Origin of the sequence: Carboxylicivirga fragile (genome assembly GCF_050589805.1) — a bacterium.
GTDB classification, from domain to species: domain Bacteria; phylum Bacteroidota; class Bacteroidia; order Bacteroidales; family Marinilabiliaceae; genus Carboxylicivirga; species Carboxylicivirga fragile.
On record NZ_JBNGOY010000012.1, the window covers coordinates 1 to 57,671 of the forward strand.

The 57,671-nt window shown below is 37.0% G+C and carries 53 protein-coding genes (1 of these 53 running past the window's edge); 30 read left to right on the forward strand and 23 right to left on the reverse strand.

Going from position 1 to position 57,671, the window contains the following annotated elements:
- Window positions 1-164: 164 nt before the first annotated feature.
- Genes ACRD7B_RS06750 through ACRD7B_RS06760 form a run of 3 tightly spaced genes read left to right on the forward strand, consistent with a single transcriptional unit; the run spans window position 165 to window position 2,464 of the window.
- Window positions 165-707, forward strand: a complete 543-nt coding sequence (locus ACRD7B_RS06750) for an RNA polymerase sigma factor (protein ID WP_430823728.1) — start codon at window positions 165-167, stop codon at window positions 705-707.
- Entirely contained in the window at window positions 691-1,404 is a 714-nt protein-coding gene (locus ACRD7B_RS06755) for a hypothetical protein (RefSeq protein WP_430823729.1), read from the forward strand. Before ACRD7B_RS06750 ends, ACRD7B_RS06755 begins: the two co-directional genes overlap by 17 nt.
- Before the next feature lie 22 nt (window positions 1,405-1,426).
- A complete protein-coding gene (locus ACRD7B_RS06760) occupies window positions 1,427-2,464 on the forward strand; it encodes a hypothetical protein (protein ID WP_430823730.1) in 1,038 nt (345 codons plus the stop codon).
- 74 nt (window positions 2,465-2,538) lie between these two features.
- Here the strand turns inward: ACRD7B_RS06760 and ACRD7B_RS06765 are convergent, their stop codons facing one another.
- Both ACRD7B_RS06765 and ACRD7B_RS06770 read right to left on the reverse strand, forming a co-directional pair.
- Entirely contained in the window at window positions 2,539-4,887 is a 2,349-nt protein-coding gene (locus tag ACRD7B_RS06765; RefSeq protein ID WP_430823731.1) for a TonB-dependent receptor, read from the reverse strand.
- A gap of 131 nt (window positions 4,888-5,018) precedes the next feature.
- Window positions 5,019-6,128, reverse strand: coding sequence for a helix-turn-helix domain-containing protein (locus tag ACRD7B_RS06770; protein WP_430823732.1), 1,110 nt, complete (start codon window positions 6,126-6,128; stop codon window positions 5,019-5,021).
- A gap of 152 nt (window positions 6,129-6,280) precedes the next feature.
- Between ACRD7B_RS06770 and ACRD7B_RS06775 the strand changes: the two genes are divergently transcribed.
- Complete coding sequence (locus ACRD7B_RS06775; protein WP_430823733.1) at window positions 6,281-8,860, forward strand: beta-mannosidase; 2,580 nt, start codon at window positions 6,281-6,283, stop codon at window positions 8,858-8,860.
- A 100-nt stretch (window positions 8,861-8,960) separates the two neighbouring features.
- Here the strand turns inward: ACRD7B_RS06775 and ACRD7B_RS06780 are convergent, their stop codons facing one another.
- From ACRD7B_RS06780 to ACRD7B_RS06810, 7 genes are all read right to left on the reverse strand, one after another.
- Window positions 8,961-10,124 carry an ATP-grasp domain-containing protein gene (locus ACRD7B_RS06780; protein ID WP_430823734.1) on the reverse strand — a complete coding sequence of 388 codons (1,164 nt, stop codon included), beginning with the start codon at window positions 10,122-10,124 and terminating at the stop codon, window positions 8,961-8,963.
- The gene (locus tag ACRD7B_RS06785; protein ID WP_430823735.1) at window positions 10,121-10,744 is read right to left on the reverse strand and encodes a MarC family protein; all 624 of its coding nucleotides are present in this window, start codon (window positions 10,742-10,744) and stop codon (window positions 10,121-10,123) included. The genes ACRD7B_RS06780 and ACRD7B_RS06785 overlap by 4 nt, the downstream gene beginning before the upstream one ends.
- Window positions 10,745-11,090: 346 nt before the next feature.
- A complete protein-coding gene (gene hemH / locus ACRD7B_RS06790) occupies window positions 11,091-12,110 on the reverse strand; it encodes a ferrochelatase (protein WP_430823736.1) in 1,020 nt (339 codons plus the stop codon).
- 211 nt (window positions 12,111-12,321) lie between these two features.
- Entirely contained in the window at window positions 12,322-13,329 is a 1,008-nt protein-coding gene (locus ACRD7B_RS06795) for a radical SAM protein (protein WP_430823737.1), read from the reverse strand.
- A complete protein-coding gene (locus ACRD7B_RS06800; RefSeq protein ID WP_430823738.1) occupies window positions 13,326-13,922 on the reverse strand; it encodes an energy transducer TonB in 597 nt (198 codons plus the stop codon). Before ACRD7B_RS06800 ends, ACRD7B_RS06795 begins: the two co-directional genes overlap by 4 nt.
- Complete coding sequence (locus tag ACRD7B_RS06805) at window positions 13,909-14,241, reverse strand: carboxypeptidase-like regulatory domain-containing protein (RefSeq protein ID WP_430823739.1); 333 nt, start codon at window positions 14,239-14,241, stop codon at window positions 13,909-13,911. Before ACRD7B_RS06805 ends, ACRD7B_RS06800 begins: the two co-directional genes overlap by 14 nt.
- Window positions 14,242-14,313: 72 nt before the next feature.
- The gene (locus ACRD7B_RS06810; protein WP_430823740.1) at window positions 14,314-15,087 is read right to left on the reverse strand and encodes a LytR/AlgR family response regulator transcription factor; all 774 of its coding nucleotides are present in this window, start codon (window positions 15,085-15,087) and stop codon (window positions 14,314-14,316) included.
- 153 nt (window positions 15,088-15,240) lie between these two features.
- Between ACRD7B_RS06810 and ACRD7B_RS06815 the strand changes: the two genes are divergently transcribed.
- On the forward strand, window positions 15,241-15,609 hold the full coding sequence (locus ACRD7B_RS06815; RefSeq protein WP_430823741.1) for a MotA/TolQ/ExbB proton channel family protein: 369 nt from the start codon (window positions 15,241-15,243) through the stop codon (window positions 15,607-15,609).
- A 138-nt stretch (window positions 15,610-15,747) separates the two neighbouring features.
- Here ACRD7B_RS06815 and ACRD7B_RS06820 read toward each other — a convergent pair whose 3' ends face one another.
- Genes ACRD7B_RS06820 through ACRD7B_RS06830 form a run of 3 tightly spaced genes read right to left on the reverse strand, consistent with a single transcriptional unit; the run spans window position 15,748 to window position 20,707 of the window.
- Complete coding sequence (locus ACRD7B_RS06820) at window positions 15,748-16,467, reverse strand: DNA alkylation repair protein (RefSeq protein WP_430823742.1); 720 nt, start codon at window positions 16,465-16,467, stop codon at window positions 15,748-15,750.
- Between the two features lie 9 nt (window positions 16,468-16,476).
- Window positions 16,477-19,536: an AsmA family protein gene (locus ACRD7B_RS06825; RefSeq protein ID WP_430823743.1), complete on the reverse strand. Its 3,060-nt coding sequence runs from the start codon at window positions 19,534-19,536 to the stop codon at window positions 16,477-16,479.
- 22 nt (window positions 19,537-19,558) lie between these two features.
- Window positions 19,559-20,707: a BamA/TamA family outer membrane protein gene (locus ACRD7B_RS06830; RefSeq protein ID WP_430823744.1), complete on the reverse strand. Its 1,149-nt coding sequence runs from the start codon at window positions 20,705-20,707 to the stop codon at window positions 19,559-19,561.
- A gap of 369 nt (window positions 20,708-21,076) precedes the next feature.
- Here ACRD7B_RS06830 and ACRD7B_RS06835 point away from each other — a divergent pair, with 369 nt between their 5' ends.
- The 12 genes from ACRD7B_RS06835 to ACRD7B_RS06890 all read left to right on the forward strand — a co-directional run bounded on the left by ACRD7B_RS06835 (window position 21,077) and on the right by ACRD7B_RS06890 (window position 36,308).
- Window positions 21,077-22,477: a redoxin family protein gene (locus tag ACRD7B_RS06835; RefSeq protein WP_430823745.1), complete on the forward strand. Its 1,401-nt coding sequence runs from the start codon at window positions 21,077-21,079 to the stop codon at window positions 22,475-22,477.
- Window positions 22,478-22,662: 185 nt separating this feature from the next.
- Window positions 22,663-23,244 (forward strand): TetR/AcrR family transcriptional regulator, encoded by a 582-nt coding sequence (locus tag ACRD7B_RS06840; RefSeq protein WP_430823746.1) that lies wholly within the window; start codon window positions 22,663-22,665, stop codon window positions 23,242-23,244.
- Window positions 23,245-23,273: 29 nt separating this feature from the next.
- Complete coding sequence (locus tag ACRD7B_RS06845) at window positions 23,274-24,035, forward strand: outer membrane lipoprotein-sorting protein (RefSeq protein ID WP_430823747.1); 762 nt, start codon at window positions 23,274-23,276, stop codon at window positions 24,033-24,035.
- A gap of 31 nt (window positions 24,036-24,066) precedes the next feature.
- The gene (locus ACRD7B_RS06850) at window positions 24,067-25,284 is read left to right on the forward strand and encodes an ABC transporter permease (protein WP_430823748.1); all 1,218 of its coding nucleotides are present in this window, start codon (window positions 24,067-24,069) and stop codon (window positions 25,282-25,284) included.
- A gap of 25 nt (window positions 25,285-25,309) precedes the next feature.
- Window positions 25,310-26,530, forward strand: a complete 1,221-nt coding sequence (locus tag ACRD7B_RS06855) for an ABC transporter permease (RefSeq protein ID WP_430823749.1) — start codon at window positions 25,310-25,312, stop codon at window positions 26,528-26,530.
- A gap of 27 nt (window positions 26,531-26,557) precedes the next feature.
- Window positions 26,558-27,241 carry an ABC transporter ATP-binding protein gene (locus ACRD7B_RS06860; RefSeq protein ID WP_430823750.1) on the forward strand — a complete coding sequence of 228 codons (684 nt, stop codon included), beginning with the start codon at window positions 26,558-26,560 and terminating at the stop codon, window positions 27,239-27,241.
- A gap of 24 nt (window positions 27,242-27,265) precedes the next feature.
- The gene (locus ACRD7B_RS06865) at window positions 27,266-28,495 is read left to right on the forward strand and encodes a hypothetical protein (protein ID WP_430823751.1); all 1,230 of its coding nucleotides are present in this window, start codon (window positions 27,266-27,268) and stop codon (window positions 28,493-28,495) included.
- 233 nt (window positions 28,496-28,728) lie between these two features.
- Window positions 28,729-29,838: an efflux RND transporter periplasmic adaptor subunit gene (locus tag ACRD7B_RS06870; RefSeq protein ID WP_430823752.1), complete on the forward strand. Its 1,110-nt coding sequence runs from the start codon at window positions 28,729-28,731 to the stop codon at window positions 29,836-29,838.
- A gap of 77 nt (window positions 29,839-29,915) precedes the next feature.
- A complete protein-coding gene (locus ACRD7B_RS06875; protein ID WP_430823753.1) occupies window positions 29,916-33,080 on the forward strand; it encodes an efflux RND transporter permease subunit in 3,165 nt (1,054 codons plus the stop codon).
- Window positions 33,067-34,398 carry a TolC family protein gene (locus ACRD7B_RS06880; RefSeq protein WP_430823754.1) on the forward strand — a complete coding sequence of 444 codons (1,332 nt, stop codon included), beginning with the start codon at window positions 33,067-33,069 and terminating at the stop codon, window positions 34,396-34,398. The genes ACRD7B_RS06875 and ACRD7B_RS06880 overlap by 14 nt, the downstream gene beginning before the upstream one ends.
- 88 nt (window positions 34,399-34,486) lie before the next feature.
- Window positions 34,487-35,530, forward strand: a complete 1,044-nt coding sequence (locus tag ACRD7B_RS06885; protein ID WP_430823755.1) for a sensor histidine kinase — start codon at window positions 34,487-34,489, stop codon at window positions 35,528-35,530.
- Window positions 35,523-36,308 (forward strand): LytR/AlgR family response regulator transcription factor, encoded by a 786-nt coding sequence (locus ACRD7B_RS06890; protein ID WP_430823756.1) that lies wholly within the window; start codon window positions 35,523-35,525, stop codon window positions 36,306-36,308. Before ACRD7B_RS06885 ends, ACRD7B_RS06890 begins: the two co-directional genes overlap by 8 nt.
- Here ACRD7B_RS06890 and ACRD7B_RS06895 read toward each other — a convergent pair.
- The gene (locus tag ACRD7B_RS06895) at window positions 36,301-36,786 is read right to left on the reverse strand and encodes a hypothetical protein (protein ID WP_430823757.1); all 486 of its coding nucleotides are present in this window, start codon (window positions 36,784-36,786) and stop codon (window positions 36,301-36,303) included. The two genes, ACRD7B_RS06890 and ACRD7B_RS06895, sit on opposite strands and share 8 nt — an antisense overlap.
- 137 nt (window positions 36,787-36,923) lie before the next feature.
- Here ACRD7B_RS06895 and ACRD7B_RS06900 point away from each other — a divergent pair, with 137 nt between their 5' ends.
- From ACRD7B_RS06900 to ACRD7B_RS06930, 7 genes are all read left to right on the forward strand, one after another.
- Complete coding sequence (locus ACRD7B_RS06900) at window positions 36,924-37,757, forward strand: alpha/beta fold hydrolase (RefSeq protein ID WP_430823758.1); 834 nt, start codon at window positions 36,924-36,926, stop codon at window positions 37,755-37,757.
- Window positions 37,750-39,600 carry a PAS domain-containing sensor histidine kinase gene (locus ACRD7B_RS06905; RefSeq protein ID WP_430823759.1) on the forward strand — a complete coding sequence of 617 codons (1,851 nt, stop codon included), beginning with the start codon at window positions 37,750-37,752 and terminating at the stop codon, window positions 39,598-39,600. Before ACRD7B_RS06900 ends, ACRD7B_RS06905 begins: the two co-directional genes overlap by 8 nt.
- Window positions 39,601-39,740: 140 nt before the next feature.
- On the forward strand, window positions 39,741-41,402 hold the full coding sequence (locus ACRD7B_RS06910; protein ID WP_430823760.1) for a diflavin oxidoreductase: 1,662 nt from the start codon (window positions 39,741-39,743) through the stop codon (window positions 41,400-41,402).
- A gap of 75 nt (window positions 41,403-41,477) precedes the next feature.
- A complete protein-coding gene (locus ACRD7B_RS06915; RefSeq protein ID WP_430823761.1) occupies window positions 41,478-41,663 on the forward strand; it encodes a YgaP family membrane protein in 186 nt (61 codons plus the stop codon).
- 158 nt (window positions 41,664-41,821) lie between these two features.
- Window positions 41,822-42,436 carry a DEAD/DEAH box helicase gene (locus ACRD7B_RS06920; RefSeq protein WP_430823762.1) on the forward strand — a complete coding sequence of 205 codons (615 nt, stop codon included), beginning with the start codon at window positions 41,822-41,824 and terminating at the stop codon, window positions 42,434-42,436.
- Window position 42,437: 1 nt separating this feature from the next.
- Complete coding sequence (locus ACRD7B_RS06925) at window positions 42,438-42,833, forward strand: YchJ family protein (RefSeq protein WP_430823763.1); 396 nt, start codon at window positions 42,438-42,440, stop codon at window positions 42,831-42,833.
- A gap of 22 nt (window positions 42,834-42,855) precedes the next feature.
- Window positions 42,856-43,113, forward strand: a complete 258-nt coding sequence (locus ACRD7B_RS06930) for a hypothetical protein (RefSeq protein WP_430823764.1) — start codon at window positions 42,856-42,858, stop codon at window positions 43,111-43,113.
- 66 nt (window positions 43,114-43,179) lie between these two features.
- Here ACRD7B_RS06930 and ACRD7B_RS06935 read toward each other — a convergent pair whose 3' ends face one another.
- Window positions 43,180-43,638: a nuclear transport factor 2 family protein gene (locus tag ACRD7B_RS06935; RefSeq protein ID WP_430823765.1), complete on the reverse strand. Its 459-nt coding sequence runs from the start codon at window positions 43,636-43,638 to the stop codon at window positions 43,180-43,182.
- Between the two features lie 246 nt (window positions 43,639-43,884).
- On the opposite strand from ACRD7B_RS06935, the gene ACRD7B_RS06940 reads away from it, so the two are divergent.
- Complete coding sequence (locus tag ACRD7B_RS06940) at window positions 43,885-44,157, forward strand: DUF493 family protein (RefSeq protein WP_430823766.1); 273 nt, start codon at window positions 43,885-43,887, stop codon at window positions 44,155-44,157.
- Between the two features lie 93 nt (window positions 44,158-44,250).
- On the opposite strand, the gene ACRD7B_RS06945 is transcribed toward ACRD7B_RS06940, so the two are convergent.
- Both ACRD7B_RS06945 and ACRD7B_RS06950 read right to left on the reverse strand, forming a co-directional pair.
- Window positions 44,251-46,113 carry an alpha-amylase family protein gene (locus ACRD7B_RS06945; RefSeq protein ID WP_430823767.1) on the reverse strand — a complete coding sequence of 621 codons (1,863 nt, stop codon included), beginning with the start codon at window positions 46,111-46,113 and terminating at the stop codon, window positions 44,251-44,253.
- Between the two features lie 10 nt (window positions 46,114-46,123).
- Window positions 46,124-48,529 (reverse strand): glycoside hydrolase family 31 protein, encoded by a 2,406-nt coding sequence (locus ACRD7B_RS06950; protein WP_430823768.1) that lies wholly within the window; start codon window positions 48,527-48,529, stop codon window positions 46,124-46,126.
- Between the two features lie 338 nt (window positions 48,530-48,867).
- Between ACRD7B_RS06950 and ACRD7B_RS06955 the strand changes: the two genes are divergently transcribed.
- Entirely contained in the window at window positions 48,868-49,335 is a 468-nt protein-coding gene (locus ACRD7B_RS06955) for a MaoC family dehydratase (protein ID WP_430823769.1), read from the forward strand.
- 70 nt (window positions 49,336-49,405) lie between these two features.
- Here the strand turns inward: ACRD7B_RS06955 and ACRD7B_RS06960 are convergent, their stop codons facing one another.
- Window positions 49,406-49,795, reverse strand: a complete 390-nt coding sequence (locus tag ACRD7B_RS06960) for a DUF423 domain-containing protein (RefSeq protein WP_430823770.1) — start codon at window positions 49,793-49,795, stop codon at window positions 49,406-49,408.
- Between the two features lie 127 nt (window positions 49,796-49,922).
- Between ACRD7B_RS06960 and egtB the strand changes: the two genes are divergently transcribed.
- Both egtB and ACRD7B_RS06970 read left to right on the forward strand, forming a co-directional pair.
- Window positions 49,923-51,074 (forward strand): ergothioneine biosynthesis protein EgtB, encoded by a 1,152-nt coding sequence (gene egtB, locus ACRD7B_RS06965; RefSeq protein ID WP_430823771.1) that lies wholly within the window; start codon window positions 49,923-49,925, stop codon window positions 51,072-51,074.
- 11 nt (window positions 51,075-51,085) lie between these two features.
- Window positions 51,086-51,367, forward strand: a complete 282-nt coding sequence (locus tag ACRD7B_RS06970; protein WP_430823772.1) for a DUF427 domain-containing protein — start codon at window positions 51,086-51,088, stop codon at window positions 51,365-51,367.
- A 96-nt stretch (window positions 51,368-51,463) separates the two neighbouring features.
- Here ACRD7B_RS06970 and ACRD7B_RS06975 read toward each other — a convergent pair whose 3' ends face one another.
- The 4 genes from ACRD7B_RS06975 to ACRD7B_RS06990 all read right to left on the reverse strand — a co-directional run bounded on the left by ACRD7B_RS06975 (window position 51,464) and on the right by ACRD7B_RS06990 (window position 53,950).
- Window positions 51,464-52,456, reverse strand: coding sequence for a hypothetical protein (locus tag ACRD7B_RS06975; protein ID WP_430823773.1), 993 nt, complete (start codon window positions 52,454-52,456; stop codon window positions 51,464-51,466).
- A 44-nt stretch (window positions 52,457-52,500) separates the two neighbouring features.
- The gene (locus ACRD7B_RS06980; protein ID WP_430823774.1) at window positions 52,501-52,758 is read right to left on the reverse strand and encodes a hypothetical protein; all 258 of its coding nucleotides are present in this window, start codon (window positions 52,756-52,758) and stop codon (window positions 52,501-52,503) included.
- Between the two features lie 7 nt (window positions 52,759-52,765).
- Window positions 52,766-53,242 carry a hypothetical protein gene (locus ACRD7B_RS06985; protein ID WP_430823775.1) on the reverse strand — a complete coding sequence of 159 codons (477 nt, stop codon included), beginning with the start codon at window positions 53,240-53,242 and terminating at the stop codon, window positions 52,766-52,768.
- Between the two features lie 66 nt (window positions 53,243-53,308).
- Window positions 53,309-53,950: a YiiX/YebB-like N1pC/P60 family cysteine hydrolase gene (locus ACRD7B_RS06990; protein ID WP_430823776.1), complete on the reverse strand. Its 642-nt coding sequence runs from the start codon at window positions 53,948-53,950 to the stop codon at window positions 53,309-53,311.
- A gap of 242 nt (window positions 53,951-54,192) precedes the next feature.
- Here ACRD7B_RS06990 and ACRD7B_RS06995 point away from each other — a divergent pair, with 242 nt between their 5' ends.
- Window positions 54,193-55,254: a family 20 glycosylhydrolase gene (locus ACRD7B_RS06995; protein ID WP_430823777.1), complete on the forward strand. Its 1,062-nt coding sequence runs from the start codon at window positions 54,193-54,195 to the stop codon at window positions 55,252-55,254.
- Between the two features lie 9 nt (window positions 55,255-55,263).
- Here the strand turns inward: ACRD7B_RS06995 and ACRD7B_RS07000 are convergent, their stop codons facing one another.
- On the reverse strand, window positions 55,264-55,521 hold the full coding sequence (locus ACRD7B_RS07000; RefSeq protein ID WP_430823778.1) for a hypothetical protein: 258 nt from the start codon (window positions 55,519-55,521) through the stop codon (window positions 55,264-55,266).
- A 12-nt stretch (window positions 55,522-55,533) separates the two neighbouring features.
- On the reverse strand, window positions 55,534-57,114 hold the full coding sequence (locus ACRD7B_RS07005) for a hypothetical protein (protein ID WP_430823779.1): 1,581 nt from the start codon (window positions 57,112-57,114) through the stop codon (window positions 55,534-55,536).
- 101 nt (window positions 57,115-57,215) lie between these two features.
- Between ACRD7B_RS07005 and ACRD7B_RS07010 the strand changes: the two genes are divergently transcribed.
- A protein-coding gene (locus ACRD7B_RS07010) for a DUF2339 domain-containing protein (protein WP_430823780.1) crosses the window boundary here: on the forward strand, window positions 57,216-57,671 show its start. Its footprint extends 1,137 nt past the window's final position; only the first 456 of its 1,593 coding nucleotides appear in the window; the start codon lies at window positions 57,216-57,218; the stop codon falls past the right edge of the window.

A 57,671-nucleotide genomic window follows, 5' to 3' on the forward strand; every position in this document is an offset into this window, starting at 1 on the left:
ACTTTAGGGGAGGTTTGGAGGGGTAGAAATAAAGGTTAAGTTTTAATCTATAAGTTATCTGGGTTTTAAATTCACTTTTGAGACAGCCTCTTTTTTTTTGCTCAAGGGCAACCATTTATTATGAACTAGCATTTATATTAGCGTACGACAATTTTACCTGATCTGTGAATAAGCTAATAAAAGATTTAAAAAAGAAACGCACCAAGGCACAGTACATTGTCTTCGACAAGTATTCGAGTTACTTGTTTAAAATCGCGTATCGTTATTTAAAAGATACTCATTTGGCTGAAGAGGCAGTATCACAAGCTTTCATGAATATTTTTAATAAAATTGATCGGAGCGATATTGAAGAGGAGGTAGCCTTTAAAGCCTGGGCGCGAAGAATAACCATTAACCAAGCCTTAATGGAAATAAGAAAACATCTACGGTTTCAGGATACAATTGTACTTAATGAACATACGAAAGAGGCGCCAATACAAACAGATCAGCAATTACACGAAGAAGACATTGTAAATCTGGTACTAAAATTACCCGATGGTTACCGAACGGTATTCAACCTATATGTAATAGAAGGCTACAAACACAGTGAAATTGCCGAAATGTTATCCATAAGCGTGGGGACTTCTAAATCACAACTGAGCAAGGCTCGAAAATTATTACAGAATCAAATACTAAAAAACGATAACTACTATGCAACCAATCAATGAAGATCATATAAAAGAAGCCATTGAGAAGTGGGAAGAATCACCTGCGCATATTGGTTTCAATAAAACAGCTATGCTTAATAAGCTACAACTTGAAGATGCTCAAAATGGAAAAATATGGCAGCGTATTGCAGCAGCTGTGATAATTGTTTTGTTATCATCTTTAGCTATGTATAGCTTCAATTCGAGTAAAACTGTAAAACATCAAAATCTTGCCTTACAACAAGAACAGCTTAAACAACAAAAGCAAATTGCTCACCTGCGAGATTCAATAGCGCGGCTTTCGAATAATCCAAAAGTAGAATACATTACCATTGAAAAAGAAAAACCTGTATTGGTGGCACAAAAGCAATCAATGGAAAACACTAATTACGAACAAATCGCTCAATTAGAAATGGAAAACGCAAAACTGCAATCTTCGCTCGATCAATTAACTCTGGCATCAATTGGCCTTAACGACAGCATTCGAATCTTACTTGCAAATATGGAAGAAATTCAAAACGATTATCAGATTGTTGTAAATAGCTTAGAAAAGAAAGAATCATTTAAAGTCAATTTAAATGAAGAGCTATTGGCTTCTTCAATTTCAAACACAACAATTAAAAATAACAAAGTTAGTAAGGAAGAAAAACTAAAATTTAAACTTGGTAAAAAGGCAGTATCGACATCTCCTATACGCCGATCAATTTCATTCAGATAATAAAAACCGTAAAGTAAATACAATGAAACGACTAATAATATACTCAATATGTCTGATTGCAATTCTTCAAAACTCTTATGCCAGCAAGGTACATCAGGATACCCTTATACTTAAAATGCCCAATGGCGTAATGATTGAACAATTGGTTCATTATCGTGCCCCAGGTGATGTGAAAGTATTCGATAAATTTCAAACTTACCTGAGTACCTTTCTTGAGCAATTTAAAAAACTGGAGACTGATGCAATCAACGATCAACAGCCCATGCGCATTGAATTTAACAACATTGTTAAACATTTTACCTCCAAAGAATACTCTATTAGTTTTGAGGACTATAAACCCAAAACAAAAATCACTTTAGTTGATACGAACAATTTACACCATATTAATCAGCGTATTCATTTGCTAGTTTTAAGCAATAATTCGAAATATAATCATTACAAAGCACGTGTGCATTTCTCTGACATGAGCCAGTTAAACAAATTGTTAGACTATGATTTTGAAAAAATCAACAATGAATTAGCTGCCAGCTTTAAGGAAGAAGAATATAAATTTTTAAAACGAAAACCTTTTTCGTCGTGGATAAAAGTGAATGACAAATCGGAAACGACATTAGAATACAATCAGATACCAGAGCATCCCACCGATGTGATTCAATTATCGGCCGGAACGGGTTTACAAAGTATTAAGAGTGTATGGCTGGGTAGTTTTCATGCGCGTATGACACTAATTTTACCGCGTAAGATGGTTGACAAACACTCATTCACTTTTGGCTATCAGTGGCTATACAATTTTACTTCTCCATCTGAGAAAAATATCAATGAATTTATTGATGTAGGTTATGCCTTTAATTTCTCTGATTCGCCAAGTAAAGATAAATGGGCAGGCATTGACATTGGTTTTCTGATAAAGAGAAGAGGCGACTTCTTTGATAACAATACCTTTCGTTTGGGTTTATATACCAACCTAAACAAATCGGTAACGGTTGGGCCACAAATGTATTTCAACGATTTCTTTAAGAATGTTTATCCGGGTGTTAATATAAACATAGCCATATTGTAAAAATACAAGGAGCGGCTCTTGATTTGCAGCTTGCAAAAAAGAGCCGCTCCATAGTTTAAAATCATAGCTATTCCTTAAAACTCCAAACGGTAACTAAAAAAAGGATAAATCATGGTCATGCCGTGTGGTACAGCTTCCCCCTTTTTAAAATCATAAGCCCAACCAAACATCTCTTCTTGCATCAAGATATTTTTACCCTGTAGAATTAGAATGTGAGCTACTTTATTTCTATTGATACGATAATTAAGAGCTAAATCAAGAAAATATTTATTATCCTCCTGCCAATCAAAAGCACGACTCTCGTCTAACACAACCATTTCGCTGGCTTGCGAGGCTTCCTGATCGGGTGGTGTAAAACGATTACCTCCCATAAAGGCCAACTTACCATTTACACTGAATAGATTGTTTTCACCAACTTTCCACTCTTTACCAGCTAATAGGTTTAATACTACATTTCGGTTGTAGGATGTATTTCGCTCAACACCATCGCCACCAATGTATTTAGAATCAAAAAACGAACCCGTTAACATATAGTAGTAACCATCTTTCATGTAACGCTCAAGTGTAATATCTATTCCTACATTCGTTCCGCTACCATCGTTGCTTAAGGCTTCATCAAAATACATGTCCCATTGATAATTAAGTAAGGACTCTGATGTACCCGGTAATACCGGAACATCATACAAACGTTGATAATAAGGTTCAATCTTTAGCGACATATTGCTATTCACACGCCAATTGTATGAAAACACGAAATGATCGGCCTTGCTCACTTTTAAATCAGGATTGAGTAAATTATTATTATCATCTTCAGCCAAATAAAAACGCAAGGGCTCCAAACGACTGTGCTTTCCATAGGCCAATCCAAATGAATGTTTAGGAATAAATCGCCAGGTTAATCCCAGACGAGGTTCAGGCATCAACTCCTCATTTAAACCAAAGTACGAAAAGTTGATTCCGGCATTAATATCGAAGGTTGGGCCTACGCGAAACTTACTCTGGGAATAAGCTTGTAATAGATATGAATCGCCCTTTTGATCAGCTATTCGTATCAATTCATCCTCTACTCCAGGATCAGGATTTCCGAGAATATCCAAATCGAAGTTAAGATTGGTGTAGGTAAAACCTGTGCGATTAGTATGGCGCTTGCCAAATTTATAATTCAAATATGAACTCATGATCAATCGCCAATTTTCTTCGTTATGGTCGGCCAAAGACACAACCGATCCATCACGTTGCAACTGATCACTCACATTGGTAAATCGATCAATACTCCCTACTACTGACGAAAATAAATAAGCTTTTTGCGATAAATTAATGCGATGATTTAACCCACCTGCTGCAATATCAGAACCAGTATCGTATTTATTATTATCCCACGATGTTTCCCATTTATCAGCCTCCTCGGGTTCGAAAGCCACATTGCTCAAACCACCAATGCCCCACACTGAGAAGGTTCCAGCCTTTTTAGCTGGTAAATTTACCTTAAAACTCAAATCCTGATATTTGGGTAGGCCAACATTCATATCAACAATTTGACCTACCAAACCCATGGTTGAATAACGGTAGTTAAAAAGGTATGAAGCCTTGCCTCCATCCTTAAATGGCCCTTCTGAACTTATATCAATGCCCTGACTTCCTATCTGAAAAGCCGATTCTCGTTTGTCGCGATTGCCATTACGGAATTTGATATCGAACACACCAGATGTGGCATTGCCATATTCAGCAGGGAAAGCACCCGTAAAGAAGTCCGAATTATCGAGCATATTAACACTAAAGACCGTTTCAATACCTCCACCATTATTTACACCATTCAAATGATTTGGAGCGGGTATTTCAACACCCTCAAGCCTCCAGAGAATTCCCTTTGGCGCGTTACCGCGTATCACAATGGCATTGTCGTTGACACCTTCGGCCATAGATACACCAGCAAATGATCCAGCCAAACGCGAAGGATCATTCCAGCCTCCGGCAAAACGCCCAGCTTCTTCAACAGAAAATGAACGTGCCGATAAGGTAGCCATGTTATTCGCAGCTTTATCCTTGCGTTGCTTTGGTTTAACCACAATCTCACCCAATTCCTTAAAAGCTTCTTTTAGTTTGATAGTAAGCACCACTTCTTTTCCCGAACCAAGGAGTACTTCCGATAAAATAGCAGGTTCGTAACCTAAAAAACTAACTTGTATGGTATATCGTCCTACGGGTACATTTTCCAATACAAAATAACCATGCATATCAGTGATAGTACCTAGTTGTGGTGTTGTTTCCAATATAAGCACATTAACTCCCGGAATACTAATTTCTGAATCAGCATCTACCACTCTTCCCTTCAAGGTTTGAACAGACCCTTGCGCATTTAAATTAACCATTCCTGATAACAGGATAGATAAACAGGTTAATACAAACAACTTCATTTTCTTCATATCTGCAATAGATTTAATGTTACGAAGACAAAAATACAAGGCCACAGTAGTATAAAGGTTCAAACTTATAAAAACGCACCCCTAGCTACCACACTGGGAATAGGCACATTAAACAACAAACATGTCAATTATTATAAACCCGAACATTTTTTCTTGTATTCTGAAGGCGTTTGTTCGGTCATCTTTTTAAAAGTGGTATTAAAAGAGGTTTTAGAACTAAAACCGGATTCGAAGGCAACACCCAAGATTGAAAGCTTCTCATTTTTTTTATCAGCGAGCATCCGCTTCGCTTTTTCTATCCGAAATCGATTTACGAACTGAAAAAAATTCTCACTATACCCCTTATTTATTACATAGGATAATTGATGAGATGTAATGTTTAATAGTTGGGCAAGCTTCATTAAGGTTAACTCACTATCCAGATAAGGACTCTTCCGTTCCATCAACGAATCGAGTTGTGCTTTAATTTCCACTACCTTATCATCCGATAAAACTTGTCGCTTAGGCTCTTCATTCTGCTCCTCTGCATTAATATCTACAACAACCTTTACTTCGGCTTTATTTTTAGGAAATATTTCAGTTTGCCTAAGGGAGTAATAAGTGATAAATAGCACCACTAACAATACCATCACATTCATAAAACCATTAAGTGGCAATGTGAAGAAGACCAAATTAAACACACTAACCGCCACAACTAAAACGACAATCGCAATAATGATATACTCTAACCAATTAAGATTAATCTCCTGAGTTGATGATGCAAATTGCTGTATGTTTTTTTGATGTCGCCTTATTTTCAAAAAAGACAATGTAATAAATGTAAATGCATTGATTAAAATAAGCCCAAGTTTCGCCCAATACATATCCAAGGAGAAATACCAATTGGCAAGAATAAACATTAAATAAATAGTGGGAAGCAAAAGAAGTTTTGAAATGTTTGAGCTCACCTTATAGGCTGGCACAGCAAAATAACAAATACTAATATAAAAAATTGGAGGAGCTAAAAACTGAATGAAGGCCACAAAAATGTATGAACTTATTTCAATTTCATTATGTGATATCAAACCATAAACCTCATCAAACCAATACGAAGCCCATAACAACAGCAGCAAACCAAACCATCGGTTGGCTTTAACATTTACCTTCATTGGATTTGCAATCAGTATAAACGAAAGCATCAACAAAAAAGAAAATACCAGTATTTCGGTTAAACTTAAAATCATATCACTTTTACCAAACATTCACTTTTGATAAAGATACAAATTACATACCTAAGCTACATTAGGTGAACATTAGTTATTGTGTAATAATCTTTCTATCTTTTTAACAATTATAGCTTTGTAAAATAGTATTCTGCTTGTATTTTTCACAGTTGAATAAAAACGCATATACAATGAAAACGGTTAGTCAATATTTTTTAGCCTTGATAATGCTTGGAGCTACTCTGGCATGTTCAAACCAGAGTGTTCCTTCATCAACGGTAATCGAACTTAACAGTGCCTGGGAATTTAGCGAAGCTGAGCAAAACAATTGGCTAGAGGCAAAAGTGCCAGGTTGCGTGCATACCGATTTATTAAGTCACGATATAATTAAAGATCCGTTTTACCGACTCAATGAGCACGACCTGCAGTGGATCGACAAAAAAGATTGGGAATACCGAACTACTTTCGATGTGGATAAAAATGTATTGGCAAAAGATGTCATTTTCCTGAACTTTAAAGGACTCGATACTTATGCCGATGTTTACTTAAACGATAAACTCATATTAGAGGCCGATAACATGTTTCGCGGTTGGGAAATAGATTGTAAAAAGCAACTCAAAGAAGGAACGAACTCGCTGCGTATCTATTTTCATTCACCCATTAAAGTGGGGCTCGATATTTACGACAACTATCCATATGTAGTTCAATCATCTTCAAATGATTTGGCGAAAATTGGAAAAGTACCTGGGGGGAAATGGGTAAGTCCGCATGTACGTAAAGCACCTTACCAGTTTGGTTGGGACTGGGGTCCACGTCTGGTTACATCGGGCATTTGGGAACCCATTGAACTCATTGCTTGGAACAACACTAAACTCAAAAACATACATACAAGGCAAATGAAAGTCAGTGAAAAACAAGCCCGTTTAGAGTCGATTTTTGAGCTTGAAGCAACACAAGCCGGACAAGCCAAACTTTCACTATTACTTGATGGTGAAGAAATAAAAAACCAGATTGTAGAATTAAAAAAAGGCCTTCACCAATACACAATGGCCTTCGATATTGATAATCCTAAACTATGGTGGACAAATGGCTTGGGCGAAGCTCATTTATATGAGCTAGAAGGACAAGTTCAAACGGATGCTGGAAAAGAAAGCTTCAGCCATACTCTTGGTGTCAGGAGCATTGAGTTGGTTCGTGAAAAAGATGAAACAGGCCGTTCGTTTTATTTTACACTTAATGGTCAGCCAGTATTTATGAAAGGAGCCAACTACATTCCTAACGATGTATTCTTAGATCGTGTGACTCCTGAAAAATATGAACACATCATAAAGAGTGCTGCCAATTGTAATTTTAACATGTTACGTGTTTGGGGTGGTGGCATTTACGAAAAAGAAATATTTTACGACTTATGCGATAAATATGGCATACTAGTTTGGCAAGACTTTATGTTTGCCTGCAATATGTACCCTGGTCATCCTGAGTTTTTAGAGAGTGTTAGTCAGGAAGCACAATACAATGTGAAACGCTTGCGCAACCACCCATGCATTGCGCTTTGGTGTGGTAACAACGAAATACTGGGTGCTTGGTTTGGCTGGGGCTGGAAAGAGAATAACGAACGAGAGCAACCCCACGGTGCTGAAGCCATGTGGAAGGCTTATAAGGACATATTTCTGGATGTACTACCCAAAGCAGTGGAAAAGCACGATCCTGATAAATACTATTGGGCATCGAGTCCTCAGGCGGGCGATACCATACGCACCAATAAAATTGATGGCGACGAGCATGACTGGCGCATTTGGTTTCAGGATGTACCGTTCATTACCTATCACGATGGTGCGGCAAGGTTTGTCAGCGAATATGGCTTTCAATCCTTCCCTGAATTAAAAACCGTTAAAAAATACGCCTTACCAGAGGATTACGACATCAACTCGGAAGTAATGAAATCGCACCAACGTTCCTTCATTGGTAACGATGCCATTAAACGATACATGGATAACTACTATCGCGAGCCAAAGGATTTCGAATCCTTTTTATACGTGGGTTTGGTATTGCAAGCTGAAGGTATTCGAACTGGTATTGAAGGGCACCGCATTAACATGCCAATTACCATGGGTAGCTTGTATTGGCAATTGAACGATGTATGGCCTGCAGCATCATGGTCGAGCATCGATTATTTTGGCAACTGGAAAGCACTGCAATATTTCACGCGTAAAGCTTTTGCGCCTATCATGGCAGTACCCGATACCAAAACAGATGATTTATTGATCTACGCTGTTTCGGATAAATTCAAAGATGAAGCCGCTGATTTACAATTGCGTATTCTAGATTTCAATGGTAAAGAGTTATGGCAATCAAGCACCGAAGTAAACATCAAAGCCAATACCTCAACGGTGGTATTTAAACATGAATTGAAATCCTTATTAGCTAATATTGATGTGAGTCAGGCAGTGTTATCCACAAAACTTATTCAAAATGGTGAAAGTGTTTACGAAACAACATCTTACTTTAAAGAAGCTAAAGATTTAAAACTACCAGCTGTTGATGTAAAGGTGGAGATAGTTCCGAATACAGATGGATATACGATTACTTTATCGTGCGAGAAGTTGGCTAAGAATGTGTACTTGAGTTTAGATGGTGACGAAGGTTGGTTCTCCGATAATTATTTTGATTTACTGCCTAATGAGAGCCGTACCATTGTATATGAATCAAAAACGGATATCGAGAATTTAAAGAACAATTTGTTGATAAGGACTATTCAGGATACTTATTAAGCGAGCAACTAATTGAACCCACTTTAGGGTTCTTTTTCCTATGTTTATGCAAAAGGATGTCCAAAAACTAAGCTCGCTCATCGAGCATCATTACGGAAACCTATATAAACTCCTTAAGATCCGACTGACAGATGCGCTCTAATTCATGAAAACATTTGGGTTTGACCTGTGCATAGATAAATCCAAAAACCGGATATGCCTTATAATCTACTTTACGCAATTCTAGTACTTTCGAAAACTGAGAAGTTAATTTGTCGTAGTTGAAGGCCTCAATCTGTTTACCATGCACTCCGGTAGAATTATCCAACACAATGACACTGTACAAGTCGTCGTTTTGTTGTGATAAAATAGCATCCCAATTGGGTTTTTGGGCATTTAGGTAATACTCATATGGATTGATACCAAAAGCCTGCTCTGTTAAATCGGCCGTGGTACACCAGCCACCAAAGCGCATTGGGTTAACTTCAATGGGTACAGCCTCACCTCGTTCATTAATTCTCACTTCCACATGTACCGGAAAGTTTTTAATCCCTTCCAAATCGCCAATTTGCTTTAGAAAATCTGTAAAACGCTCAAGGTATTCTATAATGATTTGCTTAGAAGTATAATAAACCCGATCGCTTACATCCTCACTCGATGCAAAATAATGTTTATAGCTATTCAACAGAACAGGCTCACCGTTGGCATCGTAATAGGCATCAAAGGCAAACTCATCTCCTTCTATGTACTCCTCGATAATCCATTTATTGGTATCCAACACCTCTGTGGGATAAAGATGTTTTACTTGCTCAATCTCAAGCCGAATAGCATTCTTGGTATTGTCCCATTCATCGGCGCTGTTTACCTTATACACGCCCATACTAAAAAAACCAGTTGACGGTTTTATGATGAATGGAAACTTAAATGCATCAACGTTTAAACTGTCTAATTGATCAAGCTCTATTTCTTTGAAAAAGAAATCTGGATAAATAGATGAAATCCCTTCTCGAAATCTGCACTTATCCTTGAAGAAAGCAATGTGATCGGACAAATTTGAGGTGCTTAATTTATCCGCAATCCATGCAATGGCATTCTCCGAATTACTGTATAGGCGAGGACTATTTGTTTTATGCAAAGCGTTTACAAAATCATCCTCAGCCAAAAGAAGAGATCCTAAAACCGATTGATAGTTTCTCGAGAACTCATTTTCGAGAACCGGAAACTGATTCCTTTTAATGGTACCAATTAAAAATTCAGAAACATACGGCTTATCTATAATAATCATCCTTGCAAATTAACTGACTTAATAAATTCCATTACAACATTACCAAAATTGGTCATAAATAATTTAATGGCGATGGCCAGCAGAATAATACCAAAGAACTTTTTTAGGATATACATGCCACCTTCACTAATTACTCGTTCAATGAGGTTCGAAGATCGCAATACAAAAAACACAACAACAATATTTAAAAACAGAGCAATAATTATATTGATGGTTTCAAATTCAGCACGTAAGGATAATAAAGTAGTAAACGAACCTGCTCCAGCAATTAAAGGAAATGCGATAGGAACAATAGAGGCTCCAGATGGAGAGTCATATTTGAATATCTCCACGCCTAATATCATTTCGAAGGCCATAATAAGCAGCACAAAGGAACCTGCAATGGCGAAGGAAGAAATATCGACACCAAAAAGCCCGAGTAAGGCTTCTCCTATAAAGAGGAACACAATCATTATGACAAAGGCCACCGAAGTAGCTTGAAATGATTTAATTGGGCCATTTTTCTTTTTCAGATCCAAGATTATAGGCAAAGAGCCTAATATGTCGATCACGGCAAATAAAACAATAAATGCCGATACAATTTCCATTACATTAAATTCCATAGCAAAAAATTTACGCAAAGTTAAACGTTTAAACCTTGTGTACAAACCAGCTCATAACACAATTGTTTAAATTTGATCCTGCAAAGAGGGAAGTTGCCATAGCGCAGTTTGAATACGAATTGGATGAAAGGTGAGCCGTCCTGTGGGGATTTGTTATAGAACTGGATAAAAGGTAAGCCTTGCTGGGAGAGATTGGAGCCGTGCTGGAAAAAGGTGGGTCGCCCTGCACGAGGGTGAAGCGTCCCTGGGCATAGGTAACCAGTCCTGTTAGGGGTTTCAGAAGGTTTAACAAATAAGTGACGCATCGGTAAAAAACTGGGTTTCGCTCAGCACTTTAAAGAAATAAGCTATTATTAAGTGCTTGTTAAGAGCCAACTTTCCACTCATCAATCCAAGAAACCATAACATCAACCCAATCATCATTGTCATTCATACAAGGAACATGTTTAAATTCTAATCCTCCCGATTTTAAAAATTCATCTTTTCCTTCCATCGCAATTTCTTCTAAAGTTTCTAAACAATCAGCTACAAAAGCAGGCGTTACAACCGCTAATTTTTTCTTTTCTTCTGAAGGCAACTTCTTCAATTCATAATCGGTATAGGGTTTTAACCAAGGATCTTTTAGTAGTCTGGATTGAAAAGAATTACTATATGTTCCTTCCTTTAAGCTTAAAGTCTTTACAATTTCTTTTGTGGTTTCAAAGCACTGATGTCGATAACAGGTATGATGTGCTACCGAGTTTCTTTCACAACAAGAACCATCTATTTTACAATGACTTTTTGTTACATCAGATTTTAATATATGCCGTTCAGGAATACCATGATAAGAAAATAATATATGATCGTAATTAAAGTCTTTTAGATGATTAGAAATATTATCGCTCATTGCTTTTATGTAGCCAGGTTTGTTATAAAAAGGAGGCAAAACATCTAGTTTGATATTCGTATAATTGTTTGCTAAAATTTCCTCTGCTTTTGTAACAACTGTTTCGTATGAAGACATGGCATAATGTGGATACAATGGCACTAAAAACATTTCTGTCACGCCCTTATCAGCCAATTCCTTAATCCCTTTTTCCATCGACATAGATCCATAACGCATGGCCAAAGCAACAGGAATATCTACTTTGCTGATCACCTTTTTTGTAAACATTTCAGAAAACACAACTAATGGAGAACCATCTTCACGCCATATTCTTTTGTAGGCAGCAGCAGACTTCTTGGGACGAACATTTAAAATAATTCCATTGATCAATAACCAACGTTTCCAATAAGGAATGTCGATTACACGTTCATCCATTAAAAATTCACCTAAATATTTTTTGACATCTTTTGTATCCGTAGAATCTGGTGATCCCAAATTAGTTAATAATATTCCCTTCATAAAAAGCGTTTAAAGAACGGTATTCGTTATTTGATTATAAAATTCGTATCCCAACGCTCTTATAACAGTCGAAGTATAATTAGGTTCTCCCCTCTTCTTTCATTTAAATAATAAGCATATAGTAGGTATTGTATATCTTTAACATTAATCAAGAAGAGACAGATTGAAACTACATTTTAGAGAACTGGATTTACAGCAATCTCATTAATGTTTAGTTTTTATATTCAAGTATTGGGTCGACATGATGAAGCCCCTTGCCTAACTGTTCAGAAGCTGCTCTGCATCCGCCCAAGCATTCTTCAAACTTTTCACAATTACTGCAATATTCAGGCTTTATTATCTCCCAACTCTTAACGTATGTTTCAGATAATAATTTTTCTATATCAGTTTTAAAAATATTACCAATACACTTTGGTGAGTGATTGCATATTCTAAGATCACCATTAAGGTCTATTGTTAAAGGCCGTTGTAGTATATTTGTTGGACAAGAACTAAATTCAATATTAGCAAAATCCAAAGGGTTTAAAAGGCAAAAAGGTGTACAAACATTAGACGAAATATCCAACCCAAGTTCCGTAGCACAAGTATTAATTTTAGTAAAGGTTTCATTTAATTCTTCTGAGCTAAGCAATAATTCATTACTATGTTTGATTCCATTTCCACCAATATTGAATCTATTAATCACAATTCGGTTTAATTTCAACTTGGATAAAGCTTCTAATGTTTCTTCAATATGATAAGAATTTAGTTTTGTAAGAATGATAACAGGAACTACATATCCTCCTCGATTCACCAATCTATGAATTGAATCCATAGATTTCTTCCAAGATCCATTTTTGCCTGTCATAGAATCGTGTATCACAGGATACATTGAGTGAAAAGGCAATTCGAATAACTGAATCCCCATTTTCACGATGCTTTCGATTACTTCATCGCTGATCGATTGACCATTGGTTATTACATTGACTTTCTTTTTCTTTAAACGTGTAAATAATAATATTTCTTCGAAACGTTCGCTAATAAATGGCTCCCCACCCGTAAATGTTATCGTCTCTACATCCACCTGTTTCAGCAATTGTTTTATTACCTTTTTTGCCTTTTTATATGAATTTAGAATTTCTCGATTCTCTTGAGGTCGCCAATGATTGTAACAATATTTACAGTTTAGATTACACTCACTTGTTATTTCAACACTAATATTTGGAATTTTTAATTTCACTTTACAGGTAAGTTAAAATCGATAGAAATTGACTTCTCAAATTTAGCAGGTTCGCCATTTTTGATGCCTGGTTGAAACTTTGGTAATGAATTAACTATTCTAATAGCTTCTTTATCGCATCCATAACCAAGTTTTTTTATTACAACTACTTCGATTACATCTCCCAATTCATCAATTACATATGAAAGAGTTACAGTTCCATAAATTTTCTTTCGTAATGCTTTTTTAGGATAAACCAACTCCTTTTCAACAAATTCATTTAGGGCTCTTTCTCCTCCATAAAATATTGGAATTCTATTTTTTCGAGGCACTCCCATATAACACGTTACAATAACTTCTTCGTGCTCTTCCAAATCTGGCTCTAAACATACATCCAACCGCAGCGTATCATGTTTCGAATAAACAACTTTTGATTGATCATTCTTATTTTGGGATAATAAAAGCGTAGAATTTAATGACAGTATTAGGGTGCCAATGGCGATCTTTGCTCTTATAAATGTTCTCTTATTATTGGTGATTTTAACAAGACCACAAATAAAACCGTAACAAACTTTAAGCAATAATAGGTATATATTGGCCTTACCTCTTGACATTCTTTTCTTTTTTGATGTAAAACTTTTTAGGATCGTTCTGATCTCTTATAAGAGTGACTTCTTTAACTCTAAATCCAATAAATGAATACTGTAAAACAATCGTGTCCATCTTATTATCTATCGAGATATTGTATCTGCCATCAAAATTAGAAACTGTTCCAATTGATGCCCCTTTCAATACAACCGAGGTGCCCGCAATTGGCAAACTATCTTTTTCAGTAATTTGTCCAGCTATAACCAATTCTTCTTGGGCATGCAGAAGTGATATAAATGAAGAAAAAAGTATAAATAGATATACTAACTTTATTTTTTTTGTCATAACGTCTATAGGAGTAAGCTTTCATACGAAAGTAAATAACATAAATATATTTTCCAAAACAATTCATTCCGATTAACTCCCCAAGCCCTTAAGCACTTCCTTAACCTGCTTTTGGAAGCTGCGCCCAATATTTAAACGGACCTCATCTACAACAAGTTCGTTGTAAGCAACGGTTTTTATGTGATTGGCATTAACGATAAAGGAGCGGTGTATGCGCAAAAATGGTTTAGGCAGTCGTTCGTTTAGTTTGCTAATCTTCTCTTTACTAACAATGGCCTCTTTTGCTGTATGAACCTTAATGTAATCGGCCATACTCTCGATATATACAATTTCTTCGAAGGGAATTTTAACGATTTTTCGATTTGATAATACTTCGAGAACAGACACCTTCATTTTATCCTGATCGGCCTTTAGTTGATGTATAAGTCTTTCTTTCTCCTTAATCTGGCGTGCCATTAGCAAGAATGCACCCAGAAAAACTAATAAATACATAACAACGGCCAGTAGAACGGTGTCAGAGGCATTGGGTGCCATATTCCGAAAACTAAAATTACCCAAATAGATAAACGAAAACAAAATGACAATTGACTGCAGATAGAGGGATACGATTAAGGTGTAAACCGAGTATAATACAAAACGTCGGTAGTGTTTCTTAAGGTAAAAACGAGGTACCAGTAGGTAATTAAAAAAATAAGAGGTCCCCAATGTGATAGGCAGTAACATGCATATAAAGAAAAAAGCAGCTGTGCCATTCCCCCACGAACGACCAAAAACTATTGTAATGATGAGCACGACAAAAATCCAATACGATATGTGGTAAAGCGGGTTCGATGATTTTTTAAGCATATTCAATTATTGTTTCTTCAAATTTCGCTAAAACTTTGAATATACCTAGCTTTAGTCGATAAACAACAGCTAAACAAACGGATTCGACCTTGGTTAATTTCAGCTACCATCGTTAATTTGATGCTAGTATTAATCACACAAAAATTTCGCATTATGAAAGATTTATTTATTACTGGTGGTTCTCTTTTTATGAGTATTCTTAGCTTATTGTTTATTACCATGGTGGTTTGGCTTATTTATCACTTTGCAAAAGCCAACAACTCCAACGTGGCAGAAAGTTTACAACAACTAAAATACGGTAAATCCATTGGGCTGTTTGCATTAATCATGGGCATACTAGGACAACTTATAGGGTTCTACGAAGCATTCTCGATACTTGAACAAGTGGAAAGCATTTCGCCAGCCATGATATATGGTGGACTAAAGGTATCTATGATCACCACTTTGTACGGTATTCTCATTTACCTTTGCTCATTAATTCTCTGGTTTATTTTTAGCTTGATGCTTGAAAAGAAGAAATAATCACAAGTCGAGTTAAACCCTTTTTAATATTAAAACGGATGCGATCTTTTGGAAGTTTTTAAAAACAAAGATCGTGTCCGTCATTTCTTTTGAACAAAGTATAATGAACGCGTGGAGAACACTCTTTATTAGTTAACATTACTTTCCCTTTGGCTTACGAAATTGAACACGATATTCCTTGCTCATTTTCTCAGTGGCGTATTGAAAAATCAAACGGGGTGCTGTGGCTTTCCACTTATGCAGAAAAACCTCAACTACTTCCGGCTGCTTTTTCCAACATTCGCGAATAAACCAGCCCAAACCTTGATGAACAACGCGCTCCTTATCCAGCATCATCGAGTCAAGGTATTCAAGCAAGGTGGGTATATCCAATCCCTTCTTCATGGGTTTTATTAAACTTACAGGAACAGCTCTACGCTGAAACTTGTTCTCAGCTACTTTCCATGAATCAAAATCACTTACTCTTACTAAATTGTTAATGAGAAAATCTGATATTAACTCACTGCTTATTACATCGGTATGTCCCCAATTAATTATGCCAATGCTAAACCATTTTTCGATTGATAAAAAAGTATCTCTCGTAAATTCTTTCTCAAAACCTTTGCATAATAAATAGGCAAAACTAGTCTCCTCGTATTTACCTGTTTCAATTAATAAAGGACTTAACTCTAAAACTTGCCCCAAATTCACTTCTTCCCTGGCAAGTATTTCATCTGCTTTCGCGGTCATTAACTCACTTGTTAAACCATAGGCATCAAAACCCTCCTTGAAATAGCGGCCGTATTTTTCTACTACTTTATCATCTGCATTAGCTTGACAATAGGCTCTTAATTCATCAAATAAATCTTGTGTGCTCATAATATAAATTTAATGTTTAGCATTTTCGGGATGTTGAACTTTTCCGGTATAAAATGGCTCGCATTCCTTAAACAGAGCATCTTCCAGCAAATTGCGAATTGGCGCCAATAATGTATGAATAATTTTAATCTGTCCTACTTCAGGCTTAGCACCTGTTCCTTCAACTGCCTGCGAAATAATGCTGCATCCTTTCTGGTTTAGCAAGGCAATCTCTGCACTCAGTTCGTCGTTATTTAAATTATAATAGCCTTTGGCCGCTATCCTATTCTCCTCGCTCGAAAACGCCACATCCTCCATAATTAACACACCATCTTTCACCTGCCACAAGGAATTAAAGCCCGGTATGCGCGATGATTCGCCATTATCACTTAACAACATTCGCGTATAATCACTCCCTTTAGTCACAGCCAAACCAACAGGTCCAGCCATAACAACAGCACCTAGATCAACCAAGTTAAAACTCTGACTTCGTTTGAAACGCTCAATCAATGGATCTACCTCCACTCCATTTAATCGCAGCTCTTCACCACCTATGAATACTTTTCCGTTTAAAGTTTCAAGCATCGCCTCTTGCGAGTTACCCTTACAATGTAAATCAACTTCAAGATCGACTGCTCCGCTTAAAATAGTATCTGCTTTTACCGATTCAAATATTTTTTTTAGTCGCATTTTTTCAATCTCTGTCTTAAAATAAAGATCAGGCTGATCATTACTCATATCATAAGCGAAAGTGATGTCGCACACTTCTCCCAGGTTTGATAAGGATACATTCTGGCCTCCCAACCTTCCATTTTTTAAACTAAAATCACCAACCAGTTCAGGTATGCTATAATCATTTGTAAGTATTTCTTTCAATGATAAATTAAAAGAAGTGTTTACGCGATAAAACATATCTTGAGATGAAGAAGCTATAGCAAATTCTGGACTTGAAGCTGTAAAACTACTCGTGTACATGGTATCGTTTTCAGTGGTCATATAAACATCGTCGCCCCAAATATTAATATCCGTAGCTAATTGCCCCGATGAATAAGCGCCTCTTGCTTCGACCTTCAGGCTTCCCGAAAAAACACCAACAATACTATCTTCAATCGACTTATTTGATACCATCAGGTCTTTGGGAATAAAACGATCCAAATCCATATTGAGCAAATAGATATAGCGCTCATTTTTGGGTCGCTTCAATTTAAAATCAGCAGAAACAAAACTGTTACCAACATTAATATCGAAATGGTCAAAAGTCAAATCCAACTCATTATCAATTTCGTCCAACAAAAAATAACCATTCGACAAATGCGCATATGGCAGAAAACCGATGGTGCGAGCCTTCAAAGAATAAATATCAAAACCCATCTTTGGCACCCCCTGCGAATTTAGCAGATCATCAACAAGCACTGTCGTTTTAACATGTAGCTGAATACTATCGAATGGATATGGAAAAGATTGTCCAATTGAAGGATCAAATATTAATGCACCACTCAAATCAAAACGCTTACCATCTATTTTAAAATCGCCAACCAGAGGTGTTCCTTCATCCTTAATAAAGTTTTGCGCACCATTAATAAGCCCATTAACGGTTAAGTCGTTATAATCATTTGTAATATGTAGGTCATCCAAAACAAGTGAATCAATTAAACCTGATACCTTTCCATTCAGTGATTTTATAATCACGGCATCCGGAATTTCAAAAGCTACATCCTCAAATGTTAATTCAAAGGGAGTTCTGCTTTCATCTTGCCTCGTTTTTTTTAGAGCAGAATGCCCCTCGTAATGATCGTGTAATTTTATTCGACCACTCAAACGCTCAAAAATACCCAATGGCAACACATCGTTTAAACCTAAAAGATCTGTATCAATGCTTAAATTATACTTTAGGTAGGGATCCTTGAAATTACGTATTTGATAACTCCCATTAATAAATCCATTGGGCAGATCGCCATGTATCGTATCGATACTTAAAACTGCTTGCGAAAAATCAGATGCTCTTCCCGAATTAAACGATCCTTTTAAGGTCAGATTATCGATGGCACTATTACTTTGGGGTATTCCAATATTCAAATCATCAATAAGGTAACGACAAGTAATGTTTGGGAGTTGATCAACATACGATCCCTTAGCATGCGCATTGAAATAGATATTTCCTGAATTAACATTTGAAACACCAACATCGGATAAAAACAATGAAGTTAAGCCCATGTTCTGATCCTTCAGTTTCACATTTACATCAACATATTTTTCAGCTTTTAAATCAATTAAACCTCCCAAACTAAACTCAGCTTGTTCCATTTTTATATTCCCGTAATCAATATTTAAAAGAGAGTCTTTATTGGCATAACTAAGGTTTGTTCGTAATTCAATCTTTTTGTCCTTAAAAGGTAAACCAGCCATGCCTGCTTCAAGAATGGTTAATGAGGTAAATAATTCGCCGGCTAATTTACTTTTGCTCGATTCAAACGAAGCCTTTAACTGGTCGATATGCAATTTGCTTGATTTGCCCTTAATTTGATTTGAGTACACAAATTCGATATTCTGAAACTCAATCTGTTTAATATCTATAGAAATAGCCGTTTTTACTTTTTGAATTGTATCTATGGGGTTTAGTACATCATCAACTTCAATCGAATCTTCTCTCTGAGAGAATAATTCTACTATTTTTATTTCGCCATTTTCTCCAAGCTCAAAATTTACCTTCCCTTCCTCCAAAGTCAAACTTCTACATGCAATATTTCGATTAAATAACTCTTGAATATCGATACCAAGGTACAAGTGTTTAAGCTGAAGAATAGTTTTAAGTGAATCAGGCACCAAGGTATCCAACTCAGCAACTAATAAATCATTAATACTTAAGCATAAATCTGGAAAATGAACCAATGGACTAATCTCAATATTACCGTAGCTGACATTTACATTATAACGCTCATTTACTGTTTTAACAGCATAATTCGCTATTAAATCCTTATTGTAAGTAAGATATATTGTGGCGCTCGTTATTAATAATATAATTAGAGCAAGAAAAAGTCCGAGGATCCTCCTAATTATTTTACGTTTTCTTCTTTTTTGATCTAGAACCATATCAAGATATGTACTTTTTTACTTATCGGAACCAATTACTACCAATGGTCAGATACCAAGCCCATTGCTCCGGTCCTTTTGCCACATCAATGCCTCCGTGAATATTATAATCTTTGGCGATAAAATATCTAAAACCTCCTCCACCTGCAACCCTGCCTTCACTATTATTGAAATGCTTGATTTCCGGTGCTGTATAACCCACTCCTGCAAAGCCAATCAAACTCCAACGTCGATAGACCGCCCAACGAAACTCAGTTTCTCCTACACCTACATAATGATCCTGATAGCGCATAGCTGGTATTCCCCGCATTGTAATAAAAGGTAATTCATAAAAAGGCACATTATCACCCCACTTAGCCAATAAATTGGCTCTAAATCCACCAATCAATTTATTCTCGACAAATGGAACATAGCCATAAGTTCGATTACTAAAGTTCCAATAATTATTATCTCCACCCAAGGCCTTATCAAACAAGCCAAATTCCCAGGCTGTCATCACTCCACTATTAGGTGTAAACATGTTATCGCGTGTGTCCCACATAAATAACACATTCATTCCACCAATATTACTTGATGCTTTAATCTCTTCCCAACCAGGAATATTAATACCCGTTTTTAAACTCAACTGATTATTAAAATACAAGTAGTTAAGCCCAACAAACAAAGGTAATTTCCTTACCGGACGAATGGCCATTTCATGAAAAGTAAGAAAGCCTTTCATATTAAAATTAAAACTTCGTTCGCGACCAAAAATTCCAGTACCATAAGATGTTAGATTAAACGACATATAACCTAATGCCCCTGTGTACCTAAAACGATCTTTAAAGTAAGAACCTTGATGACCAAGCATTCCTAACCAGGAACCATTAGACGTATACGCACCTGCCACCATAGTCATAACTGGTGGCAACTGTCCCTTGGTTCGACTTTTTGCGAAATTCTTCTTGTTATGAAAAAACACCGCGCCCATTCCACCTCCAAAACCTACAGCAGGTTCTGTAATAACTATCGGAACTGGCATAAACCCAACATTAGAATTCAGAAAGCCACTAATATCAACCGCATTGTCAGTTGAGTCTTTTAACCATTCCTTCATTTTTTGAGCATGGATCATCTGCGGACTCAAGCTCATTAATACAGTCAGAATAAAAAAAATCAGTATTTTCTTCATCGTACATTCATTAATTCCATAAGCGCTTTGACCAAGCGTAGATGAAATTCGAATTTACTAATAAGTTTACTCATTTCGCAATAATTTAAACCATGTGTTTATCAATCGGTTTAACATTTCGAATCTGGTAATTTATTCATCCATTACAACGGCGCATACCATAGCGATTACCATGAAGGCATTGTATGGCATATAAAACAGAAAAATGAAAATCTATCAATTATTACTTTGTTACAATCCTTAGCTAAAAGTTGATCTTTCAAAAACCTTTCTAAATAAACGTATAAAATTTATTTACCATAAAATAAATATATATTTACGTGATAACTTTATATACAGCATTGTTTTACAAATATTACTCACCTTATTATGAAAAACATCCTTTTTATCCTCTCCCTTGTTCTATTAGCGGCATGTACAACGAACAACACAGTTACCATTACTGGAAAAATTACCAATCCCGAAAGTGATGCCGTAGTGCTTAGGGTAAGCTACAACAGTACTGTTGACACTATAGCAACCTTGATCGATGATGGTACCTTTTCTGCTACTATTAATACTGTTGACGAACGTTTAGCCTACTTGAGCAATGGCAAATCCGCCATCCGAATCAACTTAAAACCTGGCACGTCAATGCATATAGAATTTGATGGCAACGAACTCAAAACCGGAAACAAAGAAAAGCTTGTTGTTTCTGGTGAAGGCATTGAGAGTACGACATTATTGCTTGAGCTATCTAAAATAAATCCAATTGAGGACATGCGTACCCTATTATCGTATCCAGCGCCTAAATTTGAAGAAGTAGTAACAAGCAATGCAAAGGCTATTACTGATAAAATAAGTGCATATGAAGTAGCTTACCCTGATGACATTGCATTCATTGAAAAAATTAAGCTTAACGAGAAAGTAATGTTGGCTCAAGATTATGAATACTTCACAATGTACCACGGGCGACTAGCGCCTCAGGATACAGTGCCGATACCAGAAGCCTTTAAAACTTACGGTGATGTTATTCCTTTGGATCAGTACGAAGTATTTAAAGAAATTAATGCTTATAAATCATTTGTGGTAAATAAACACATGAGTAACATTGATACCAAGCTTGAAAAACAAAACTTGGAGCCACGCACAGTAGCTTTTACTGACGCCAAGTTTAGTGCTATTCTTTCATTAGAAATACCTCAACTCGTAAAGGATGAACTTGGTAATCGCATGTTAGGATCATATACCTACGAAAAGGATAGTATTAAAACAATTCTGAAGAGTCGTTACAAGGAAATTATCACAAACGAAAAGTACACTTCAACATTTGAAGAATTATTGACTAAACTAGAGAAACTTCAACCAGGCTCTCCTGCTCCAACTTTTGCATACAACGACATTAACGGAAAACTTATTGATTCGAAAGAGCTCAAAGGCAAAGTGATTTACATAGATGTGTGGGCTACCTGGTGTGGACCTTGTAAAGGTGAAATTCCACACTTGAAGAAATTAGAAGAAGAACTACACGCCGAAGACATTGCTTTTGTGAGCATATCTGTTGATGAAGATAAAGCAGCCTGGGAAACCATGGTGGCCGAAAAAGAATTAGGTGGTTATCAATTATTTGCTCCTAGTGCCTGGGAATCGAGCATTGTTAAAGATTATGCCATAAGAGGGATTCCTCGTTTTATCATTATCGACAAGGAAGGAAACCTAGTGGATGCCAATGCGAGTCGCCCATCAAACATTGAAACCAAAAGCAAATTGGTAAAGTTGGCAAAGAGTTAATTTATAAAGTTAAAGAACGCATTTTAAGAAGCGGCTCTCAATTTACATAGTGTAAAAGAGAGCCGCTCTTTTATTTCCGATCATCTGTAAGGCCTTTTTTAATGTTAAAATTTCCTAATGTATTTGCCCATCTAAAAATAGTTTATACTTTTGACTGACCGTTCAGTCATTTAAAAAACGAAACAATGTCACCTCGCAACGATAGTCAGAACGAAAAAATAAGAGAAGAGCGCAAACAGCAAATACTTAATGTAGCACTGGAAGTATTTGCCGACAACGGCTTCTCCAGCACATCCATCGCTAAAATTGCTCAGAAAGCAGGCATATCAAAAGGACTCATCTATAACTACTTCGAAAGTAAAGAAGAACTAGTCACGAGCATCATGATTGATGGCTTCAGGGTAATGACAGAATCGTTTGATAAAGATAGGGATGGCGTATTAACCGAAAACGAATTGCACTATTTTATAGACACTTCATTTGCAACACTTGAAGAAAACATCCCATTCTGGCGCATGTATTTCATGGTACTTCTACAACCCGAAGTATATAAATTAATCACACCTCAACTCGAAACAATATTAGGACCATTTATGCAGACTGCATTAACCTATTTCGTAAACCATGGCTATGAAGATCCGGAAGCAGAACTACGATTCTTCTCAGCTATGATGGATGGTGTGGGTCTCCACTTCATACTCGATCCTGAAAACTTCCCCATAGAAGCTGTTAAGAAGAAAATGCATAACTTGTTTAAAACTAAATAAACTGACTCATACAAAAACAACAAATAATTATGAGAACATTATTAAGTATTTCAATCATTACACTCTCAGTCCTTTTTAATTTTAATACTACAACATCGGCGCAAGAAGCAAAAGCCATCGTAAAAAAGGCCGATGACAAAATGCAGGGCGAAACCTCAAGCATAGCCGTTATGTCGATGATAATAAAGCGACCAACATACGAACGAAACCTTGCTTTTAAGGCATGGACAAAAGGCACCAAATACTCAATGACCTTAGTAACCGAGCCTGTGCAAGAACGTGGGCAAACCTTTTTAAAACGTGATCGTGAAATGTGGAACTGGAACCCACGTATATCACGTATGATTAAACTTCCACCATCGATGATGTCGCAGGGTTGGATGGGCTCTGACTTCACCAACGACGATGCTTTAAAAAAATCGTCCATTGTTGAAGACTACAACCACACCTTATTGGGCGAAGCAACTGTTGATAATGAAGATTGTCATCATATAGAATTGATACCAACAGAAGAAGCTGCCGTGGTGTGGGGTAAAGTAATCATGTGGATATCTAAAGATGAATTCATTCAGATGAAAATAGAATATTACGATGAAGATGAATTCCTGGTTAAAACAGAACTAGCCCACAACATTACCACCATGGGCGGAAGAGTTATCCCATCGCAAATGGAGATTATCCCTGCGGATAAACCCAACCAACGCACCATTGTTAACATTGAGAGCATTGAATTTAATGTTCCCATAAAAGATAGTTTCTTCTCGCAACAAAACATGAAACGCATTAGATAAAACGCATTTCAATCTAATAAAGAAAAGTAAAATGCAAGCATTTAAATTAGCCTGGCGAAACATATGGCGAAACAAACGCCGCACGCTCATTACGGTAGCCTCCATCTTTTTTGGAGTTATCCTAAGCACACTAATGAGTTCGATGCAGGATGGTACTTACAGTAAGATGATTGATAATGTAGTCAGTTTTTACTCGGGCTACATCCAAATCCACCACCCCGATTATTGGGAAAGTAAATCCATCGATGATTTATTTGTACCTACCGACTCGCTTCAGAACAAGCTTAGTGATAATAAGGAGGTGGAATTGATTGTACCACGCATGGAATCATTTGCACTAATGTCATACGGCTTATCCACAAAAGGAGGCATGCTAATTGGCATTGAGCCTGAAGCCGAAAATGAATTGACCAAATTAGAGCAATGGGTAAAAAAAGGCCGCTACCTTACAGAAAAAGATGATGGCATTATAATGGCAGTAAACCTGGCCAAAAATCTTAACGTACAACTGGGCGACACATTAGCTTTAATCAGTCAAGGATACCATGGTTACAGTGCCAGTGGATTATTCCCGGTAGTGGGTATCTTGGAGTTCCCCTCTCCCGCCATGAATAATTTTGGAACCTATATCACGCTCGACCGGGCCAGAGAGTTTTTCTCAGCACCTGATATGGTAACCAGCATGGTGTTAACAGTAACAGACTACGACGAAGTTTATCCAGTGAAACATACGCTTGAGAAACAACTTGGGCAAAACTATTCGGTTATGACATGGGATGAGATGGATCCGGTAACCAAGCAAATGATCGAAGGTGATAAAGGCCAGGGCATCATCATGAAGGGTATACTATACATCCTAATTGGTTTTGGTGTTTTCTCAACCGTGATAATGATGATTGCTGAACGACGAAAAGAGCTGGGGGTGATGGTTGCTGTTGGTATGCGAAAACTTAAACTGGCTAAAGTACTGTTTTACGAAACCATACTAATTGGTGTGGTGGGTGTATTGAGTGGCTTTGCAGTGAGTGTTCCTCTGGTCATGTGGATGGTACATAACCCCATTCCACTCACCGGAGAAGTAGCAGATATTTATGAAGAGTTCGGCATGGAACCAGCCATATACTTTGGTGCCGACTCCATGGTATTTTTAGCGCAAATACTCATTGTATTTGGTATTACCGTTCTTGTTTCAGCCTATCCATTCACTAAAATAATGAAGCTGAAAGTCACCCAATCATTACGCGCATAATTTTATTACTTAAAAACCAGAACCAATGATATTAGCAATTTCATGGCGAAACGTATGGCGAAGCAAAACCCGGAGTTTTGTAATTCTGTTTGCCATTGCTTTGGGTATTTTTACAGGCGTATTTAATTATGCCTTTTACAATGGCATGGCGCTTCAACGCATCAATTCCGCCATATCAACCGAAGCATCGCACATACAAATTCACCCACAAGGATACCTCGAAGATCCCGATGAAAAGCAATTCATCAGCAAGGCCGAACAACTTGCAGCTCAAATCTCGGAAATAGATTCGGTTAAAGCGGCTAGTTCGCGCTTTATTGTACAAGGTATGATTCAATCGCCATCCACATCGTCGGGCATAAAAGTGTTTGGCGTTCAACCCGACAAGGAAGCAGAAGTAACCAACCTCTATTCAAAAATAATAGATGGCGCCTATTTCGAAGGAATAAAACGTAATCCTGTCATAATTGGCAAAAAACTGGCCGACAAACTAAAAATAAAAGTGCGCTCCAAGGTGGTCATTACTTTTTCTGATAAAGAAGGTTATATTTCAGGCGCTTCTTTCAGAGTAGCTGGCATTTTCGAAACCTCAAATACCATGTATGATGGAGGCAATGTATTTGTCCGAACCGAAGATTTAACCAATCTGTACGGAACTGATGCCACAGCAGGTCACGAAATTGCAGTTCTATTGGATCACTCTGATATGGTGACCAACATCAACCAAAAACTTAAAACTAAATATGCCAGCTACGATGTGCGCGACTGGCGCGAGATAATGCCACAGGTTTCCATGTTAGAATCCAGTCTCGATATCTCGATGTACATCTTCATGATCATTATTTTATTGGCCCTTATATTTGGCATCATCAATACCATGCTAATGGCGGTATTAGAACGAACAAAAGAATTAGGTATGCTCATGTCCATTGGTATGAACAAAGCACGGGTTTTCAGAATGATAATGGTTGAAACGGTGTTACTTTCGCTCATTGGAGGCGTTGTAGGCATTGTTATGGGCATTGTTGTCACCCTGCTAACAGCCAAATCAGGCATTGATATTTCAATAGTTGCAGAAGGCTTTGGTGCAATGGGATATGACTCTATTGTATATCCAGTTCTTAAAGTGCAAAACGTCGTTGATGTAGTTATCATGGTATTTATAACGGGTATGCTGGCAGCCATTTACCCAGCCATGAAAGCGCTTAAACTAAAACCTGCCGAAGCCATTCGAATTGATATGTAATTATCCTTACACAAAAACAGTTGAAAGATGAACGTAATTGAAGTAAAAAATCTCGAAAAAACATATAACGATTCAGAAGTACAAGTACATGCCGTTCAAGGCATCAACCTTGAAATAGAAGAAGGTGAATTCACTGCCATTGTAGGTCCATCGGGCTGCGGTAAAACAACCTTTCTTAACATGCTAGGCGGATTAGATCAACCAAGCGTAGGCGACATACGCATTGGCGACACTTTGGTACACGAATTAAAACCCAGCGAATTGATTGATTTTCGCCTACATAACATCGGCTTCGTTTTTCAGGCTTACAATCTGATTCCTGTACTTACGGCCAAAGAGAATGTAGAATTTATCATGCAGTTGCAAGGCAGGGATAAAACAGAACGTGATAAACGCGCCATCGATCTACTAACAGAAGTTGGCCTTGGTGATCGAATAGACAGTCGTCCCTCACGTTTATCGGGTGGACAGCAACAACGTGTAGCAGTTGCAAGAGCGTTAGCTTCCAAACCTAAATTTGTATTGGCCGATGAGCCTACAGCCAATCTGGATTCAAAATCAACCGAGACTTTATTGGATATCATGGAAAAACTAAATAAAGAAGAAAACATTACATTCATATTTAGTACACATGATATGCGTGTGGTAAACAAGGCACGTCGCGTAGTTACGCTCGAGGACGGTAAAATAATTAGTGACGAAAGAAAATAACTAACTTAAAAACAGAAAGTGCTCATGTTTAGGTTTCTTCTTGCCCTTTGCTTATTATTTCCAACACTTGCTTTGGCGCAATTTGGCGATGCAGATAAAAAGTTTGTCTTAAATGGTTATTTAGTAAATATGCAGTCGGTGTCAATCTCGGAGTTACCCTTCGATGTGCCCGATTCATTGAGTTATCTAACCAAGGACGATAACAATTTATATAGCACAAATATTTATTTCCAGAATCGTCTGAACCTATTTTGGTATGCTAACGATAAACTTACCATTTCCGCACAAATGCGTAACAGACTGGCTATAGGTGATCAAATAAGAATGGATTTCAACGGACAGGTCGAGGATAGTTATAAAAACTCGGGTAATTACTTCAACCCATCGTGGAATGTGGCAGTTGGTAATAGTTACATCTTCAACATGGCTTTTGATCGCTTATATGCAGAGTATTCATCGGGTAACTGGGATATCACACTTGGTAAGCAGCGCATCAACTGGGGTAAAACTTTTGCGTTCAACCCAAACGACATGTTTAATACCTACTCCTATTTCGATTTCGACTACGAAGAAAAACCAGGTACAGATGCCCTGCGCGCCATGTATTACACGGGAGCAACAACATCGCTTGAATTGGCTGCCAATATCGATAGTGCAGCACATGTATCAGCAGCACTTAAATGGAATGCCAACCTATGGAACTACGATTTCCAGTTTATTGGAGGTACGCTTAAAGAAGAAGATGTAGCACTGGGTTTTGGCTGGTCGGGTTATGTAAAAAACTCCAGTTGGCGTGGTGAATTTGCCTGGTATCAGCCCCTCGAAAACTTTGCCGATACATCAGGTGTTATGATGTTATCAACGGGAATGGATTTCACGCTTAATTCAAAATGGACCTTACAAGGCGAAGTAATGCTTGCTAAACTACCGGAAGGAAAAAAAGTAGCCTTTTTTGATGCCTATGCTCCTCCCCAATCCGTTAAAGATTTGGCAACATCACCTTTTCAGTTACTCGGAAGTGTCATGTATCAAGCCTCACCCCTCTCAACTTTATCACTGGCATCTATTTGGTATCCTCATCCCGATATCAAAGGCATTTTCATCGGACCATCGTGGCAATACAGTGTAGCTGATAATTTCTCAGCATCGCTCTATTGGCAATTTTTCCATGGTAACTTTCCCGATGCAATCACCAACGAAACATCCATGCAAAGCATTAATTCAGGCTTTATGCGCTTGAAGTATAGTTTTTAATAACACTCAACAAATAATAAATAGAATTACTCTTTTTATTAAATACCTCTGTGACTTGGCGCCTCAGTGTTTCCTTATATTTTTCTCACAGTAATTGATATTTTACTTTTCACAACTTTACCCGATTCATGCAGCTATTTTCCGGCTTCATTCCCTTTTACTTGAACAGTTATATAAAGCGTTTAATTTTTGCATTCATAAAAGCAGATATTAAAAACTTTATAATATAACACATGAAAAAAACTATACTCATTTCAATTGCAATAGTGCTAAGCTTGATAGCAGTATTTGCAGTAAAAGCTTTGCCATCAAAAGATGAATCAAAAAATAAACCTGAACAGAAAAAAGGTTTATTGGTAGATGTTATTTATCCTGAGGCTGGTAATATCGAACACACCTATAGCGCAACAGGTAAAATCAGAGCTGTCAATCGTTTTGAGATTTTCGCTCAGGTTGAAGGTCAACTATTACCCTCAGCCCTACAATTCAAAGAAGGTAATACCTACAATAAGGGGGAAGTGATTTTAGAACTTGATCAACAAGAATACAACATGAGTTTATTGGCTCAGAAAAGTGATTTCATTACACTTCTCACATCCATCTTGCCAGACATCAAATCGGATTATCCAGATTCTTATTCAATATGGCGTAATTATGTTCTACAGTTAGATGTGAACAAGTCATTGGCCGATATTCCTAATCCTAAAAGTGAGCAAGAGAAATTTTACTTGTATGGTAAAGGTATTTACAAAAGCTACTACAATGTGCGCTCCGGAGAAGAGAAGCTACAGAAATATACCATACGTGCACCATTTAATGGTGTGGTAACATCAGTGAGTGCAGAGGCAGGAACTGCAGTTCGTCCGGGTGCTGCATTAGGCACTATGCTAAGTACCGAAGCCTACGATTTAGAAATCACCATTCCTCTTGCTTCAATGGGTAAAATTGATGTTGGCACGCAAGCTAAACTACATTCATCGGAGTTACCTAATAATTGGACTGGCAAAGTAGTTCGGGTAGGTGGCGACATTGATGAACAATCGCAAAGTGTAAAGCTGTTTATCCGTACCCAAGGAAAGCAACTTAAGGAAGGTATGTATCTAACTGCCGATATACAGCAAGCGCCATTTATTGGCACCATGAGTTTGCCTCGCAAAATGATTAACGACCAAAATCAATTATTTGTGGTTGAGAATAACCAGCTTAAGAAACTACAAGTTGAAGTACTTTCTCGCCAAGGAGATTTGGCCATTATAAAGGGCTTAAACGAAGGAACAGCTGTACTATCAACCGTTGTAAAAAGTGCCTACCATGGTATGCCAGTCAGAATAAACCAACAATAGCTAATCACCTCAATAGCACGCATTCTTCAACTCGTTTTTAATAATGAGTTAACCCATGCTATGTTCAAAATAAAATAATGAAACAACTAATTAGTTACTTTATAAAATTCCCTTTGGCAGTTAACATGGTTATGGTAATGGCCTTGTTATTAGGACTGCTTTCACTAAATGGGATACAAAAAAACTTCTTCCCCAATATTGGGCAACGCTTTATTTATGTTGATGTACTATACCCAGGTGCTTCACCTGATGAGATTGAAGAAGGCGCCACGCTTAAAATTGAGGAAAACGTTAAAGGTTTAGAAGGTCTGGAACGCATTACTTCTATTTCACGCGAAAACAGTGGTTCGGTTTCCATTGAGATGCTTAAGGGCACTGATATGGACGAAGCCTTAATCAAAGTAAAAAACGAGGTAGAAAAGATTGCGTCCTTTCCAACAGGCATTGAGTCGGTAGTTACCTACAAACACGACGATATTAACTTCGCAATGAATTTTGTGCTTACTGCGCGCGATGGCAAGTCGGTTGATCTACGTACTTTAAAAGCCACGGCTCGTAAGATGGAACATGACTTGTTGCGATTAGATGGAATCTCGAAAATAGAAATAGGTGGTTATCCCGATGAAGAAATAGCCATTCTTCTGAAAGAGAATGCCATGGAAGCTTATCAAATGACCTTCCGAGAAATAGCTCAAGCAGTATCATCAAGCAACCTGATAATGACTGGTGGTAGCATCAAAGACGGCAGTGAAGAGTTTTTCATACGGGTGCGCAACAAAGCATATCAAAGTGAAGGCATAGAAGACATAGTGATTCGCCAAACTAACAATGGTGGTATTATCCGCTTAAAAGATGTTGCCACCATTAGTGATCGCTGGGCCGATACGCCATCCGAAGTGCGTTTCAATAACCAAAAAGCAGTTGTTATAACCATCAGCAATACCTTTAGCGAAGACATTCTAAAATCAACTGAGGCCGTAAAAGCATACTTGAAAGAGTATAATGCGAGTCAGGATTACCTCGAAGCAGAAGTAATACGCGACATGAGTAAAACGCTTAATCAACGGATTGATTTATTACTCAACAACGGACTATTAGGAATTTTACTGGTATTACTATTTCTATCCTTATTTCTCAATCCGCGCATAGCATTTTGGGTGGCAGCGGGAATTCCATTCTCCTTGCTGGGCATGTTTATATTCTTACCTGGCACACCGGTTACCATCAATATGCTTTCCTTGTTTGGCTTAATATTGGTTCTTGGCATTTTGGTTGATGATGCCATAGTTGTGGCCGAAAATGTATACAGGCATTGGCAGTTAGGTAAAAACCCTATTAAAGCAGCGGTTGATGGAACCTTAGAAGTAATGCCAGCCGTATTATCTGGCATATTAACCACCATGCTTGCCTTCTCCACCTTCATTTTTCTGGATGGTAAAATGGGTGATATGTTCAAGGAAGTATCCATTGTAGTTATTCTAATTCTTTTTGTATCCCTTATTGAAGGTTTAATCATATTGCCAGCTCACATGGCACATTCAAAAGCCCTTACCAAAAACAGTGGAAGCAAATGGAAAAAATACATGGCTTGGGCCGAACGTGGATTATTAAAATTCAGAGATGTCATTTTTAAACCACTTTTAGAAAAAGCCATTCATAACAAGATCGTTACTAGCCTCATTTTCACGGGCCTTTTTATACTATCCATTGTCATGCTCAATACAGGAGTGGTTCGAAGCACTTTTTTCCCTGAGGTGGAAGGCGACGATTTTACCATAGCACTAACAATGCCATCTGGCACTGACGAATCGGTAACTCAACAGCAAGTTGATAAAATAACAGATACCATATGGTCTATTAATGATGAAATGCGATCGTCACAACCCAATAATGCTGACATCATTGACCAGACTTTTCAGCAATTTATGGGAAGCGGTAGTGCAGCCACCATTCAAGTAACGCTTTTAGATGCAGAAATACGCGACACGCCAACCTCGGCAGTAATCACACGCATTAGAGAAAAAGTTGGTGACATACCTGGTGCCGAAGGATTAGAATACATAGCCTTTAACCCTTTTGGTAAGGCCATAGTAATTTCTTTGCTTGGCGATGACAATGATGTGCTTCAACAAGCCAAGGAGGAACTCAAAAGGTCGCTCCAGAACATGCCTGAATTAAGTGATGTAACCGACAATGCCCCAATTGGGAATCGTGAAATTGAAATCGAACTAAAGGCAAAAGCACATCACCTTGATGTAAGTGTTCAGGATGTTATATCGCAAGTGCGCGAAGCCTTCTTTGGCAATGAAGTGCAACGCTTGCAACGTGGCAAAGACGAAGTTAAAGTGTGGGTCAAATACAGCGACGATAATCGAAAATCAATTGGGCAACTGGAAACCATGAAAATCCGTTTGAGCAATGGCGTTGCTTATCCACTATCGGAACTAGCCACATTAAAAACTGTAAATGGCGTTGCTAACATTCGTCACTTAAACTTTGATCGTGAAGTGCAGCTCGAAGCCAATCAAAGCGATCCAAGTTCATCCTTGCCTGTCATACTAAATAAAATAGAAACAGAAATTTTAAGTGATCTGTATGAGAAATACCCAGGTGTAAAGGCGTCGTACGATGGTCAGAAACGCGAGAGTGATAAAATGATGAAATCAGCTACCAAGGCAATGCCAATCATTCTCTTGCTAATGTTTGCAATCGTCATATTTACGCTTCGTTCGGTTAGCCAGTCTATTCTTATTTACCTGATGATTCCTTTGAGTCTGGTTGGAGTTGTTATAGGGCACTGGATACACGGAATGAGCTTTAGTTTAATGTCGGGCATGGGAATTATTGCTCTTGTGGGTGTAATGATCAACGATGGTTTGGTGTTGATCAATGCCTTTAACATCAATCTAAAAGAAGGAATGCCACTGCACAAAGCCTTATTCGAAGCTGGCATGTCGCGTTTCCGCCCAATTATATTAACAACCTTAACAACTGTGGCAGGTATGGCACCAATGCTATTGGAAACCAGTATGCAGGCTAAATTCCTTATTCCTATGGCCATATCATTATGCTACGGAATGGCCATGGCTACCACCACAACCTTGTTTCTTCTACCAGCATTATTGCTGACTGTAAACGGAATAAAAGTGAAATTTAATTCTATGCTTAAAGGACGAAAAGTTAGTCAAGAAGAAGTTGAGACAGCAATTAAAGAAATGAAATACAACTATGAAGACAATTAAATACATACTTAGCATTGTGTTAATACTTTCGATAGCTAAAGTAAATGCACAAGATATACTCACTGGCACCGAAAAAATATCTTTATCGAAAGCTGTGGAGATAGCCATGCTAAATAATTACGAACTAAAAATTGCCAGCAACGAACTTAAAAAAGCTGACAATAACAATACCGTTGGTAATGCTGGATTACTGCCATCACTAACTTTAAATGGAGGTGTTGATTATGGTCATAACGACACCGAAATGGAGTTTACTGGCCAAAACTCTGAAATAATAAAAATAGATAATGCCGAATCCTTAACCTACAATAGCAATGTGCGAATGGATTATACATTGTTCGATGGTTTCGGTAATGTATACACCTATAAAAAGCTTCAAGGAGCCAACGAACGACAAGAAACACTTTTTCGTCAGCAAACAGAGCTTACCATTGTGCAAGTAGCCGAAAGGTATTACGAAGTATGTCGCGCACAACAAAACCTGCACCTGGCTAAAGAATCAATGCGCATATCGCGTGAGCGCCTTCAAAAAGCGATGGATAAAAAAGCTTATGGGCAAGCCAACCAATTGGATGTACTAAATGCCGAGGTTGATATGAATTCGGACAGCACCATAGTGCTACAAACTGAGCAAGCTTTTTTAAACTCTGTTAAAGACTTAAATGTAGTCCTTGGTGTACCCGTTCAAAACGTATATCAGGTAGTTGATGCCATTAAATTTAGAGATGATTTCACAGCTGATAAAGTCATAAGTGGAGCTTTGCTTAACAACGCAGGAATGATTGCCCAAAAACAACAAGAAGGCATTTCTAATCTGGATTTAAAAATTACGAAAGCTCAGAAATATCCAACTATATCGGCATATGGTCAATATGGGTATAATCGGCAAGATAACGATGCTGGCCAAATCGCCTATAACCAATCGATGGGCAGCTCTGCAGGCGTTTCTCTAAAATTCAATATCTTTAATGGACAACAACAGCGCACCAAGGAGAAAAACGCCACCTTAGATTTTCGATCTCAGCAGGAACGAAGCTTTCAGTTACAATCGGAACTGGAGCGCGATGCGGCCAATGCCTACACCGATTATGTGTATAAGCGACGTATAGTAGAATTGCAAGAAACAAGTGTAGAACAAGCCCAATTAAATTTTGAGCAAACGCAGGAAATGTATCAATTGGGACGCGTAACAGCCATTGAATTTCGTACCGCCCAACAAAACTTGTTAGATGTAGCCGCTAACTTTAACAATGCCAGATTCACAGCCAAAGTAGCAGAGTTTTACTTACTACAGTTAACCGGTGAATTAATAAATTAGTAAGCTAATCATAAAGATGTTTGATTGGCTAATGTATGTATCAAACATTTTTATGTAATTTGCATTATCGCCATTAAATTTAGATTATATGCTCCATTTCAAGAACAAGATTAAATTCGTATTAGTGCCATTTATTACCTTTTTACTGGCATTTATTTCCATCCTGTTCATGATAATGTTTGAGTTTAGAACGGTTGCCGACTTTCAAGAACTACCATATCATAGAATATTTGTTGGTTTTTTAGAAACGTTGGTACTGGTATACATTTACAATTTCTTCGTTCGAAAATTTAATGGCTTTATGCCATGGAAAAAAAACTGGTTTATTCGTTTCGTATTGGATCTGCTGCTAGTATTATCCTTCACAACCATCGTAATATCAGGAGCACAATTAGCTATTAAATTTGGATTAATTCCACATGAAATTCCACATGAGGGTAAGCGTGAGTTCATGTATATAATGCCACTTTTTGTTAGCTCCCTATTTTTGGTGATTGTAGAAATGATTATTGCCATGGAAGAGCGCAATAACATGGAAATGAAATTGGCCATTCTTGAAAAGGAACAATTAAACACCAAATACAGCGTACTAAAAGAGCAACTCGACCATCATTTCTTATTCAATAACCTAAGTGTTCTTTCATCGCTTATATACGAAAGCACCGAGAAGGCCGACAAATTTATTCAAGATTTTGCAGCCATTTATCGCTATGTATTATCCATCAACAAACAAGATTTGGTGACCGTGAGCGAAGAGTTAGATTTTATTTCAACCTACCTGAATCTATATAAATTCAGATTTGAAGAAGGCTTAAGCTATAAACTTAACAACATCGACTATAAAAGCAAATTTCGTTTACCTCCACTAACACTTCAGGTATTGGTTGAGAATGCCATTAAACACAATGTGATGTCGCGTAACGAACCGCTTAATATCGAAATTAGCATGCTTAACAACACGCTTATCATCCAAAATAACTTACAGATTAAAAGTGATGTTGCGTCGACATCAACCGGCCAAAGCAACCTAATAGAAAAATATCTATTATTGGAAAGTACACCGCCTGAATTTAAAATTGAGAACAATACTTACATTGCACGCATCCCACTAATACAACCAAAAGATGATTAAAGTACTGATTGTAGAAGACGAAATGCCTTCGGCACGTAAGCTCAAAGCATTTCTGGCTCAGATAGCACCAGATTTTGAAGTAGTAGATATACTTGACTCGGTGGAGCAAACGGTGCTTTATTTAAATTCGAATAAGGTTGAATTGATCTTTTTAGACATTCATTTGGCCGATGGTAATAGCTTTTCAATATTTGAAAGCACGCAGGTAAATACACCCATTATTTTTACCACAGCCTTCGATCAATACGCCATTCAAGCCTTCGACCAAAATAGCATTGGTTACCTTCTCAAACCAATTGGCATTGAAAAGCTGGCCGCTGCCATCGAAAAATTCAGAAGCACACTAGAGCAAAAAGCTGAAACAAATCAAACAATTGATTACAACAAGCTTGGTCAGTTATTAGCACAGCAAAAGGCACCACAGCACCGTGAACGCTTCATGGTGCATTATCGTGGTAAAATAAAAACGGTTGACATTTCTGAAGTCGCCTACTTTTATGCCGAAAACAGAGCCGTATTTATGGTCTTAAACAGTGGTAAAACCTACGACCTGAGTATGACTTTAGAACAATTAGAGTTGGAACTAGATCCTAACATATACTATAGAGCTAACCGAAAATTCATCGTTAGTATTAAGGCCATAAAAGAAGCTGTAGTATATTCAAAGAGTAAACTTAAATTAGTTCTATCTCCCGAATCACCATCGGATGTAATTATCTCAGCCGAGAAACATCGAAATTTAAAAAATGGATGGCTGGATAAAAACTGCATTAGTTAATATGCGTACCTGCCATTCCAACAACCTTCCAATCATTATCTATCTTTTTAAACACATATTGAAAACCACCTTTAGATTTATGCACATCGCCCGATTTGAGATGAACGTCTTCCGTAAAAGTCAGAGAAATCATAGCAACATCGCGCGATAAAACATTCACATACCTTTCAGGTGTTTGTACATTTGCAATATATTCAACATACTGCGATGACTCACTCATATATTGTTCGATACTGTTAGTTCCTTTCAATATATTTCCATCCGATACCATCGCAAAATCATCGGTAAGTTGCATACCGGAAAGAATGTGCTCAATCCAGCCAACTTTAGGTGAATCCATCCAAACATCAAGAGCCTGATTTACTTCAATAGTAATAGCTTGCTTATCTTTGTTACTCAAATAAGCTTCATCTTTTGGCGTGCATCCATTCAATAGGCACAATACCAAAATTATAATTAACATACCAAACTGTTTCATTTTGTCTTTTTTAGGGAAATAATTCAGTAAATCTACAACCTAAATAACACGATTGTCAAACCATATTTTTTTCCTTTTCCTCAGACATTTACATTATTAAATATTTATGCTAAATTTATAGGACACATTATTAACCTATGTCTTACTTTACGAATCCTCATAAAATAGATATAAAAAACCAAAGCTTGGTGTACTATCGGATGGGCAAAGGTGAACCACTTTTATTTATCCATGGTATAACAACGTATTCTTTCATCTGGCGTCAGCTCATACCCCTTTTAATAGATAAATATGAACTCATTTTAGTTGATTTGGCCGGTTGTGGCGATTCAAGTAAAAATATTGATGATTCCTTATCAATAAAGAATCATGCTAAGATGCTTCATTTATTGATTGAGCAACTCCTACTTAAAAACCTGCATTTAATAAGTCACGATGTAGGTGGAGGCATTGCACAGTTAATTACTGTTCATTACCCACATCGTATTAAAAGTTTAACCTTGATTAATTCCGTTGGTTATGACTTCTGGCCCGTTCAACCAATTATTTCAATGCGAACACCTATTATCCGACATTTAGCCATGGCTACACTCGATATGGGTGCATTAAAATTCATTATTAAACGAGGTTTGTTTCATCGTAAAAAGTTAGATACTGAATTGATGGAACTATTTTGGAAACCACTTAAAACCAGCGAAGGACGAAAAGCTTTTCTATTTTTTGCCCATTGCCTTGACAACAAAAACTTATTAGAGATATCAGATGAATTAACAAAGCTAAAATTACCTGTTTTGATAATTCGTGGCGACTGCGACGTGTTTCTGGGGAAGACAATTAGTGAACGTTTACATAAGGACATTCCAAATAGTCAATATGAGGTAATAAGTACAGGTGGTCATTTTATTCAAGAGGATGAACCCGAATTATTGGCACAAAACATACATCACTTTATTAGCAATATTAATGAGTAAGCCCACGCAAAGCGACCACATAAAACAGCTTCAACAACGAATTGTACAGTTAGAGGAAGAAAATAATTCTCTTTCCGAACAGGTTGAAGAAACACTCTTGTTTGGACTAATCTCTGAGAGTTTCGAGAACATAACTAAGGAAGAAACGCTTATCGCATCCATCCTTGAGAAAATAGCCATCTTAAAAGGTATTCCGTTTTGCGCTTGTTTCGAACTTAGAAAACGTAGCATTAAGAACCTTGGTAGTTATTGCTCTATGGATTCTTGTGACAACTGTACTACTCCATTTTCGTTATCACGAGCATTTATTAAAAAACTACACAACACCTCGATACTCAGAAAAAATTACGAACAACTTAAAGGTAATTTCACACTTCACTTACCTTGCATTAAGCTGCAGGCACACGAAGTTATCCTAATGCCATTTAATAACGACAGCATTAAAAAAGGCTTTTTTGTGTTTATAAGCGACAAACAAGATCCATGCATTTTCGACAATGATTTGCTTCATATGCAGCAAATACTAAATATCATTGGTGACAAGTGGGAACGACTCAACCTAAATAATAAGATTAGCAAATTAAACCGAGAACTTGAAAAAAGGATTAAAACAAGAACCAATGAATTAACCCGCATCAACGAATTACTTTTCAAAGAGATACAATTGAACGAAGTTACTAACATTGAATTACTCGATGAAAAAGAGAAGTTCAGGCAACTTTTTGAGATGGCCAACGATGCCATTTACCTATGGGAATTGGACGAACAAAACAAAGTGAGCGCCTGCCTCGAAGCAAATGAAGCGGCAATGAAAATGACAGGTTATAACACGAACGAATTATCTCGTATGTCGCCATATGCCTTAATGGCTCCAAATTTCAAACAAAAAGAAAAAAATCTTTTACAAACCTTAGCTAAGGATAAGACGCACACATTCGAGGTGATGCATCAACATAAAAATGGATCAATCTTTCCGGTAGAAATAAACGCGCACTATTTCACCCTTAATAAGAAGAAAGTGATCCTATCCATAACGCGAGACATTACCGATCGTAAACTTACAGAACAAGCATTAATAAAAGCAAAGGAAAAAGCAGAGGAGTCGGATAAACTAAAATCGTCCTTTCTTGCCAACATGAGTCACGAAATCCGAACGCCTATGAATGCCATCATGGGATTTGGAGAGATTCTTCTTGATGACGAACTAACACATGAAGACATAAATAAATTTGCACGAATAATATTGAATAACGGAATGCATCTGCTCAACCTCATTAATGACATTGTTGATTTCTCGAAGATTGAAGCAGGGCATATAAATGTAACCTTACACAAAATTAATTTGAATCAATTAATTGAAGAAGTTAAACTAAACACAGAATCATTATTACGCAGTTATGAAAAACTCGATTTAGTTAATGTTAGCATTAATAAACCTTCGGAAGGCATCAACCCAATAATTCGTGCCGATTATGGAAAAATTCGACAAGTACTTTCAAACCTCTTAAATAATGCAGTGAAGTTTACCGAAAAAGGGAGCATTACAATCACGTATAATTTACTTAACGATGAAATGATTGAACTCAAGGTTTCTGATAGCGGAATCGGTATCCCGAAAGATTATCAAGCAAGTATTTTCGATCGCTTTGTTCAGGTAAAAGACGAAAGAACGTTCAACCTACCTGGCACAGGTTTAGGATTGGCGATATGCCGTAATCTGGTGGAATTAATGGGTGGTAACATCAAATTAGAGTCAGAAAAACAGAAAGGTACCACTTTCACTTTCACACTACCATACCATCCTGTAGAGTCAACAAATAATTCAGCCGTTTTGAATAAATAAGTCGACAAAAAACAATTTAAGACTTTACAGTCCAATTCACTTTCGTAATTCAAACTTTGATATTAGATTTGCTGACCTTTATAAAATACGGAATTTTATAGAGAATGATTACAGACAAAATCAGCTAAGTCACAAGAAGTATGGGATTATTATCAAGTCTTTTTAAGAAAGAATCCAAACCACTTAAGATTAACCCTAACGAAAGTTTTGCTTGCCCGTCGGTTACAATATTATACGGTACAAAAACAGGGAATGCACAATTGGTTGCTCAGCAAACTCAGAAGTCATTTGAGCAAAATGGGATAGACTCAGAATGTTATAATATCTCGAAATATAATATCTCACGCCTTTTCTCAGAAAAATTACTTTTAATAGTGATGAGTACCGACGGTGAAGGAGAATTCCCACCCAACAGTCGCAAATTCTTTAGCCAACTAAGCAATGCTGAATTTCCAGCTTTAGCTCAGTTAAATTATTCGATATGTGCTCTGGGAGATTCGAGCTACGAACATTATTGTGGAGCGGGTAAACAATTAGATAAGCGCCTACAAACCTTAGGTGCAAAAGCTGTAATTCCACGTATTGATTGTGATTTGGAGTTTCGTGAAACAGCTTTATCTTGGATTGAGAAAGTTTTTTCTCACCTACGTTCTGAAGATGTAAGCTCAGATGCTAAGGATCAAGCTCTGCCCGAAATTCAGATAGATGCACACGACATGCTTCAAAGTAAATTGCTTAAGCGATATGCCGTAAGTAAAGGTGATGCTGGAAGTGCTGTTTACCATATAATACTCGACAATAGCCAAACTAAAATTGCCTACGAAGCTGGCGATTGCATTGAAATCATTCCTGAGAATCCAGAAACCCTAGTCGATCAAATCATAAAAACACTTGGTATTGATTCTGATATTCATATTAATGGAAGTGGTTTTGCTATTCGCGACTTGTTAAAGTATAAGTACGAACTAACCAAAGTATCGCGACCACTTGTAAAGAAGTATCAAGCATTAACGAATCATGAGGAACTGTTAAGGCTCGTAAACAACAAAGAAGAATTAAAAGCCTATGCTAATCGAGCTGATGTGTTGGATTTGATTAAAGACTTCCCAGCTAGTATTAACGGCGAACAGCTAACTAGCATTCTTTCACCTTTACACTCACGTTATTATTCCATTGCATCAGGTAGTAAAGCCTATCCCGAAGAGATACATCTTTGCATAAAAACAGTTCGATTTGAAGCTAATGCTCGCAAGTATGAAGGTGCAGGATCGGTTTTTATGAACGAAGGCTTGGCTGAAAATACCAGAGTTAATTTCCGCCATATTCCGAATGCTTCATTTCATTTACCAGAAGACAATAACACACCAATAATACTAATTGGTGTGGGAACTGGTATAGCTCCTTATCGTGCCTTTTTAAATGATCGTAAAGCACAAAATATACTAGATCAAACCTGGCTGATTTGGGGTGATAAGGAAAAAGAGAAAGACTTTTTATACGAGGATGAATTAAACACTTATCAAAAAGAAGGCTACTTACATAGATTGGACACAGCTTTCTCGCGCGATCAGGCAGAAAAGATTTACGTACAAGATGTATTCATCAGGAATAAATCAGAAATACTTAATTGGATTGAAAATGGTGCGCACATCTATTTATGTGGACATACAAAGATGGGGCATTCTGTCAGAAATACCTTATCAGATTTATTGATAGAGCACAAAAGCATTTCAAAAGAAGAAGCCAATAATGAAGTACTAAAGCTTATTGAAAATGGCAGGTTACATGAGGATTTGTATTAAAAACCTCTAGTCTAGATCAAACAATCACCTATCATTCTCCGTTCTTATTAAGAATCATAACTTAAAAAGCACGTCATGAAAAAGAATGTAGGAAGTGGTGATAAAACTTTTCGAATTATACTTGGCATTGCCATAGGGGTAGCTGGTTATTATTATCAATCGTGGTTGGGGTTGATCGGGATCATCCCTTTATTTACAGCCCTTATTAACTGGTGTCCGCTATACTTACCTTTTGGTTTAAGTACCTGTAAGAAAAAGTAAAATTGCTGCACTTAGAATATTGCAATCATAAATGGCTTAAAAGTTATTAATCCATTTATGATTTTTTTATTGAACATTTACAACTTCATCCATCTATCCAAATCACCGAAATTCGGTCTAATATTATTACCTTCGCTGCGGTTTATAATTACAAATGAATGAAGTTAAAAAAACTAATACCAGAACTGGCCTCGGCTATTATTAATGCTGGCTTTGATGCAGAGCCAAAAGAAATTCAAAGTCTGAGTGTTCCTAAAATAAAATCAGGTGCCGACCTTTTTGCCATTGCTCCTGAACAATCTGGTAAAAGCACTGCCATAGCCATTGGTGTAATTCAACAATTGAAAGCACCTTTTGAGGAAGCACCGCGTTCCATTATTATTACCTCTTCAAAGGAGAAAGCTTTTGAAATGGAAGAGCAAATACAAATGCTTAGCAAAGAACTTAAGCTACGCACTTTTGTGGCTTTTGATGGTGGCAACCTACAGTACCAGAAGGATGAAATATACGATGGTTTAGATGTACTTATCTGTACTCCCAAACGTTTAACCGAGTTGGTTAACATCAATGGCGTACCAATGACTAAAGTGAAAATGCTGGTTGTTGATAATGCAGAAACCATTGTACCAATGCAGAGTCAGAGTGTTATTTACCGCATTGCTGATGGCATTAAGAATCCTCAAATAATGATTTTCGCATCAAAATGGGACGATCGTTTTGAGGGCTTCGAAGAACGCCTTATGAAAAACCCACTTGTTCTAAGAGCCAATTAATATGAACGATAAATGCCCTTGTCAGACAGGCGAAAGCTATGCCGTTTGTTGTCAAGCCATAATTGAAGGTAAAAAGGAAGCTAAAACTGCGGAAGCTTTAATGCGCTCGCGTTACACAGCTTATGTACTTGCCGATATTAATTACCTTTTAAATAGTCACCACCCAAGTACTCGACCAAGCAAGGATCGAAAAAAGATTCTTAAATGGGCAAAATCGATGGAGTGGAAAGGATTGGAAATTTTAGCGTGCATGCATGGTAAAGAAGACGATACCAAAGGTTGGGTTGAGTTTAAAGCCTCTTACCTGGAAGAAGGAGAGCCACAGGAAATTCATGAAAATTCCGTTTTTGTGAAAGAAAGTGGTCGCTGGTATTATCAAGATGGTGAACATTTTTAATTGAACCTACATACTCATCCTTATGACTATCTCACCACATCATTATGGTTTGAATGCCCGAACCAAACTCGAACAAATTGACACCAAGCACATCGGAATTGTTAAGCTTGTAAAAAGTAGAATTATTCGTAAGGATGCCTTGAAAGTTATTGAGATGGTTGATAAAATTCAAACCACAGATTCAGAATTAAAAGTCAGCCTTATTTGCACAGATAATATATGCTCAAAATCTATCAAGCTTTTGGCCGAGCAAGATATTGAAGTGATATACCAAAAATAAGGATCGGATCTTCTTTGCAAAACTTAAAGAAGATCCGATCCTTATTTTTATGACATCCGTAATTTCTTATTCAGGAAACTGATAGTAAATTTTACTCACCATTTTCCATCCATCTTTGAATTTATAAAGAGATATATAATCAACATACTTCTTTTCTTTGCCCACATAAAACTCAAACTTGGCTACTGCAGAAGTTCCGGTTACATCAACCGAAAGAAATTTAATACTAACAAGTTTATCTCCAGTTTTTGGATAGGCACCTGCTTCCTTGCGTTTTTTTACTTTCTCTTTCCACTCAGCTATCGGTAATTTCCATATGCTTGAGCCGTCTTTATCAATGCCCAATAAATTAAAATCGGAATGAATTCCAGCATCAATCTTACTTAGGTCACCTTCGTTTTGTAATCCTTCAACATAAGCAGTTTGAATCACTTTTTTAATGGCAGCTTGCTCGTCTTTATTCGATTGAGCAATAAGAGTAGTTGATAAGCTTATTAAAGCAAGCATAAAAATAATTTTCTTCATGGTTTTAGTTTTAAGTGTTTAGTAAGAGTAAAGATATTAAAAAGTTATTTTGCAATGAACCTTTGTTTTAATCTAATCCTTTATATTTTAACAACTAATTTAGAATACCCATAATAACATCAGATTTTCTAATCAAGTTAGACATAAATAATAAATGCCGATATACAATCACAGAATGATATTTTTATCATTCGTTTTGATTGATAATCGGTATTACTACTTTTGTACACTCAAAAATGAATAACCATGTCGATGCAAGATTACGATAAGTTAAAAGAGTTACTGCTTCAGAACAAGAAGTGGCCAATGTTATATCTATTCAAATTTATTGTGCCAAATAGTGATGGGAAAGTTGAAAAGGTGGTTAGCCTCTTGCCGAAGCACGGAAAGGTTAGCTACAGGCATACTAAAAACCTGAAACACGTTTCGGTAAGTTGCAAGGTGAGTATGAAAAATGCTGATGCCATTATTGACATTTCTCAAAAAGTTGCTGAAATACCGGGAGTGATAAGCTTGTAATTACTATTAGATAATAGATCAAGAGATATTAGACAAAAAATAGAAAGGCCACTCATAAGAGTAGCCTTTCTATTTTATATTGTGTATTGTTATTTATTTCAAAGCATAAACCATCGATTCCAGAGGCTTAAGAACAATTTGAACAATAGCGCTATCCTCATTAACTATTAGTTTATTTTCACTGCCGTATAATTGATCAACTAAGCTATATTCACCTTCGCTCAGCTTCCATGCTTTAATTAAATCAACTGGTAATTGCAAAGTGAAAACTTGTGCTTCGTCAGCATCAAAATTAGATAATACAAGAAGTTGCTCCTCTCCTGCCCAACGAGCAAAAGAAAAAACTTTGTGATTATAATTTTCCGTACTAGCCCTATTGAAGGTATGTAATTCTTGATACTCTCCATTTAAAGCTTTACTCTCTCTACTAAATGTCAATAAGCGTTTATAAAAATCACGTAAGGCTTTCTCTTCTTTTGACAACTGTGCGCCATCAAATGCACCATCGTTCATCCATCGCTGATGGTGAGGCACACCAATGTAATCGAAAATACTTGTGCGCGAGTTTGTACCAAAACCAGCATCTTCAGCACCTGGCTCTCCTACTTCCTGTCCAAAATAAACCATTGTTGGAGCCGTGCTAATTAGCGTTGAAACCACCATTGCTGGTTTACCTTTAAGAGCGCTTCCTACAAACTCAGGACTAGCAATACGCTGCTCGTCGTGATTCTCCAAGAAATGTAACATATGGTGCTCAATGTCGGCCAATCCTTCTTGAATGGCAGGAATATTATCAGTTAAACCATGCCCTTGCATCACATGTTTCAAAGTATCGTACAATTCTACTTTGTCATACAGATAATCCATTTTACCCTTGTGAATGTAATCTCGGTATAATCCTGGATTGTATACCTCAGCCAATAAAAAAGCCTCAGGATTAGCATTTTTGATGGATGAATTCATGTAACTCCAAAACTCCACAGGTACCATTTCGGCCATGTCGAAACGAAAACCATCTACGCCAAATTCAATCCAGAACAATGCAATATCGCGAAACTTCACCCAAGAATCTGGTACCTGTTTATCTTGCCAAAAAGTATAATGGGCTGCGTGATCTTTATTTTCATACTCGGCAGGTAAGGATTCAAAATCGTGAGTTCCATCTGGTCGCACTCCATAATTAATCTTAACCGTTTCGTACCAGTCGTAAAAATGAGGCTGAGCCAAACGTGAACCATTACCAGTCCATTTTGCAGGATTTTCGTCAAATTTAGAATCAACTAATGGATGAGCTTCACCACCCAATGGCTGATAATCGTTTAATGGAGCCGGCACTTCAAAAGCTGTATTTGGAATATAGTAGAAGTTATTATTGATTGCATATTCAACATTAGTATCATCCTGAGCACCAAAATCACTTACACCTTCAGGATTATTATTACCCTCGTAATGACGTGCCACATGATTAGGCACAATATCAATTAATACCTTCATGCCATTATTATGAGTTCGCTCTACCAAGGCTTTAAATTCATTTAAGCGATTTGCAGGATCAACTGCTAAATCAGGATTTACCTGGTAATAATCCTTTACAGCATATGGCGAACCCGCTCGACCTTTAACGACATCCGGATCATCGTTAGAAATGCCATAAGCTGTATAATCGCGAACAAGTGCGTGGTGAGGTACACCTGTGTACCACATATGTGTAACACCAAGATCATTTAACTCTGATAGTGCCTTGTCGGTAAAGTCGTTGAATTTACCAACGCCATTTTCTTCAATGGTTCCCCAAGCCTTATTATTGGCATTTGTATTACCAAATAAACGGGTAAACACCTGATAAACGACGGCTTTTCCTTCGTATGCTTGAGATTCTTCAACCTGTTGTGGTTTCTGCTGACAGGCAATCAGAACGATAGTAAGCAGACTAGCAATTAATAATTTATTTCTCATGTAAATGTATTTAGTAGATTTCTATTGTATTTGTTTTTTGTAGATTTTTGATAGTTACTTTGAGCAATCCTGATGTTTCATTATATGTAGCCACATCAGTTTTATGAACTTTCATTTTCGCTCCATTGATAACAATGTATTTTGGTACGCTATTAAAATGATGCACCAACAACTCAACAGTTCTGTTTTCTGGCTTTCCCTTATATTTATAGCCATCGCTATCAATCTTTATGCTTAAAACTTCATCATCAAAAGCCGATGAAAAATGCAGTTTTTCAAAAGCCATTTTAAGATGTGCCTCCTTAGTCTCACCATCATCTTCATACATCAAGCCCTCTGATTGCGTCACCGAAGAATCATGATAATAGTGTAACGTCAATTTTTCTGAAGTATAATCATCCATGCTTTTAAAAGCTGGCACTGTTGGAATAAAACTACCAGCTTTCACAAATACAGGAATGGTATTAATATCAACAGTAAGGTCTATCGTTTGACCTCCTTCATATCTTTCCCCTGTAAAGTAATTAAACCATACTTGTCCTTTAGGTAAATAAGTACTATGTGATTTTACGCCTTTGTCCACAACCGGAGAAACTAAGAAATTATCTCCCCACAGGTAGCTACTTGTATTATCTAACAATTCCGGTGTGTCATCCACATAAAACAAGGGGCGCATCATTGGCACACCACTTATGGCATTCTCATATATCAATGTATAATTATAAGGCATCAATTCGTATCGTAACTTTATAAAACGCCTTGTAATATCACGTGTTTGTTCATCCCAGAAAATTGGTTCAGCAGGCACGTCTTCCTGTGCATGTGTGCGATAGATCGATTGAAAAACACCATACTGCAACCAACGTGTATATAGTTCCGCATCTTCATAAGAACCAGCAAAACCACCCAAATCAGAATGCATATAAGCCATACCTTGCATACCCATTTGCAAGGCTATCTCAACCTGCGGTTTTAATCCGCCCCAGGTACGATTAACATCGCCCGACCATGGCACCAGTCCATATCGCTGCGAACCAATAAAACCTGATCGCATTAAAATAACCGGACGGCGCTCTGGAAAATCCGCACCAAATCCCTCATAAACTGTTTTAGCCCATTCGTGTCCGTAAAGATTATGTACTTCATCAGAACGACCATTAATATGTAGTAGATCATCGGGATGAACTTCTGGTTCGCCCAAGTCGCCCCACCATCCATCTACGCCAGATAACGTATGTTTTTTGTAAATACTCCAAAACCAATCTTTTGTTTCTGTTTTGAAAATATCCAACAATGTTGTTGTTCCAAAATAAAAGTCAAATACGTATGGCTGGCCTTTTGAATCCAGACCTAGTAGCTGTTGATCCTCACATTCTTGATACTTTCCGCTTTCCTTTAAAATAAAAGGTTCGGTTATTAAGATGGTTTTTACCCCCTTCTCTCGATTACGCTTCAACATTTGTTCAGGCTCAGGAAATGAATCAAGCTCCCACTCCAGATTACCCATATGCCCTTTAACATCCTTACCAAACCAATACAAATCAAGAACAATGGCATCCAAAGGAAAATCATCAGCTCGATACATATCAATAACACTCTCAACTTCGGCTTGACTGTGATACCCCATACGAGAAGCAATATTACCAAGCGCCCATCGTGGCACCATCGGCTGACGACCAGTCAATTCTGTAAAGTTCGTGATTAAATCAGTCCATTCATCAGCGGCCACAATCAGATAACTCATTCGCCCACCAACAGCTTCGAACTGCACTATATCATTTTCTGTTGCTCCTAAATCCAAAAAACCACTTGCTCCATTATCAAACGCAACCATGTATTTCTTTGATGAAATATACAATGGCATCGAATAGTACATTAAGTCGGCGTGTGTTTCGTAACCATAACTTGCCCGATTGTATAATTGCAAACGTTGACCGCGTCGATCCATTCCTAAAACACGTTCGCCTCCACCCATGAGCTTCTCTTCTGAGTCGAGTGATAATCGAAAACCCACCTGCGAATCATTAGAGAAATAACCTTTTTCCTCTGAAAATAAATGGGCATCGTTATAAGAATATGAAACATCAAACGGTTGCTTAGTAATTTCTACAGTCAATTTCGATGTTGAAAAAACTACCGCATTTTCATCTTGCTTAAAAGTACTATTTACTAGTCCTTGATTTGGAGCAATGGCATATGACGGCGCATTTATCGATCCATGTATAATGAACTCAACTTCCATGCTAGATTCAGTGTATGGTCGAAAAACCATAAATCCATCGGAAGTTTCAATGGTTAACTGATTATTGTCATAAGAAGCTGCTTTGAATTGTCGCTCATTTTTTTGTGCATTACTTGGAATGCATAAAAAAGTAGCTAGAATCAAAACAACAAGGTATTTCAATGGGGTGGACATAGTTTTTTATCTTAGTTCTAAATGCTTAATTTTCAATAGGCAAGTTACGAAGCTTCGTGCAAATTGGAAACATTACATATGATCAGCGAAAACGAATGGAACAATCACAAAAGCCGTGCACCACAACATAAACAACTAACACACTTTAACTTAACTCCTAAAGACGCATCTAGAACGATGCTCATTCGTATCTTTAAATTAAACATCTTTGTAGAATTTCGGCTATCGAAACCGTTTTCGAAAAACAACAAAACCTTGTGAACTTGCATCAAGTTCTATTAAATGAAACGAAATGTTTTATCTTAGCGCTCATAATTGAAAATACAAAACACTCAAATATGAATAAAGTTATCATCAAAAGTTTCGATGAACTAGAGAAGTTAATTGGAAGTGATTTAGGGATTTCGGAATACCACGAATTTACGCAAGAGCAAATCAATTTATTTGCCGACGCTACTCTTGATCACCAATGGATTCATACCGATGTTGAGAAGGCAAAAGACGAATCTCCATTTGGAACTACCATTGCACATGGCTATTTAACCATTTCTATCCTTCCACATTTATGGAATCAGATCGTTGATGTTCAAAACCTGAAACTACAGGTTAACTACGGTATTGAGAAGCTAAAATTTAATGCACCAGTAAAAGTTAACGACAAAGTAAGATTACACGCGAAAGTAATTGATGCTAAAAACTTAAGAGGCGTTTGTAAAGCAAACATTGGTATTAAGTTAGAGATTGAAGGTGCACGTAAACCTGCCTACGAAGGTGAAATTGTATTCTTGTACCATTTCAACGACTAAGAATTTCTTAGCTATTAAGATATAAAGTGAGCCGAATGGCTCACTTTTTTTATGCCATAAAAAGTCATCATTATTTGGCATATTTCTTCATAACACTTATTAAGAGCAACACCCATCCAACAATCATAAACAAGCCTCCCAAGGGTGTTACAGGACCCAAAAATCGAAAATTCATACCCAATACATCTGACAGGCTTAAAAAATAAATACTGCATGAGAATAAAAAGGTTCCAATGGCAAAACTCCAAGCCATGGTTCTTTGTAATTTGGTTTCAAAATTAAAAACAAAACCAACCAGAAGAAGAACGATGGCATGGTACATCATGTATTTTACGCCTACTTCAAAACTTGCCAATTGTACTTCACTCAATACTTTCTTTAAAGCGTGCGCACCCAATGCACCTAATATCACAGAAAGACCACCATATATACTGCCAACAATCATTACTGCTTGCTTCATACTTATTTCATTTTAATCAATTAAGTAATGTTTAAACAATAAGTATTGAGCTAAGTTCATAGGCGTTTAAACATATCTCAAAACCCTCTTTCAAGTTTATTGTTATAAGTTTAATAATCTGCATACTATGAATCTACTCACAAAATACAAGTCAGTTCGGTTAGCGTCAGAACAAATGGTTGAGCCTTTACACATTGAAGATTACGTTCCGCAAGCCGCTACCTTTGCGAGTCCACCCAAATGGAACTTGGGACATACTACCTGGTTTTTCGAAGAATTTATATTAAAACCACATTCACAAGACTATAAAGTTTTTGATGAATCCTATTCATTTCTGTTTAATTCCTACTACAACACAGTTGGCGAAAGAGTTACGAGAGCAAATAGAGGCAGCTTAAGTCGCCCATTAGTAAGTGAAGTAATGGGCTATCGAAAACATGTAGATAAGGCGATTCAACAATTCTTGCAGAACTCAACCTTAACAAAAGACATTGAAGACATTTTTATCGTCGGCATAAATCACGAACAGCAACATCAAGAACTTTTCTTCACCGATCTGAAGTATAATTTTAGTGTCAACCCCACTTTTCCGGCATACAATAACAAAGCTTTTTGCGAAGATGAAGAATCAGAAACGATGGCATGGCTAGCTATTGAAAAAGGGATATACGACATCGGGCATCAAGGTGATGGTTTTTGTTACGACAATGAGTTAGGCGCTCACCAAGTATTACTTCAGGACTTTGAAATCAGCAACAAACTAATTACAAATGGCGAATATCTTGAATTCTTAAAAGATGGAGGCTACAACAAGTTTGAGTTCTGGCACGATGAAGCCTTATTCTGGTTAAAAGACAAAAATATTTCTCACCCTATGTATTGGTTACAAAAGGATGGGAAGTGGTTTCAATATACCTTAGCTGGCTTAAGACTTTTACAAGATAAGCATATACTCACTCACCTAAGTTATTATGAGGCGGCTGCTTTTGCTCAATGGAAAGGACATCGATTACCAACAGAATTTGAATGGGAAGCTGCCTGCCATAAATTTGATTGGGGCAAACGTTGGGAATGGACTGAAAGTGCCTATTCGCCTTATCCAAATTATAAAAAGCCTAATGGGGCTATTGGCGAATACAATGGTAAATTCATGGTGAATCAGAAGGTTTTACGTGGAGGATCTGTCGTCACGCCGCAAGGACATAGTAGAAAAACCTATCGCAATTTTTTTCATCCGCATATTGCCTATCAATTTAATGGTATACGTTTAGTAAAGTAAAAAACATTAGTATGAAAGCAATTTGGAACAATACAGTAATCGCCGAAAGTAAGGAAACCATAATTATTGAAGGCAATCATTACTTTCCTCCGGCATCACTTAATATGGAATACTTCAAGCCATCTATAAAACATACCAATTGCCATTGGAAAGGCCAAGCCTCGTATTATACAATCATAGTTGATAAAGAGAAAAATGAAGATGCGGCCTGGTTTTATCCTGATCCCAAGGAACTCGCCAAACATATAAAAGGCTACATTGCTTTTTGGCGGGGAGTGGAAGTGGTGGAGTAATTGCTGTCCTAATTTCACTTTTGTTCGCTCGTAAGCTAACCTTCCATATTTTGTCTCCGCTAGACATTCTTATAGAGGTCTGTATGTTCGATACGTTTATTTTATAGATTCTATTAAATTTTTAACTGTCATATCAGTGCTTCCATAGCTTACTATTCGCACATCTAAAGGTGTTCTTGCAAATTTATATACTGCTTTTACTAGTGCGTCAAATATCCATTCTATATTATTTCCAAAAGCACCACCTCCTACAAGAGTTAAAAAGACCTTATTATTACCAGTTCTTTTGTAATTATCAACTGCAGCATACAATGTGGCCTCATACGTTGCTTCAAGAATTAATCGAGCGAAAGATTCCCAATGTTTCGGGTCAAGATGTGAATATGCTACAGGTAAAGCAGAACAATATGCTTGAGTAACAATGTTCTTATTCATATTAATTGTAACTTCAGTATCTCTTTGTAAACCTATTCTTAATTTTCCTTTTAGTTTTTCAACGTCTAGTTCCGACCTGTTTTTGATAAGTCTTGTAATCTTTGAAAGTCCCTCCGAATTTGCAAGTGCATACCCATTAGTCATTTCCCATAAATTCGACTTTTCATTCTTGAACTCAAGCCCGATGTCACTCAAGCAATCAATTTGATTAGAAGAAGTTTGTCCAATCTGATTATTTACATTGGCAAAGTAATTTCTATAAATTGTGCCGGCTCCACATGCTATTGCGCAAGCGGGTCCTTGAGTATAATCATTTTCATAAATACCTACACCTTTTTCTGGAATAACTTGAGGCCCGACCATTTCTAATAAATTAAATTGAGAGGCTGCTTGAAATAATGCTCCATTATTAGTTGATTCCTGATGTAAATCTTGAATATTACCAACTACTTCTGAAACTCTTATTTTGGATTTATATTCTTCTAGCTCTGAGTTTTTAATCCTCAAATCGTTTAAAGTTGGTACTTCAAGACTGCCAAAAACGAATTCATTTCCATTTACTTTAGAAATTAATTTATTCTCTTTAATCTCAATATTTGAACGAACCTGATCTGGATATTCTTCTTTAAATCCTAATAATTTCTCAAACCACATTATGTATTATTTATTATCTCTAATTTATATTACATTAGGAATAACTACCCCTTCACCTTTGCCAAATCGCGTATTTCAAATTGATGCTCAGTTGTAAAATCAATTTTAAGGGATTCGAATTCCTCATCCATTACAAATTTGAATCCTTTAATTTTCTGGCTGGGTTTGTTTTTTTGTCCCTTATTCTTTTTATTAAATGCCTTTATTTCTTTGCAATCATCGCGCTGTATGGCAACAAAGCATTCTAATGCAGAGTTTTCATACATCTCATAATCACTTTTTATTGTCCGTAGTATTCCCATTTTTAAATTATAATATTTGTTTTAGGTCTTCTTCAAAATCCAATCGCAAATCCTCATGCACTGCAGCAAGGGCTTTTGAGATACTCACAATTTGTCTGTCGTAAAGATTATTCAATACTTTACTTCGCTTGTAATTGGTTTTACACAATTTCATTTGATAACAAAAAAAGATGAGTAACTCTATTTGTGTTGCTTTCTTACCCGAATAGCGGATGTACTTATTTAGTATGCGATGGATGCGTTGAACTCCTTTCTTAACGTAGTATATCGAAGCGTGATTAATCGTTTTAAACTCAGCCTCAACTTCCTCCTTCACTTGGCGGATATAATTGGCCTCATCGTGCGACTCAAATAAAAGGTAATTGAGCAACTCTTTGCTTTCTTTTTTATATTTGGCCACACGCAGAAAATGCTGTATCAGCACCTCCTTAGGCATTTGTTGAAGTTCCTTCTTTATAACGCTTATACTACTTGTCTCCAGCATTTACTATTCTTTTGCTAATGGATGACACCTTTCATTTACAATTAAGAAAGAGGTGTCATACGGAATTTAAAGTTTTAAATATCCAATAAAATCAAGTTGATCACTGGCTGCCATTCCATTGGGATTACAACCAGGTAATCCTTCGGGTATGTCCAAACCTAAGTCTTCGTAATGCGTAAGCCAGGCCTCGTGAAAGGAATCGGTAGCCGGATTAATAAAAGTCATTGGCTCCATTTTGAAAAGACTATCCTGTGCAAATAACTCATAGACAAACTCAGAACAATAATACCCTTCACTTTCGAGGATATAGGTATAGTCGTAAGCTTGTCCTTCTAATTCCTTTGCTTTTTTTAATGCCTCCACTATGGATGTCTGTGTAATTGTTTTTGCCCGATATTGACCTACTACAAGAGAATCCATTTTTTCCGAATCAACAAACTGAGCTAAAGTTTCACAAACAACGCCTTTTTTAGGTGCTGCATGCCACACCATAACTTCTCCATCTAACATTTCAACCACACCAACATGTGTATAGTGATGATCTAATCCGGTTTGCGTAACCGCATCAATGGCCGACGACAAACTACCATTTTGCTTGCCTCGAAATAGAATATCGCCAGTTTTTAAATTCGATGGAGCATTACAAGCCATTATTAATTGTATTACCAAAAGAGTAAATAAAGCTTTAAAAAAAATTCCTTTAAACATTCTTCATTAAATATTAAGTCGGCATTAAAGATAGGTGCTCTTTTTAATGCATCATAATTACAATTGTGAGACAATGATTACAACATGCACATCTTACATATTAAAACACTGTTAATTAAACTCTTTTGAAACAAAAGATCAAACTGAAATAATATTTTTATTGCAAGAAAATGTACAAATCTTAATACTAATCTCGAATTGAATCAGATAAAATAAACCAATTCAAACTAAAAAAAACAACTATGAAACTTAAGCTAACCATTGTCTTATCTATTTTGTTTATTACTGTGCAGGCCAAAGAAATTAGTGCAGAGAAATCAAACCTTACTAATGGACTGTTTATTGCCGCTCCTGAATCACAGCACATTGATCTTTTTATAGACTTCATCAACAAAGATTTAAAAAAGCATGCAATTAACAAGCTCGTCCTTAGCATTGATTATAATTACCAATTTAAATCTTATCCAAAGCTTTCGAACGACAATGCATTGTCAGAGAAAGAACTCAAATTAATAGCTACAACCTGTAGGGAAAATAACATTGAACTTATACCTCACTTCAATCTTTTAGGGCATCAGTCATGGGCTGAAAATGTGTCCAACCTTCTTAGAGAATATCCACAATTTGACGAGACTCCACACATCAAGATGCCAGAAAAATATACTTGGCCAAATTCTGACAATCTATTATGTAAGAGCTATTGCACTAATCATCCAGAGGTACACAGAATAGTATTTAGCCTCATTAAAGAACTTATAGAAACTTGTAAATCCTCTAGTTTTCACGTTGGCCTAGATTTAGTATTGTATATTGGAGATGAGCATTGCAAACGTTGTAAGGAACACAAGCAGGAGGATCTATATGCCGATGAAATTAATAGAATTTATAGTTTCTTATCAGATAATGAATGCCAAATGTGGATGTGGGGAGATCGTCTTCTGAACAGAAGTAGCTTTGGTTTAAACGAGTTTGAAGGTGCAGGCTCTTCTATTTATAAAGCAATCGACAAACTTCCCAAAGAAATTGTTATTTGCGATTGGCACTACAAAAATGCAGATCCAAGTTCAGTTTATTTCGCCAGCAATGGTTTTGATGTATACACTTGTCAGTGGGATAATCCCGAAATTGCTGTTCAACAAAAATTAATGCTTGATATATTAAGCAAGCATTCATCCAAAACGCTTGCTCCTCACTTTAAAGGCATGATCCATACGGTGTGGTCTCCTGCTCATGTTTTTATAAATAATTTAAGAAATAATTCAAGCGAAGACAAATGTGTGCAAAGCTTCTTAGCGATATTTTAATAATGATGTTTACTTAAAATCAATTGAGATAGTTATAGGCTTAGTGCTATTGTTGTTCATCATAAATCGAAGTTTAGAAACTGTCTTGGATTTAATTTCGGAAAGCCACTTTTGAAGTGGCTTTCCCTTTGCCAAACCATTGATATCAACCACTTCGAGTAAAACATCCATACAAGAAGGACGCGAAACACTTAGTTTAATCCACTTCACACCTTGCGGCACTTCTATTTCTGCATTCCTATTTTGAACATCTAAATTTATCACCATAAGGACACAAACTTAGTAAATAGATATTAAATCGAGTAGCACGTTATAAGCATCCTCTTTGAGTAATTTTGACTTTAACCAAGCATAATAAACCGAAGCATGTAAATCCTCTTCTTCTATTGGCTGCCAATTAAAAGCCTGTTCCACCTCATCGTAGAATATCTTCTGATCGGATACCTCAGGATCCCCAATCACTTTGGCAACCAGCTTAATAAAAACTGCGACTCGTTGAAAACGCACATCACTTTCAAATAAATCCTTCTGACGCAATAGTGATCTGACTCGATTCGATGCAATGTCGTCATGTCCAAGCTCATGTTGAATGTAAACATCTAATAAATCCTTCTTTAAAACCCATTCAACACCGGCCACCTTAGTGCACCAAGTATTTGAATGGCCAATTGATGACAAAACTCTGGCGGCTTCTTTATAATCCTTATTAAAAAAATGGTAGATGGCCTGATTCAACTTTAAGTTAAGCACATCTTCAGGTTGAATATTGAGTTTCTCCGTAAAAGTGGCATCGGCAATACGAATAGCTTCATGCAGATTACCGGTAAAAAATCGATTGGCACAATACAATTGGGTTACACGAGGTAAGAGTCGCACATACTCCGTTTTAACAAGCGTTCGCAAGTTCTCTCTCAGCTTTTTCAAATATTGAAAAGAGTCAGCAAACTTTTTGTTACGAAATAATGTATGGGCAACCATATACTGCAAACGCACCATATAAAGTTGATTATTCTTGGTCAGATCCACCTTCCCTTCCAATTCATTATAATAACCTAACAACAATGGCTCTAAATGATAGTAGTCTTTATTTCGAGCTGCCGCGCTTCTTAGTATCGTCATTATTTTATAAACAACAGATGGTCTGTTCGAAAGCGCCTTATTTAATTCGTATACTTCGAATATTCGTTCCAGCTCCTGACTTATGTTGGCATCTCCTCGATAAGACGTTTTAGCTTCCTTGATACGGTGTTTAATAATCTTATAAGCGGTGTCGGCGTTCTCATCTTCAACGGCCAAACTCAAATAGTTCTGTTTCCGAGTCAATAAATCATCAATGGAGACTTTTAAATCAAGTAAAGGCATATCAAGCTGCAAACCAACAATGTTATTGGCCAATGCAAACTGCTCGGCACGCACCGCCATTTGTTCTGCTTTGCACAAGTATTTCCAAGCTGGCTTCATAATATTGTATTCCATGAGGTACTTGCCCATACTTACCAATGCCGAAATTTGAGTCTCTGATGTATAATCGCTTTTAATCTGCTTCTGATAGATGTAATCGCTTAGATGCTTCATCAACTTTTTACGCAAAGCATGGTATGCTTCTTTATTGCCATTAGGATAAATCTCAAGAAGCACTGAATTACCATTCATCTCGCCTCGTTTATACAACAAATTGAAAAGTTGCAAATCCTTTCTACCATCTTTCATTTTAAGTCGATGGATAAATGCAGAAAAATCTGTCACATCATTTTTAGAGAATGTCTTTATGATTTGCACTAAGGTATCAGCCATTATTAAAAGTCCGTTTGATTTACAATAAACTCTTATTAAAATGGCAATATAGGATAATTTAATCATTTTCAAAAGTCCGTTTACACTACTTCTTGGTTTGTAAACAACTATCAACACTAGCTATGTTTGCACTGTCAATATTAATATTTAACCCAAAATAAATAATCATGTTTGACTTAATTAAGAAACATTGGATTACATCTTTAGGAATTTTGTTTCTGTTTTCAGCATTTACTTATTTCCTAAAAATGGCCTTCGAGAATGGCTGGTTCCCTCCCGAAATCAGAGTGCTATCCGGGTTTGCTCTTGGTATCACCCTGCTTTTTACAGGATACAGTTATTATCGAAAAGACAAATTGTACACCTGTCAAGTGTTGGCCGGTACCGGCATGAGCGCCATTTATGCCACGTTCAGTTATGTGGCCTTCAGTAACGATCTTAACTGGCCTTACAACGTCATGTTAATTTCCGTACTTGCCTTGACAGCCTTAACAACCTTGGTTAGCTACAAACAGAATTTACGTGGCCTTATCTTCATCAGTATTCTTGGCGGCTTGCTTTCTCCCATATTAATGAAAGCCAAACCAGAACACGACATGGTTCTTTTTGGATACGTTTTTATC

What these genes read in the sequence shown, in the direction of transcription:
- ACRD7B_RS06945 (WP_430823767.1), bottom strand. Translation starts at nt 46,113, where the DNA reads ATGAGAAATAAATTATTAATTGCTAGTCTGCTTACTATCGTTCTGATT.
- ACRD7B_RS06970 (WP_430823772.1), top strand. Translation starts at nt 51,086, where the DNA reads ATGAAAGCAATTTGGAACAATACAGTAATCGCCGAAAGTAAGGAAACC.
- ACRD7B_RS06870 (WP_430823752.1), top strand. Translation starts at nt 28,729, where the DNA reads ATGAAAAAAACTATACTCATTTCAATTGCAATAGTGCTAAGCTTGATA.
- ACRD7B_RS06855 (WP_430823749.1), top strand. Translation starts at nt 25,310, where the DNA reads ATGATATTAGCAATTTCATGGCGAAACGTATGGCGAAGCAAAACCCGG.
- ACRD7B_RS06990 (WP_430823776.1), bottom strand. Translation starts at nt 53,950, where the DNA reads ATGTTTAAAGGAATTTTTTTTAAAGCTTTATTTACTCTTTTGGTAATA.
- ACRD7B_RS06865 (WP_430823751.1), top strand. Translation starts at nt 27,266, where the DNA reads ATGTTTAGGTTTCTTCTTGCCCTTTGCTTATTATTTCCAACACTTGCT.
- ACRD7B_RS06900 (WP_430823758.1), top strand. Translation starts at nt 36,924, where the DNA reads ATGTCTTACTTTACGAATCCTCATAAAATAGATATAAAAAACCAAAGC.
- ACRD7B_RS06995 (WP_430823777.1), top strand. Translation starts at nt 54,193, where the DNA reads ATGAAACTTAAGCTAACCATTGTCTTATCTATTTTGTTTATTACTGTG.
- ACRD7B_RS06845 (WP_430823747.1), top strand. Translation starts at nt 23,274, where the DNA reads ATGAGAACATTATTAAGTATTTCAATCATTACACTCTCAGTCCTTTTT.
- ACRD7B_RS06890 (WP_430823756.1), top strand. Translation starts at nt 35,523, where the DNA reads ATGATTAAAGTACTGATTGTAGAAGACGAAATGCCTTCGGCACGTAAG.
- ACRD7B_RS06950 (WP_430823768.1), bottom strand. Translation starts at nt 48,529, where the DNA reads ATGTCCACCCCATTGAAATACCTTGTTGTTTTGATTCTAGCTACTTTT.
- ACRD7B_RS06940 (WP_430823766.1), top strand. Translation starts at nt 43,885, where the DNA reads ATGTCGATGCAAGATTACGATAAGTTAAAAGAGTTACTGCTTCAGAAC.
- ACRD7B_RS06775 (WP_430823733.1), top strand. Translation starts at nt 6,281, where the DNA reads ATGAAAACGGTTAGTCAATATTTTTTAGCCTTGATAATGCTTGGAGCT.
- ACRD7B_RS06820 (WP_430823742.1), bottom strand. Translation starts at nt 16,467, where the DNA reads ATGAGCACACAAGATTTATTTGATGAATTAAGAGCCTATTGTCAAGCT.
- ACRD7B_RS06825 (WP_430823743.1), bottom strand. Translation starts at nt 19,536, where the DNA reads ATGGTTCTAGATCAAAAAAGAAGAAAACGTAAAATAATTAGGAGGATC.
- ACRD7B_RS06850 (WP_430823748.1), top strand. Translation starts at nt 24,067, where the DNA reads ATGCAAGCATTTAAATTAGCCTGGCGAAACATATGGCGAAACAAACGC.
- ACRD7B_RS06935 (WP_430823765.1), bottom strand. Translation starts at nt 43,638, where the DNA reads ATGAAGAAAATTATTTTTATGCTTGCTTTAATAAGCTTATCAACTACT.
- ACRD7B_RS06895 (WP_430823757.1), bottom strand. Translation starts at nt 36,786, where the DNA reads ATGAAACAGTTTGGTATGTTAATTATAATTTTGGTATTGTGCCTATTG.
- ACRD7B_RS06755 (WP_430823729.1), top strand. Translation starts at nt 691, where the DNA reads ATGCAACCAATCAATGAAGATCATATAAAAGAAGCCATTGAGAAGTGG.
- ACRD7B_RS06840 (WP_430823746.1), top strand. Translation starts at nt 22,663, where the DNA reads ATGTCACCTCGCAACGATAGTCAGAACGAAAAAATAAGAGAAGAGCGC.
- ACRD7B_RS06830 (WP_430823744.1), bottom strand. Translation starts at nt 20,707, where the DNA reads ATGAAGAAAATACTGATTTTTTTTATTCTGACTGTATTAATGAGCTTG.
- hemH (WP_430823736.1), bottom strand. Translation starts at nt 12,110, where the DNA reads ATGAAGGGAATATTATTAACTAATTTGGGATCACCAGATTCTACGGAT.
- ACRD7B_RS06920 (WP_430823762.1), top strand. Translation starts at nt 41,822, where the DNA reads ATGAAGTTAAAAAAACTAATACCAGAACTGGCCTCGGCTATTATTAAT.
- ACRD7B_RS06760 (WP_430823730.1), top strand. Translation starts at nt 1,427, where the DNA reads ATGAAACGACTAATAATATACTCAATATGTCTGATTGCAATTCTTCAA.
- ACRD7B_RS06960 (WP_430823770.1), bottom strand. Translation starts at nt 49,795, where the DNA reads ATGAAGCAAGCAGTAATGATTGTTGGCAGTATATATGGTGGTCTTTCT.
- ACRD7B_RS06875 (WP_430823753.1), top strand. Translation starts at nt 29,916, where the DNA reads ATGAAACAACTAATTAGTTACTTTATAAAATTCCCTTTGGCAGTTAAC.
- ACRD7B_RS06780 (WP_430823734.1), bottom strand. Translation starts at nt 10,124, where the DNA reads ATGATTATTATAGATAAGCCGTATGTTTCTGAATTTTTAATTGGTACC.
- ACRD7B_RS06975 (WP_430823773.1), bottom strand. Translation starts at nt 52,456, where the DNA reads ATGTGGTTTGAGAAATTATTAGGATTTAAAGAAGAATATCCAGATCAG.
- ACRD7B_RS06915 (WP_430823761.1), top strand. Translation starts at nt 41,478, where the DNA reads ATGAAAAAGAATGTAGGAAGTGGTGATAAAACTTTTCGAATTATACTT.
- ACRD7B_RS06805 (WP_430823739.1), bottom strand. Translation starts at nt 14,241, where the DNA reads ATGACAAAAAAAATAAAGTTAGTATATCTATTTATACTTTTTTCTTCA.
- ACRD7B_RS07005 (WP_430823779.1), bottom strand. Translation starts at nt 57,114, where the DNA reads ATGATTAAATTATCCTATATTGCCATTTTAATAAGAGTTTATTGTAAA.
- ACRD7B_RS06815 (WP_430823741.1), top strand. Translation starts at nt 15,241, where the DNA reads ATGAAAGATTTATTTATTACTGGTGGTTCTCTTTTTATGAGTATTCTT.
- ACRD7B_RS06770 (WP_430823732.1), bottom strand. Translation starts at nt 6,128, where the DNA reads ATGTTTGGTAAAAGTGATATGATTTTAAGTTTAACCGAAATACTGGTA.
- ACRD7B_RS06985 (WP_430823775.1), bottom strand. Translation starts at nt 53,242, where the DNA reads ATGCTGGAGACAAGTAGTATAAGCGTTATAAAGAAGGAACTTCAACAA.
- ACRD7B_RS06835 (WP_430823745.1), top strand. Translation starts at nt 21,077, where the DNA reads ATGAAAAACATCCTTTTTATCCTCTCCCTTGTTCTATTAGCGGCATGT.
- ACRD7B_RS06885 (WP_430823755.1), top strand. Translation starts at nt 34,487, where the DNA reads ATGCTCCATTTCAAGAACAAGATTAAATTCGTATTAGTGCCATTTATT.
- ACRD7B_RS07000 (WP_430823778.1), bottom strand. Translation starts at nt 55,521, where the DNA reads ATGGTGATAAATTTAGATGTTCAAAATAGGAATGCAGAAATAGAAGTG.
- ACRD7B_RS06980 (WP_430823774.1), bottom strand. Translation starts at nt 52,758, where the DNA reads ATGGGAATACTACGGACAATAAAAAGTGATTATGAGATGTATGAAAAC.
- ACRD7B_RS06910 (WP_430823760.1), top strand. Translation starts at nt 39,741, where the DNA reads ATGGGATTATTATCAAGTCTTTTTAAGAAAGAATCCAAACCACTTAAG.
- ACRD7B_RS06765 (WP_430823731.1), bottom strand. Translation starts at nt 4,887, where the DNA reads ATGAAGAAAATGAAGTTGTTTGTATTAACCTGTTTATCTATCCTGTTA.
- egtB (WP_430823771.1), top strand. Translation starts at nt 49,923, where the DNA reads ATGAATCTACTCACAAAATACAAGTCAGTTCGGTTAGCGTCAGAACAA.
- ACRD7B_RS06800 (WP_430823738.1), bottom strand. Translation starts at nt 13,922, where the DNA reads ATGTCAAGAGGTAAGGCCAATATATACCTATTATTGCTTAAAGTTTGT.
- ACRD7B_RS06880 (WP_430823754.1), top strand. Translation starts at nt 33,067, where the DNA reads ATGAAGACAATTAAATACATACTTAGCATTGTGTTAATACTTTCGATA.
- ACRD7B_RS06905 (WP_430823759.1), top strand. Translation starts at nt 37,750, where the DNA reads ATGAGTAAGCCCACGCAAAGCGACCACATAAAACAGCTTCAACAACGA.
- ACRD7B_RS06955 (WP_430823769.1), top strand. Translation starts at nt 48,868, where the DNA reads ATGAATAAAGTTATCATCAAAAGTTTCGATGAACTAGAGAAGTTAATT.
- ACRD7B_RS06930 (WP_430823764.1), top strand. Translation starts at nt 42,856, where the DNA reads ATGACTATCTCACCACATCATTATGGTTTGAATGCCCGAACCAAACTC.
- ACRD7B_RS06860 (WP_430823750.1), top strand. Translation starts at nt 26,558, where the DNA reads ATGAACGTAATTGAAGTAAAAAATCTCGAAAAAACATATAACGATTCA.
- ACRD7B_RS06925 (WP_430823763.1), top strand. Translation starts at nt 42,438, where the DNA reads ATGAACGATAAATGCCCTTGTCAGACAGGCGAAAGCTATGCCGTTTGT.
- ACRD7B_RS06810 (WP_430823740.1), bottom strand. Translation starts at nt 15,087, where the DNA reads ATGCTTAAAAAATCATCGAACCCGCTTTACCACATATCGTATTGGATT.